Origin of the sequence: Bacillus sp. AFS015802 (assembly GCF_002561455.1) — a bacterium.
GTDB lineage: Bacteria > Bacillota > Bacilli > Bacillales > Bacillaceae_B > Rossellomorea.
This window is the reverse complement of sequence record NZ_NTUP01000063.1, coordinates 1-55,768: the sequence shown is the minus strand read 5'-3', so window position 1 is coordinate 55,768 and position 55,768 is coordinate 1. Positions and strand designations below refer to the sequence as shown.

The 55,768-nt window shown below is 44.7% G+C and carries 68 protein-coding genes and 1 riboswitch (1 of these 69 cut by a window edge); of the genes, 55 read left to right on the top strand and 13 right to left on the bottom strand.

Features of this window, described 5'->3' with window-relative positions; all coding sequences use genetic code 11:
• Together CN378_RS16585 and CN378_RS16580 are read left to right on the top strand one after the other, a co-directional pair.
• On the top strand, positions 1 to 178 hold the final stretch of the coding sequence (locus CN378_RS16585) for a Y-family DNA polymerase (protein WP_098353607.1). Its footprint begins 1,085 nt before the window's first position; the window shows 178 of its 1,263 coding nt (coding positions 1,086–1,263); its start codon lies beyond the left edge, outside the window; the stop codon is at positions 176 to 178.
• A gap of 21 nt (positions 179 to 199) precedes the next feature.
• On the top strand, positions 200 to 532 hold the full coding sequence (locus CN378_RS16580) for a YolD-like family protein (RefSeq protein ID WP_098353606.1): 333 nt from the start codon (positions 200 to 202) through the stop codon (positions 530 to 532).
• A 51-nt stretch (positions 533 to 583) separates the two neighbouring features.
• On the opposite strand, the gene CN378_RS16575 is transcribed toward CN378_RS16580, so the two are convergent.
• Positions 584 to 799: a CDGSH iron-sulfur domain-containing protein gene (locus CN378_RS16575; RefSeq protein WP_034758155.1), complete on the bottom strand. Its 216-nt coding sequence runs from the start codon at positions 797 to 799 to the stop codon at positions 584 to 586.
• A 130-nt stretch (positions 800 to 929) separates the two neighbouring features.
• On the opposite strand from CN378_RS16575, the gene CN378_RS16570 reads away from it, so the two are divergent.
• On the top strand, positions 930 to 1,262 hold the full coding sequence (locus CN378_RS16570) for an iron-sulfur cluster biosynthesis family protein (protein ID WP_098353605.1): 333 nt from the start codon (positions 930 to 932) through the stop codon (positions 1,260 to 1,262).
• A 30-nt stretch (positions 1,263 to 1,292) separates the two neighbouring features.
• Here the strand turns inward: CN378_RS16570 and CN378_RS16565 are convergent, their stop codons facing one another.
• From CN378_RS16565 to CN378_RS16555, 4 genes are all read right to left on the bottom strand, one after another.
• Positions 1,293 to 2,120, bottom strand: a complete 828-nt coding sequence (locus CN378_RS16565) for an aminoglycoside phosphotransferase family protein (RefSeq protein ID WP_483295098.1) — start codon at positions 2,118 to 2,120, stop codon at positions 1,293 to 1,295.
• Positions 2,121 to 2,200: 80 nt separating this feature from the next.
• A complete protein-coding gene (locus tag CN378_RS16560; RefSeq protein WP_098353603.1) occupies positions 2,201 to 3,127 on the bottom strand; it encodes an alpha/beta hydrolase in 927 nt (308 codons plus the stop codon).
• Between the two features lie 119 nt (positions 3,128 to 3,246).
• The gene (locus tag CN378_RS22990; RefSeq protein WP_257141176.1) at positions 3,247 to 3,378 is read right to left on the bottom strand and encodes a hypothetical protein; all 132 of its coding nucleotides are present in this window, start codon (positions 3,376 to 3,378) and stop codon (positions 3,247 to 3,249) included.
• 58 nt (positions 3,379 to 3,436) lie between these two features.
• The gene (locus CN378_RS16555; RefSeq protein WP_098353602.1) at positions 3,437 to 4,339 is read right to left on the bottom strand and encodes a hydroxymethylglutaryl-CoA lyase; all 903 of its coding nucleotides are present in this window, start codon (positions 4,337 to 4,339) and stop codon (positions 3,437 to 3,439) included.
• Between the two features lie 169 nt (positions 4,340 to 4,508).
• On the opposite strand from CN378_RS16555, the gene CN378_RS16550 reads away from it, so the two are divergent.
• From CN378_RS16550 to CN378_RS16530, 5 genes are all read left to right on the top strand, one after another.
• Positions 4,509 to 5,696 carry an acetyl-CoA C-acetyltransferase gene (locus CN378_RS16550; protein ID WP_098353601.1) on the top strand — a complete coding sequence of 396 codons (1,188 nt, stop codon included), beginning with the start codon at positions 4,509 to 4,511 and terminating at the stop codon, positions 5,694 to 5,696.
• 36 nt (positions 5,697 to 5,732) lie between these two features.
• A complete protein-coding gene (locus tag CN378_RS16545; protein WP_098353600.1) occupies positions 5,733 to 6,425 on the top strand; it encodes a CoA transferase subunit A in 693 nt (230 codons plus the stop codon).
• Positions 6,426 to 6,457: 32 nt separating this feature from the next.
• On the top strand, positions 6,458 to 7,105 hold the full coding sequence (locus tag CN378_RS16540; RefSeq protein WP_483295097.1) for a CoA transferase subunit B: 648 nt from the start codon (positions 6,458 to 6,460) through the stop codon (positions 7,103 to 7,105).
• Between the two features lie 114 nt (positions 7,106 to 7,219).
• Positions 7,220 to 7,450: a YqkE family protein gene (locus CN378_RS16535; protein ID WP_098353598.1), complete on the top strand. Its 231-nt coding sequence runs from the start codon at positions 7,220 to 7,222 to the stop codon at positions 7,448 to 7,450.
• A complete protein-coding gene (locus tag CN378_RS16530; protein ID WP_257141175.1) occupies positions 7,429 to 7,977 on the top strand; it encodes a GrpB family protein in 549 nt (182 codons plus the stop codon). Before CN378_RS16535 ends, CN378_RS16530 begins: the two co-directional genes overlap by 22 nt.
• A 29-nt stretch (positions 7,978 to 8,006) precedes the next feature.
• Here the strand turns inward: CN378_RS16530 and CN378_RS16525 are convergent, their stop codons facing one another.
• Positions 8,007 to 8,930 carry an aldo/keto reductase gene (locus tag CN378_RS16525; RefSeq protein WP_098353597.1) on the bottom strand — a complete coding sequence of 308 codons (924 nt, stop codon included), beginning with the start codon at positions 8,928 to 8,930 and terminating at the stop codon, positions 8,007 to 8,009.
• A gap of 80 nt (positions 8,931 to 9,010) precedes the next feature.
• Entirely contained in the window at positions 9,011 to 9,127 is a 117-nt protein-coding gene (gene mciZ / locus CN378_RS16520) for a Z-ring formation inhibitor MciZ (protein WP_098353651.1), read from the bottom strand.
• Between the two features lie 90 nt (positions 9,128 to 9,217).
• On the opposite strand from mciZ, the gene CN378_RS16515 reads away from it, so the two are divergent.
• A complete protein-coding gene (locus CN378_RS16515) occupies positions 9,218 to 9,766 on the top strand; it encodes an NUDIX hydrolase (RefSeq protein WP_098353596.1) in 549 nt (182 codons plus the stop codon).
• 86 nt (positions 9,767 to 9,852) lie between these two features.
• Here CN378_RS16515 and CN378_RS16510 read toward each other — a convergent pair whose 3' ends face one another.
• A complete protein-coding gene (locus tag CN378_RS16510) occupies positions 9,853 to 10,428 on the bottom strand; it encodes a GNAT family N-acetyltransferase (RefSeq protein WP_098353595.1) in 576 nt (191 codons plus the stop codon).
• 131 nt (positions 10,429 to 10,559) lie between these two features.
• Here CN378_RS16510 and spoIIM point away from each other — a divergent pair, with 131 nt between their 5' ends.
• The 17 genes from spoIIM to CN378_RS16425 all read left to right on the top strand — a co-directional run bounded on the left by spoIIM (position 10,560) and on the right by CN378_RS16425 (position 25,525).
• On the top strand, positions 10,560 to 11,213 hold the full coding sequence (spoIIM, locus tag CN378_RS16505; protein WP_098353594.1) for a stage II sporulation protein M: 654 nt from the start codon (positions 10,560 to 10,562) through the stop codon (positions 11,211 to 11,213).
• A 111-nt stretch (positions 11,214 to 11,324) separates the two neighbouring features.
• On the top strand, positions 11,325 to 11,783 hold the full coding sequence (gene fur / locus CN378_RS16500; protein WP_098353593.1) for a ferric iron uptake transcriptional regulator: 459 nt from the start codon (positions 11,325 to 11,327) through the stop codon (positions 11,781 to 11,783).
• 194 nt (positions 11,784 to 11,977) lie between these two features.
• Positions 11,978 to 12,205 carry a YqzK family protein gene (locus CN378_RS16495; protein ID WP_098353592.1) on the top strand — a complete coding sequence of 76 codons (228 nt, stop codon included), beginning with the start codon at positions 11,978 to 11,980 and terminating at the stop codon, positions 12,203 to 12,205.
• Between the two features lie 6 nt (positions 12,206 to 12,211).
• The gene (xerD, locus tag CN378_RS16490; protein WP_098353591.1) at positions 12,212 to 13,105 is read left to right on the top strand and encodes a site-specific tyrosine recombinase XerD; all 894 of its coding nucleotides are present in this window, start codon (positions 12,212 to 12,214) and stop codon (positions 13,103 to 13,105) included.
• A gap of 208 nt (positions 13,106 to 13,313) precedes the next feature.
• A complete protein-coding gene (deoB, locus tag CN378_RS16485) occupies positions 13,314 to 14,498 on the top strand; it encodes a phosphopentomutase (RefSeq protein WP_098353590.1) in 1,185 nt (394 codons plus the stop codon).
• 75 nt (positions 14,499 to 14,573) lie between these two features.
• Positions 14,574 to 15,389, top strand: coding sequence for a purine-nucleoside phosphorylase (locus tag CN378_RS16480; protein ID WP_098353589.1), 816 nt, complete (start codon positions 14,574 to 14,576; stop codon positions 15,387 to 15,389).
• Between the two features lie 44 nt (positions 15,390 to 15,433).
• Positions 15,434 to 16,738 carry a pyrimidine-nucleoside phosphorylase gene (locus CN378_RS16475; RefSeq protein ID WP_098353588.1) on the top strand — a complete coding sequence of 435 codons (1,305 nt, stop codon included), beginning with the start codon at positions 15,434 to 15,436 and terminating at the stop codon, positions 16,736 to 16,738.
• A 485-nt stretch (positions 16,739 to 17,223) separates the two neighbouring features.
• Positions 17,224 to 18,390, top strand: a complete 1,167-nt coding sequence (locus CN378_RS16470; protein WP_098353587.1) for a D-alanyl-D-alanine carboxypeptidase family protein — start codon at positions 17,224 to 17,226, stop codon at positions 18,388 to 18,390.
• Between the two features lie 120 nt (positions 18,391 to 18,510).
• A complete protein-coding gene (gene spoIIAA, locus CN378_RS16465; protein WP_044340116.1) occupies positions 18,511 to 18,861 on the top strand; it encodes an anti-sigma F factor antagonist in 351 nt (116 codons plus the stop codon).
• 1 nt (position 18,862) lies between these two features.
• Complete coding sequence (gene spoIIAB, locus CN378_RS16460) at positions 18,863 to 19,306, top strand: anti-sigma F factor (protein WP_098353586.1); 444 nt, start codon at positions 18,863 to 18,865, stop codon at positions 19,304 to 19,306.
• Positions 19,307 to 19,318: 12 nt separating this feature from the next.
• Entirely contained in the window at positions 19,319 to 20,083 is a 765-nt protein-coding gene (gene sigF, locus CN378_RS16455) for an RNA polymerase sporulation sigma factor SigF (protein WP_098353585.1), read from the top strand.
• Between the two features lie 234 nt (positions 20,084 to 20,317).
• Positions 20,318 to 20,938, top strand: coding sequence for a stage V sporulation protein AA (locus tag CN378_RS16450; protein ID WP_098353584.1), 621 nt, complete (start codon positions 20,318 to 20,320; stop codon positions 20,936 to 20,938).
• Positions 20,928 to 21,350 carry a stage V sporulation protein AB gene (locus CN378_RS16445; protein ID WP_098353583.1) on the top strand — a complete coding sequence of 141 codons (423 nt, stop codon included), beginning with the start codon at positions 20,928 to 20,930 and terminating at the stop codon, positions 21,348 to 21,350. The genes CN378_RS16450 and CN378_RS16445 overlap by 11 nt, the downstream gene beginning before the upstream one ends.
• Before the next feature lie 23 nt (positions 21,351 to 21,373).
• Positions 21,374 to 21,970: a stage V sporulation protein SpoVABEA gene (gene spoVAEA, locus CN378_RS16440; RefSeq protein WP_098353582.1), complete on the top strand. Its 597-nt coding sequence runs from the start codon at positions 21,374 to 21,376 to the stop codon at positions 21,968 to 21,970.
• Positions 21,936 to 23,414 (top strand): spore germination protein, encoded by a 1,479-nt coding sequence (locus CN378_RS16435; protein ID WP_098353581.1) that lies wholly within the window; start codon positions 21,936 to 21,938, stop codon positions 23,412 to 23,414. Before spoVAEA ends, CN378_RS16435 begins: the two co-directional genes overlap by 35 nt.
• 76 nt (positions 23,415 to 23,490) lie before the next feature.
• On the top strand, positions 23,491 to 24,789 hold the full coding sequence (lysA, locus tag CN378_RS16430) for a diaminopimelate decarboxylase (protein WP_098353580.1): 1,299 nt from the start codon (positions 23,491 to 23,493) through the stop codon (positions 24,787 to 24,789).
• Between the two features lie 361 nt (positions 24,790 to 25,150).
• A complete protein-coding gene (locus CN378_RS16425; protein WP_098353579.1) occupies positions 25,151 to 25,525 on the top strand; it encodes a GNAT family N-acetyltransferase in 375 nt (124 codons plus the stop codon).
• A 24-nt stretch (positions 25,526 to 25,549) separates the two neighbouring features.
• Here the strand turns inward: CN378_RS16425 and CN378_RS16420 are convergent, their stop codons facing one another.
• On the bottom strand, positions 25,550 to 26,068 hold the full coding sequence (locus tag CN378_RS16420; RefSeq protein ID WP_098353578.1) for a DUF309 domain-containing protein: 519 nt from the start codon (positions 26,066 to 26,068) through the stop codon (positions 25,550 to 25,552).
• A 164-nt stretch (positions 26,069 to 26,232) separates the two neighbouring features.
• Here CN378_RS16420 and CN378_RS16415 point away from each other — a divergent pair, with 164 nt between their 5' ends.
• The 15 genes from CN378_RS16415 (at position 26,233) to CN378_RS16345 (ending at position 41,338) form a co-directional block, all read left to right on the top strand.
• The gene (locus tag CN378_RS16415) at positions 26,233 to 26,997 is read left to right on the top strand and encodes a segregation/condensation protein A (RefSeq protein WP_098353577.1); all 765 of its coding nucleotides are present in this window, start codon (positions 26,233 to 26,235) and stop codon (positions 26,995 to 26,997) included.
• The gene (scpB, locus tag CN378_RS16410; RefSeq protein ID WP_098353576.1) at positions 26,984 to 27,577 is read left to right on the top strand and encodes an SMC-Scp complex subunit ScpB; all 594 of its coding nucleotides are present in this window, start codon (positions 26,984 to 26,986) and stop codon (positions 27,575 to 27,577) included. Before CN378_RS16415 ends, scpB begins: the two co-directional genes overlap by 14 nt.
• Positions 27,578 to 27,820: 243 nt before the next feature.
• A complete protein-coding gene (locus CN378_RS16405; protein WP_098353575.1) occupies positions 27,821 to 28,987 on the top strand; it encodes a D-alanyl-D-alanine carboxypeptidase family protein in 1,167 nt (388 codons plus the stop codon).
• Entirely contained in the window at positions 28,980 to 29,573 is a 594-nt protein-coding gene (locus CN378_RS16400) for a nucleoside recognition domain-containing protein (protein ID WP_098353574.1), read from the top strand. Before CN378_RS16405 ends, CN378_RS16400 begins: the two co-directional genes overlap by 8 nt.
• A complete protein-coding gene (locus CN378_RS16395; RefSeq protein ID WP_098353573.1) occupies positions 29,574 to 30,101 on the top strand; it encodes a spore maturation protein in 528 nt (175 codons plus the stop codon). It begins immediately after the preceding gene.
• Positions 30,102 to 30,248: 147 nt separating this feature from the next.
• The gene (locus tag CN378_RS16390; RefSeq protein WP_098353572.1) at positions 30,249 to 30,980 is read left to right on the top strand and encodes a pseudouridine synthase; all 732 of its coding nucleotides are present in this window, start codon (positions 30,249 to 30,251) and stop codon (positions 30,978 to 30,980) included.
• Positions 30,981 to 31,238: 258 nt separating this feature from the next.
• The gene (resA, locus tag CN378_RS16385) at positions 31,239 to 31,769 is read left to right on the top strand and encodes a thiol-disulfide oxidoreductase ResA (protein ID WP_098353571.1); all 531 of its coding nucleotides are present in this window, start codon (positions 31,239 to 31,241) and stop codon (positions 31,767 to 31,769) included.
• 31 nt (positions 31,770 to 31,800) lie between these two features.
• On the top strand, positions 31,801 to 33,477 hold the full coding sequence (gene resB, locus CN378_RS16380; protein ID WP_098353570.1) for a cytochrome c biogenesis protein ResB: 1,677 nt from the start codon (positions 31,801 to 31,803) through the stop codon (positions 33,475 to 33,477).
• A complete protein-coding gene (gene ccsB, locus CN378_RS16375; protein WP_098353650.1) occupies positions 33,458 to 34,633 on the top strand; it encodes a c-type cytochrome biogenesis protein CcsB in 1,176 nt (391 codons plus the stop codon). The genes resB and ccsB overlap by 20 nt, the downstream gene beginning before the upstream one ends.
• A gap of 130 nt (positions 34,634 to 34,763) precedes the next feature.
• Positions 34,764 to 35,480 (top strand): response regulator transcription factor, encoded by a 717-nt coding sequence (locus tag CN378_RS16370; protein ID WP_098353569.1) that lies wholly within the window; start codon positions 34,764 to 34,766, stop codon positions 35,478 to 35,480.
• Positions 35,477 to 37,243 (top strand): ATP-binding protein, encoded by a 1,767-nt coding sequence (locus tag CN378_RS16365; protein ID WP_098353568.1) that lies wholly within the window; start codon positions 35,477 to 35,479, stop codon positions 37,241 to 37,243. Before CN378_RS16370 ends, CN378_RS16365 begins: the two co-directional genes overlap by 4 nt.
• Before the next feature lie 253 nt (positions 37,244 to 37,496).
• Positions 37,497 to 38,051, top strand: a complete 555-nt coding sequence (gene sigX / locus CN378_RS16360) for an RNA polymerase sigma factor SigX (RefSeq protein WP_098353567.1) — start codon at positions 37,497 to 37,499, stop codon at positions 38,049 to 38,051.
• Positions 38,023 to 39,243 carry a hypothetical protein gene (locus CN378_RS16355; protein ID WP_098353566.1) on the top strand — a complete coding sequence of 407 codons (1,221 nt, stop codon included), beginning with the start codon at positions 38,023 to 38,025 and terminating at the stop codon, positions 39,241 to 39,243. Before sigX ends, CN378_RS16355 begins: the two co-directional genes overlap by 29 nt.
• Positions 39,244 to 39,477: 234 nt before the next feature.
• Positions 39,478 to 40,374 carry a peptidoglycan DD-metalloendopeptidase family protein gene (locus CN378_RS16350; protein WP_098353565.1) on the top strand — a complete coding sequence of 299 codons (897 nt, stop codon included), beginning with the start codon at positions 39,478 to 39,480 and terminating at the stop codon, positions 40,372 to 40,374.
• Between the two features lie 106 nt (positions 40,375 to 40,480).
• Positions 40,481 to 40,615: riboswitch (FMN riboswitch) on the top strand.
• Positions 40,616 to 40,768: 153 nt separating this feature from the next.
• A complete protein-coding gene (locus tag CN378_RS16345; RefSeq protein WP_098353564.1) occupies positions 40,769 to 41,338 on the top strand; it encodes an ECF transporter S component in 570 nt (189 codons plus the stop codon).
• A gap of 99 nt (positions 41,339 to 41,437) precedes the next feature.
• Here the strand turns inward: CN378_RS16345 and CN378_RS16340 are convergent, their stop codons facing one another.
• On the bottom strand, positions 41,438 to 41,686 hold the full coding sequence (locus CN378_RS16340) for a ferredoxin (RefSeq protein WP_034758261.1): 249 nt from the start codon (positions 41,684 to 41,686) through the stop codon (positions 41,438 to 41,440).
• A 223-nt stretch (positions 41,687 to 41,909) separates the two neighbouring features.
• Between CN378_RS16340 and CN378_RS16335 the strand changes: the two genes are divergently transcribed.
• The 7 genes from CN378_RS16335 (at position 41,910) to CN378_RS16305 (ending at position 48,152) form a co-directional block, all read left to right on the top strand.
• On the top strand, positions 41,910 to 42,974 hold the full coding sequence (locus CN378_RS16335; RefSeq protein ID WP_179884950.1) for a YpbB family protein: 1,065 nt from the start codon (positions 41,910 to 41,912) through the stop codon (positions 42,972 to 42,974).
• Positions 42,952 to 44,424 carry a RecQ family ATP-dependent DNA helicase gene (locus CN378_RS16330; protein WP_098353562.1) on the top strand — a complete coding sequence of 491 codons (1,473 nt, stop codon included), beginning with the start codon at positions 42,952 to 42,954 and terminating at the stop codon, positions 44,422 to 44,424. The genes CN378_RS16335 and CN378_RS16330 overlap by 23 nt, the downstream gene beginning before the upstream one ends.
• 9 nt (positions 44,425 to 44,433) lie before the next feature.
• Positions 44,434 to 45,033, top strand: a complete 600-nt coding sequence (locus CN378_RS16325; protein ID WP_098353561.1) for a CPBP family intramembrane glutamic endopeptidase — start codon at positions 44,434 to 44,436, stop codon at positions 45,031 to 45,033.
• The gene (locus CN378_RS22695) at positions 45,026 to 45,727 is read left to right on the top strand and encodes a LysM peptidoglycan-binding domain-containing protein (RefSeq protein ID WP_179884949.1); all 702 of its coding nucleotides are present in this window, start codon (positions 45,026 to 45,028) and stop codon (positions 45,725 to 45,727) included. Before CN378_RS16325 ends, CN378_RS22695 begins: the two co-directional genes overlap by 8 nt.
• A gap of 159 nt (positions 45,728 to 45,886) precedes the next feature.
• A complete protein-coding gene (locus CN378_RS16315; RefSeq protein ID WP_098353558.1) occupies positions 45,887 to 46,411 on the top strand; it encodes a phosphatase PAP2 family protein in 525 nt (174 codons plus the stop codon).
• 33 nt (positions 46,412 to 46,444) lie between these two features.
• On the top strand, positions 46,445 to 47,590 hold the full coding sequence (locus CN378_RS16310) for a glycosyltransferase family 4 protein (RefSeq protein ID WP_098353556.1): 1,146 nt from the start codon (positions 46,445 to 46,447) through the stop codon (positions 47,588 to 47,590).
• Between the two features lie 106 nt (positions 47,591 to 47,696).
• Positions 47,697 to 48,152: a DUF2663 family protein gene (locus CN378_RS16305; protein WP_098353554.1), complete on the top strand. Its 456-nt coding sequence runs from the start codon at positions 47,697 to 47,699 to the stop codon at positions 48,150 to 48,152.
• A gap of 124 nt (positions 48,153 to 48,276) precedes the next feature.
• On the opposite strand, the gene CN378_RS16300 is transcribed toward CN378_RS16305, so the two are convergent.
• The 3 genes from CN378_RS16300 to CN378_RS16290 are packed head-to-tail and all read right to left on the bottom strand — an operon-like array spanning position 48,277 to position 49,365.
• Positions 48,277 to 48,846 (bottom strand): manganese catalase family protein, encoded by a 570-nt coding sequence (locus tag CN378_RS16300; RefSeq protein ID WP_098353553.1) that lies wholly within the window; start codon positions 48,844 to 48,846, stop codon positions 48,277 to 48,279.
• A gap of 30 nt (positions 48,847 to 48,876) precedes the next feature.
• A complete protein-coding gene (locus tag CN378_RS16295; protein WP_098353551.1) occupies positions 48,877 to 49,137 on the bottom strand; it encodes a spore coat protein CotJB in 261 nt (86 codons plus the stop codon).
• 6 nt (positions 49,138 to 49,143) lie between these two features.
• Positions 49,144 to 49,365: a spore coat associated protein CotJA gene (locus tag CN378_RS16290; protein WP_098353549.1), complete on the bottom strand. Its 222-nt coding sequence runs from the start codon at positions 49,363 to 49,365 to the stop codon at positions 49,144 to 49,146.
• A 151-nt stretch (positions 49,366 to 49,516) separates the two neighbouring features.
• On the opposite strand from CN378_RS16290, the gene CN378_RS16285 reads away from it, so the two are divergent.
• From CN378_RS16285 to CN378_RS16255, 7 genes are all read left to right on the top strand, one after another.
• Positions 49,517 to 50,152, top strand: coding sequence for a CBS domain-containing protein (locus tag CN378_RS16285; protein ID WP_098353547.1), 636 nt, complete (start codon positions 49,517 to 49,519; stop codon positions 50,150 to 50,152).
• 59 nt (positions 50,153 to 50,211) lie between these two features.
• Positions 50,212 to 50,595, top strand: a complete 384-nt coding sequence (locus CN378_RS16280) for a hypothetical protein (RefSeq protein WP_098353546.1) — start codon at positions 50,212 to 50,214, stop codon at positions 50,593 to 50,595.
• Entirely contained in the window at positions 50,588 to 51,355 is a 768-nt protein-coding gene (locus tag CN378_RS16275) for a metallophosphoesterase (RefSeq protein WP_098353544.1), read from the top strand. Before CN378_RS16280 ends, CN378_RS16275 begins: the two co-directional genes overlap by 8 nt.
• 96 nt (positions 51,356 to 51,451) lie before the next feature.
• Positions 51,452 to 52,363 carry a MerR family transcriptional regulator gene (locus CN378_RS16270; protein WP_098353542.1) on the top strand — a complete coding sequence of 304 codons (912 nt, stop codon included), beginning with the start codon at positions 51,452 to 51,454 and terminating at the stop codon, positions 52,361 to 52,363.
• Between the two features lie 71 nt (positions 52,364 to 52,434).
• Positions 52,435 to 53,019 (top strand): adaptor protein MecA, encoded by a 585-nt coding sequence (locus CN378_RS16265; RefSeq protein ID WP_179884948.1) that lies wholly within the window; start codon positions 52,435 to 52,437, stop codon positions 53,017 to 53,019.
• Between the two features lie 249 nt (positions 53,020 to 53,268).
• Positions 53,269 to 54,546: a Glu/Leu/Phe/Val family dehydrogenase gene (locus CN378_RS16260; protein ID WP_098353539.1), complete on the top strand. Its 1,278-nt coding sequence runs from the start codon at positions 53,269 to 53,271 to the stop codon at positions 54,544 to 54,546.
• A gap of 221 nt (positions 54,547 to 54,767) precedes the next feature.
• The gene (locus tag CN378_RS16255) at positions 54,768 to 55,733 is read left to right on the top strand and encodes a YpdA family putative bacillithiol disulfide reductase (RefSeq protein ID WP_098353649.1); all 966 of its coding nucleotides are present in this window, start codon (positions 54,768 to 54,770) and stop codon (positions 55,731 to 55,733) included.
• Positions 55,734 to 55,768 lie beyond the last annotated feature (35 nt).

The window sequence follows — 55,768 nt, the reverse complement described above, 5'->3', positions numbered from 1 at the left end:
CGGGGCGCTGCAGGTTTCACTTTTCGAACCTGACCGCTGGGAAAAGCGGGAACTCGGGTATGTAGTGGATCACATCCGGAACAAATACGGGTCAGGTGCCCTGCTCCGCGCGGTTTCCTATACGGAAGCCGGGACAGCAAGGCATCGTGCCCGCCTGGTGGGCGGACATAAATCGTAAGGAATAGAGGAGGTGAGAGTATTGATCCGCGATCGAGGAAGAATCAAATGGACATCCATGATGCTGCCCGAGCATGTAAAACTCTTAAGGGATTGGGCAAAGGAAGATACGCACGAAAAGAGGGTCGAACTTGACGAGCAGGAGCTGGACAGGATGAATGAAGTCGTGGCAGAGGCGATGGAGTTTGGTAGAATGGTATCGATTACTCACTATGCAAAGCATCGTCATCAATTATCGATTGGAACCGTTCATCATGTCGACCCGCTGGATGGGAAGCTGCACGTCGTAGACAGGTTCGAAGACGTACACTATATTCCCCTTGAAAGCGTTGTGGACATTCGTTTTTTCGACTGATCTTAAAAATAAAAAGAGAGACTTCGGGTGAAGTCTCTCTTTTCATTCCATTTACTCTTCGTCCAATACCTTTTCGGCACGCACACATGATTCGAATTTTCCTTTGTGAGAAGCGTCGCAGAACGGCATGTTGGTTGATAAACCGCAGCGGCAAAGGGTAAACACTTGTTTCGTTGGAAATACATTTCCGTCGGCATCAATCAGTTCCACATCGCCGCTTACGCGAAAAGAACCGTTATCATTCACTTTAATTTGAGCTTTTGTCATGAAAACCCACCCTTTCTAGAAAATACAAAAGAATCCCCACTATCGATAGTAAGATGAAAAGAGTAAAAAAGCAATATTCTAAAGGAATCAAATGAAATATGATAGGATAAGGGGCAGAGGAGGTCGTCGAATGAAAATCCAACTAACGAACGAAGCAACCCGAAAGATTCAAGATAAAATTGGGACACAAAAGGGTCACCTGAAATTAAAATACGATACAGAAGGCTGCGGCTGTGTGGTGAGCGGCATTCCTACCTTATGGTTTGTCCATCATCCTGTTGAGGGTGAAGATATAAAAATAGAAACCAACACCTTATCGATATTTGTAGAAAAGTCAAAGATGGTCTTTCTTGATGAAGAACTGAAGATTGATTTTTCTTCACAAAGCAATACATTCCAATTAAAAAGCTCCGGGCAGATCATAAATGGGAGAATGAACTTTTTGATGTTTCCAGGGGAATGAAAAGAAACGAAGCTGACTCTTAGTTAGATTTTAAGAGTCAGCTTCGTTTTCCCTCATCAACTCGTCAAACATCCCCGCCAAAGTAACCCCTGTTTTCCATCCACCCATACCATCCTCTACAGACCAGCAGGCAGATAGAATCGAATGACAGAACCCGTATCGGATCAAACGCCCATAAGAAAGGGAAAGAAGGGAAGCGATAGTCCGGGTCCTGTATCGGAGCAGCTCCAAAGGCACCTCCCATTTCTTCCACTCATTCAACATAAACTGAATGCAGTCATATTCCCGCTCGCCGATGAGTCCTTTTGGATCGATGGCCGTCCAGCCTGAAGACTCAGAGAAGAGTATATTCCCGTGATGCAGATCACCGTGAAGAAGATAGAAATCTGTCCCAGTACTCAAGAGCTGCGGATATAGCGCTTCAGCTTTTCCGACGAGCTCCGGAGGAATGGGGCCGGTTCCGCCGTTAAATCGCTCCCGTAACCTTCCGATTCCCTTTGACCAGGATTCAACCATAGGGTAGGGGTGGTTGCTGACAGGTTTATGCCAAAGTCCCTGGGCGGTATGGGCGAAGACAGAGAGCACCTCTTCTTCATCCTCAATAGAGAGGAGGGAAGATCCTGGCATGAGGCGATCTAAAAGAATCCAGCCTTCTTCCTTACTGTAGTCGAGCATCTTCACCATTCCCTTTCCTTGGAAATCCTGAAGGGCATGAAACTCATTGGAGAAATCATTGTTCGGATACCCGATCTTTAAAACGGCTCGCTCATGCAGGGTCTGGACGGGAATCACGAAGTTATAGCTTAGAGAAAAAGGCTCACCGTAGGTTAACTGGAATCGGTCTTTTAATGACTCCATGAGATCCTCCGTATCCGTGATCCATTCATCCCCCGAATCCCCATACATCGTTTGCATTTTTAACCTGAAATCCGTTGGAATCATGAGACGACATCCTTTCCCTTTAAAACAAATTGCTCCAGGAACCGTTGGATCAAATCCTCGTATTCTTCCGGGTTATCATTATACGATTGGGCGTGGGTCCCGTGGAAATCGAGGAAAAGCTCCTTTGGACCCTGCTTTTTTTCGTACAGATCCTTTGTCATTTGAGGCAGGATAAAGTCATCATTTTTGCTGTGAATGAATAGCACGGGCTTTTGGATGTTATGGACAACCGAAATAGGTGATAAATCCTTTAGTGTATACCCTTGCCTGAGCTTTAGCGTCCGATTGACGAGGGGAAGAAGGAATTTTGCCGGCATCTTCACTTCTACACCCATGCGGTAAGAGAGCTGTTCACCAAAGTCGGAGAAAGGACAGTCGGCAATATAAAAATCCGCCCGGTCTTCCACGCTGCCGGCATATAAAAGCAGGGTGGCAGCCCCCATCGATTCTCCGTGGATCCCGAAGAAGACATCCTCCCCTTCACGACGGATCAGCTCATCCACCACGGCCTTTAGATCATATTTTTCAAAATATCCATAGCTTGTCGTCTTCCCGCCGGATTCCCCATGACGCCTGTGGTCATAAATCACGGCATTAAATCCCTGTTTGAGGAAGAGATTCATATATTTGATCGAGTTCCATTTATTTTCCGTCACCCCATGGGAAAAGATCATGAATTTATTATGGGGGTGGGGCTTCACGAAGACCGCCTTAATGTCATAACCGTATCGGGAAGGGATCAGCACCTCTTCTTTAGGAAGGGAGTCATATTCCTCTTCAATCATTCGGGTCGATTCGGTTTCACGTGCACGGATGAAGTCATCCCCTTTTTTCGGTAAATACATAAATCGATTGGTAATATAAACGCCAAGCAGACCGATAGAGGAAAGGGTGCCCCCAAGGATCGCCAGTTTTTTTCTCATCGTCATCACCTCTGGGAAAATCGTTTATTCATATTGTAGCAAATGAAGGAAAAAAGAGGAATTTTGAAGGCGAAATAAAAAAGGTGCCTCTGGGAGAGACACCTTTTCAGGCATGGAACTTACGATTTAGCATTTTGTCCTTTAGTTGGATGAATGGCTTTATCCAGTTCTTCTTTCGCTATGGTATGTGAAACTGTATCTGCATTGGGTTTTCCTTTTTGACTGAATCCTTTATCGCGTTTTTGGCTCATATGGCTCATCTCCTTAAGGGTTATCTGGTATAGATTGCTCTAAGGAGAGGGGACGTATTCACGATTGATTCAATTCATACAGGCGGTAGTAACCGCTTTCAATCGGGCGGCTGACATGGGGCTTCACAAGCTCGATGGCCATTGCAAGCTTCTCGGGATCCACCCCTGTGGAAATCCCCATTTCCTCCAACATGTACACTACATCCTCGGTGGCGACATTCCCGGTTGCACCTGGGGCGAAGGGGCAGCCCCCAAGCCCGCCGGCACTGGTGTCAAAGCGGTCGATCCCCGCTTGAAGCGACGCCAGGATATTCGCCAAGGCCATCTTACGGGTGTCATGAAAATGCGCAGTCAGTAATGTGTGGGGCAATTCCTGCTTGAGCAAAGCAAACAGATCATGGGCTTCTAAAGGATTGGCCCGACCAATCGTATCGGCGACACTTAATTCGTCCACACCCAAAGAAACAAATTTCTTACACAGAGAAAGGGTGTCCTCCGGTAAGATTTTTCCTTCGTATGGACAATAGAAAGCGGTGGAGATACAGGCTCTTACGAAGTAGCCCCGTTCTTTCAGCTCATAAATAAGAGGAGCCAGTCCTTCAAGGGCTTCATCCGTTGTCTTGTTGATGTTTTTCTGATTAAAGGTGTTACTGACACCTACGAATACTGCCACGGACCGGCAGCCTGTTTCGTAGACACGCTCGATCCCTCTTTTATTAGGGGCCAGAACCATATCACGTGAATCCATGGTCATGCAGGAGTCGACAATCTCACCGGCGTCCTGCATTTGCGGAACCCATTTTGGGGAAACAAACGAAGTCAGCTCCATTTCTTTGATTCCCGCTTGTTTCAAACGAAAGATAAATTCTTTTTTCACGTCCGTTGGGACAAAGTTCTTTTCATTCTGTAAACCGTCTCTAGGTCCTACTTCAATAATCGTCGCTTTTTTAGGTAAATGCATAATTTCCCTCCCTCTTTCATTTTAAGAAAATTTCGACATATAAATCAATATAAAAATTTTTTGACAAATTTAGAGGAATTTAACCGCTTACATAGAATGAGTTAAAGTGGAACTGTTTTGAGTGAATATCAGCAAATCGATCAGTCAGAAGAGAAAGGGAGGAAGAAAGATGTCGAATGAAGTTGTCATCGTAAGTGCAGTACGCACAGCCATCGGAAGCTTTAACGGATCGTTAAAAGGTATTTCTGCTCCGGAACTTGGAGCGATTGTGATCAAAGATGCCCTTGAAAAGGCTGGCTTAAGCGGTAATGATGTGGATGAAGTAATCATGGGGAATGTGTTGCAGGCAGGATTGGGTCAAAATCCAGCCCGTCAAGCATCCATCAAAGCAGGACTGCCTGAGCAGGTACCTGCCATGACGATAAATAAAGTATGTGGATCAGGATTAAAGACGGTTCATCTCGCAACACAGGCAATCCTTTCAGGGGATGCAGATATCATCGTTGCAGGTGGAATGGAAAATATGAGTCAGGCTCCCTATTTACTCCAGGGAGCAAGGGAAGGATTTAAAATGGGAGACCAGAAAGTGGTCGACAGCATGATTTCAGACGGCTTATGGTGTGCCTTCAATGATTATCACATGGGTGTGACGGCAGAGAATCTATGTGACCGTTACTCCCTTACCCGTGAAGAACAGGACGAATTCTCGGCCTGGAGCCAGCAAAAGGCTGCTGCTGCCATTGAATCCGGCCGATTTGACGATGAAATCGTTCCGGTCACGATCCCGCAAAGAAAAGGGGATCCGGTCGTATTCAGCCAGGATGAATTCCCGCGTAAAGGGTCGACGGCCGAGAAGCTTTCCGGTCTGCGTCCAGCCTTCAAAAAAGATGGAACGGTGACAGCGGGGAACGCTTCCGGCATCAATGATGGAGCCGCTGCAGTAGTCGTCATGTCGAAGAAGAAAGCCGATGAACTCGGCATCACGCCGCTGGTGACGATCAAGGGGAACGCCAATGCAGGTGTAGATCCGAGCATCATGGGGATCGGTCCTGTTGCCGCCGTGAAAAAAGTATTGGAAAAAACAAAACTGTCGATCGAAGACATGGACCTGATTGAAGCGAATGAAGCCTTTGCCGCCCAGTCGTTGGCGGTGGATAAGGAACTTCAATTCAAAAAGGATGCCCTCAATGTGAACGGGGGAGCCATCGCACTGGGCCATCCGATTGGAGCAAGTGGTACACGCATTCTTGTGACACTGATTCACGAAATGAAGAAAAGAGGCGTTCAAAACGGATTGGCTACCCTTTGTATCGGTGGAGGCCAGGGAGTGGCGACAGTCGTTGAACTTCATAAATAAGGAATTGGAAAGATCCAGATTCGAGGAGGGAAAACAATGAAAGAAGTATACACTTCATATGATGAAGCGGTGGCTGACATCCATGATGGAGCCACATTAATGGTCGGAGGATTCGGTCTGTGCGGAATCCCCGAGAAACTCATCCTGGCCCTTGTAGAAAAAGGTGTGAAAAACCTGACCGTCATTTCCAATAATTGTGGAGTAGACGATTGGGGCCTCGGTTTACTGCTGAAAAATAAACAAATCGATAAAATGATCGGCTCCTATGTCGGAGAAAACAAAGAGTTTGAACGTCAGGTCTTATCGGGAGAACTTGAAGTGGAATTGGTTCCCCAAGGGACGCTTGCCGAGAAGATCCGTGCAGGCGGCGCAGGGATCCCTGCCTTCTACACGCCGGCAGGAGTCGGGACACCGGTAGCAGAAGGAAAGGAAACACGCACGTTTAATGGAAAAGAATATTTGCTGGAAGAAGCCTACACCGCAGATTTCTCCCTTGTTAGAGCGTGGAAGGCCGATAAGATGGGGAATCTGATTTATAACAAAACGGCGCAAAATTTTAATCCGATGATTGCAGCTGCAGGAAAAGTGACGATCGCCGAAGTGGAGGAGCTTGTGGAAATCGGGGAAATCAATCCGAATGAAGTCCACACACCAAGCATCTACGTTCAGCGACTGATTCAGGCAGATCAGGAAAAACGCATTGAAAGAAGAACAGTGAAGCAAGCATAGAAGGGGGAGTGGAACGGATGGATCGTGCCAAAATGCGTGAAAGAATAGCAAGAAGAGCAGAAAAGGAAATTGAAGATGGCTTCTATGTCAACTTAGGAATCGGGATGCCGACACTGGTCGCCAACTATATCACTGAAAACAAACAGGTTGTCCTTCAATCTGAAAATGGATTACTCGGAATCGGCCCTTATCCAGCCGAAGACGAAGTCGATGCCGACCTCATCAACGCCGGGAAAGAGACCGTTACGGCGATTCCGGGCTCTGCATACTTTGATAGTTCGGAATCATTCGGGATGATCCGCGGAGGACATATCAATATCGCCATCCTGGGCGGGATGGAAGTAGCCGAAAACGGTGACCTTGCCAACTGGATGATCCCAGGGAAGATGATCAAGGGAATGGGCGGAGCGATGGACCTCGTTCACGGAGCCCAGCGCATCATCGTCATCATGGAACACGTCAATAAAGCCGGTGAAAGCAAGATCCTGAAAGAATGCACCTTGCCCCTGACAGGTAAAGGCGTCGTGCATCGGATCATAACGGACCGTGCCGTGATGGATGTGACGGATGAGGGGTTACTGCTTCGTGAAGTGGCGAACGGTTTCTCTGTGGAAGATATCCAATCATCCACGGATGCGACGTTGATCGTTGGCGATGACGTAGTACTTGAAGCTTATTGATGGAGGAAGCCGGTTATAAGGGATGCAACCCTTGTAACCGGCTTTTTTTGAGCCCGGGTTTTGACTAAAACCAAAAAAAGATTTATAACTATGACAGATAGGGGGAATCACCACATGTCCAAGAAAAAGAAGCAGGAAGCGGAATTGACATTAAAGAATTCGATCAACCAGGATCTCTTCGAACAATTGAAGCAGAAGAAAGCAGAGCTTGAAAAGGTAGAATCTGTGAAGAAGGAAGAAGAGCGTATTCGGAAAATAGAAGAGAAAAAGCAGCGGGAAAAGAATAAGAGCTTTGAAGAGCTGCTGAATGAAAGCAATATGAATTGGAAGAATTACAAGGATTGATGAGAGATGTAAAAGTAGTGCCTCATCAAGCAGTATGGAAAGAGAAATTTGAAAATGAAAAACGTAATCTGAATAAGCTTCTTCCTGACGCAACCATCCATCATATCGGTTCAACCTCCGTCCCGGGTTTAGCGGCTAAGCCGATCATTGATCTCCTTATAGAAGTCCCTGACATAGAGATCATTGATGAGCAGACAGAAGGGTTCAGTCAACTGGGTTTTGTCGGAAAAGGCGAGCATGGCATCCCGAACCGCCGATTTTTTTATAAGGGAGAAGGGAATAAGAGGGCCGTTCATCTTCATATTTTCCCTAATGGAATCGACCATGTGATCAGGCACTTAGCATTTCGTGATTTTTTAAGGGAAAACCGTCCGGAAGCCCATCAATACGGTGAACTGAAATCAAGCCTGGCATTAAAGTTCCCAAATGACATGGAAAGCTACATCCAAGGGAAAGACCAATTTGTGAAGGAACTTGAGAAAAGGGCGTTAAACTGGTCCAAAAAAAATAAGCGGACAGGAAATTAAAATCCCTGACCCGCTTATTTTTTGTTCACTCAGTCCCTGTGTTGCTCATACCGTGACAATTTGGTTAATTGTTTAAGCATGTCAAGTTCTTCGGGAGATAATGGTGCTGCATTCACAGCATCGATATTCTCCTGAAGCTGTTGTACAGAACTTGCCCCGGGAATCACGGCAGCGACCGAATCATGAGCGAGATCATATTGCAGGGCCAGTTCGTTCATTGAACGGGTGTCCCCCATTTTTCCATGAATGGACTTCAGTGTTTCTTCAAGCTCTAGATAAGAATAGTCGAGATATCCATTTTCTTTCATTTTGGCAGACGCTTTGGAAAGCATCTTTTCAGATAGCAGTCCTTTTGCCAAAGGTCCGCGTGCCACAATACTCACCTTATTTTCATCGAGCAGGTCCATCCATTCTTCCGGGCGGCGATCGAGTAAGCTGTACTGCATCATGACGCTCTCAATGGAAGCACTCTTCAAGAATCGCTTAATGACATTCGGCCGGATGGAGGAGATTCCATAGTGACGGATCAAACCTTCACTCTTCAATTCTTCAAATGCCTCGATCGTTTCTTCAAAATGGTCTTCAATCGTCCCCCCATGAAGCTGATAAAGATCGATATAGTCCACTTTCAGGCGTGATAAGCTGTCCTTCACGGCAGATTTGATATAGGATTTGGAAGGATCCCAGCGCCAGCCATCCTCCACATCATCCCAGCGATTTCCTACCTTGGTGGCAAGAATAATGTCATCTCGGACCTTATTGATGGCTTTCCCCACAATTTCTTCATTTTGACCAAAGTCATATAAATCGGCTGTATCAAGGTAGTTGATCCCATTTTCCAACGCATGCTGCACAATATCCCTGGCAGCACTCTCTTCTGTTCCAAGAGACATACAACCGAGTCCCATCTTTGATACAAATAAATCGGAGTTTCCTATTTGTCTTTTTTCCATTGTATCCTTCCTTTCGGGAATTCGTACTCGTTATTATATTAACGAAAGTGAGCACGAATAAACAAAGGAAACGGTCGGTTTCAACGATTGGCTTCTATCCATTCCTTCACCGTGGCATACGTTTGACCATATTGCTTCAGTTTGGCTTTGATTTCCCATGCCTTCCCTACCAGGATGATCCGGTCTTTTTCAGCCATCACCTTCAAGGGGTTTCACCTCGATCCTCGAATGGGATATGGTAAAATGTATGAGGACAAGGTCAATGACAGAACAAGGAGAGTTGAACGATGAAAAAATTTGAAGAAAAGACGATCATAACGGAAACAATCTATCAAGGGAAAATCATTGATCTTCAAGTGGATGAAGTGGAGCTTCCAAACGGCAAGACGTCCAAGCGGGAACTGATCAAGCACCCTGGAGCTGTAGCGGTCATCGCACTGACACCGGAAGGGAAAATGGTGATGGTGGAGCAGTATCGTAAAGCGCTGGAAAAATCCATCATCGAAATCCCTGCAGGAAAACTAGAGCCGGGGGAAGAGCCGGATACAACCGCCCTCCGTGAATTGGAAGAAGAAACGGGGTATGGCTGCGGGAATCTGGAGCATCTTATCTCGTTTTATACATCACCAGGATTTGCGGATGAGCTCGTTCACTTGTATATCGCCCACGATCTGTATATGATCGAGGAGTCAAAAGAAGCGGATGAAGATGAATTTGTACAGTTAATGGAAGTGACAGTGGAAGAAGCGGCACAGCTTATAAAGGAACAGCGAATTCATGATGCCAAAACGGCATATGCCGTTCAGTATCTGCAACTGCAGCAGTTTATTAAGTAAGAGGAAATGGTTGGGCCCTGGTTGAGACAGGGCCCGGCTTTTTTGGACCAGCCCCAGCAAGCCTCACTCCATCCAGTCATCGACTCTTAATCGAGGTCCCCGGGAATCAGAGAATAGATACATGTATTCCGTGTCTCTGTCCCGCTCTCATCTAGACGATCTTGCCTTAAGATCCCTTCAAGCATGAACCCCAGTGTTTCAGGTACCTTTCGTGAACCTGTATTTCTCTCATCGCAGCGAATCTCCACGCGTTTGCAGGATAGGTCGTGCAGGGCGTAATGGGTTAACGCCTTCACGGCTTCTGCCATATACCCCATTTTAGTGTGCTTCGTGTATAGCCAATATCCGATTTCCACTTTGGGTACGTCCCAATCGATGCGGTGAAGTCCAGTCGAGCCAACAAATTCATTTGTTTCTTTCAAATAGATATGTAGTCGGATGTCGGTTTTTTTGATGAATTCCCCATAGGAATCCCGGACACCGGCTTCCACATCTTCAAGGGTTTGTTCTTTACGGGCGAAGGGAAGCCACGGTATGAATTCATTCCTTGATTCGGAGATGGCACGAAACACGTCGGCTCCGTCACCGGGCATGCACGGTCTGATGTAAAGGCGGGGAGTTTCGATCCGATCAGGAAACTCGATTAGACTTGGATTTTTCATAATGATTCCTCCACTTCCACAATAAGGTTTCTATGATTATACGTTTATCATGATGGAAGTTCAATAGAATAGAATAAACATGTCCCTCCAAACATATAGATTAGTAATCGATATCTGGGAGGAGCATTGTGATGCGCAAAAAAATATCAAATTCAAATCCACTCGTTCAACATGTACAAGCACATTCCTCGATCTATTTATTTATCATTACATTGTTTTTAATGGGGATCATTTTTGGTGCAATCGTCGTCAATTCCCTTTCTTTTGCCCAAAAGGAGGACCTGTATTTTTATTTGAGTAAGTTCTTCAGTGAAATGGAGGACGGGAGTATGACGTCAGCAGAAGAGCTTTTCCGTCAGAGCTTCCTTCATAATGTAAAGTATCTCGGGTTGATGTGGCTCCTTGGAATCTCGATCATTGGACTGCCCCTCATCTTCGTTCTGTTATTCATGAAAGGTGTCGTGGTTGGGTTTTCCGTCGGGTTTCTTGTGAATCAAATGGGCTGGAGCGGGTTTTTATTATCTTTCGTAAGCGTACTGCCACAGAATATCATCATTATCCCGGCGTTCATCTTTATCGGGGCCATCAGCGCAAACTTTTCCCTTACGTTGATCCGGAAGATTTTTATGAGACATACGTCGTCCATGCAATTCCAGATGATCCCGTTTCTATCAAGGTACGTCATTTTCATGGTGGTGGCCCTCGGGATTGTCACCGTTGCCGCAAGTATTGAAGCCTATCTTTCTCCTAATTTAATGGAAGCGGTCATATCGAAATTGAAATAAAATGATTCTTACATAAGAATCGTTTTATTTGTTTAATTATAATAATTTTATTTTGCTTATTCCTCCCGTTTTGATATAATAGTAAAGACATTGACGAGGGAGGCGAGGACTATGGAAAGCCGCATTGAACGAATAAAAAAACTGCTTCATTCTGCCAGCTACAAGCTTACGCCACAGCGCGAAGCAACGGTACGCGTGTTATTGGAACATGAAGAAGATCACCTCAGCGCCGAAGATGTATACCTCCTCGTTAAGGAAAAATCTCCGGAAATCGGACTGGCAACCGTATATCGTACGTTGGAATTGCTGTCTGAACTGAAAATTGTGGATAAAATCAATTTTGGCGATGGTGTATCGCGTTATGATCTCAGGCAAGAAGGGGCAGCCCACTTTCATCATCACTTGGTGTGCATAGAATGTGGAGCGGTCGATGAAATTCAAGAAGATCTCTTGGAAGATGTGGAAACGATTGTCGAACGAGATTGGAAGTTTAAAATAAAAGATCACCGCCTTACTTTTCATGGCATTTGTTCAAGATGCCAGGATAAAGAAGAGGACCCAGAAGAATAAAATGATCCCGGAAAGCCTTAAAGACCCCTGTGTTGTTTCGATGCGAAACATCCTATACATATTCTTTAAGGCTTTTTTTCATACTCTGATGGCATTTTTCGCAAGTTTCTGACTCCATAAGGTATAAAACGGTTCAAAAACGTCATAGCTTGTATTAATAGGCGTTAGTACCAGTGAATATGGAGGACGACAGGATGATAAAAGGGGTTCAAATGGTATGGCAGACCATTAAGGTATTTATTTTATTTACGGGATCAACGATTTTATTTTACTATGGTATCATGTGGATCAGTGAGGAATACGAAGGCTATCACAAATATGATGAGCCGGAGGGAGCAGCGGTGAAGGTTTATTCTTCCGTGACGGAGGAAAAAAGCCATTGGTATGATCGGTTATTATTTTTTTATATGAACGGGGAGTAATGCAGTGTGGAAGACCATATTCAAGATTTCATGCACTTTTTAATAGTAGAAAAAGGGCTTGCCAACAATACGATCGAGTCGTATAAGCGCGATTTAAGGAATTATGCCCTATATTTGACGAAGGTTGAGGAAGTAGCGGAATTGAACGCCGTTTCGAGAGTGAATATCCTTCAATTTCTCGGCCATTTGAAAAGCCAGGGGAAATCCTCTAAGACCCTTGCCCGGCACGTGGCATCCATCCGTTCCTTTCATCAATTTCTCTTAAGGGAAAAGGCGACGGAACAAGATCCGACTGTGCATATCGAGACGCCTAAGACCGAGAGGACACTCCCGAAAATTTTGAGCATTGCTGAAGTCGAGGCGCTACTCGAAGCTCCAGAAGAATCGACACCCTTGGGGATGAGGGACAAGGCCATGCTTGAAATCCTTTATGCGACGGGGATACGGGTAAGTGAACTCATCGGGCTTCAAATGGATGACGTCCACTTGACGATGGGATTTGTCCGCTGCGTCGGGAAAGGGAATAAAGAGCGGATCATCCCGATCGGACAGACGGCCATGGATGTCCTTGAGAAATACCTTGGGGATGCCCGCTTGAAATTACGGAGCACGAAACACCGTGATGATCATTTATTTCTCAATCACCATGGGAAAGGGCTGACAAGGCAGGGCTTCTGGAAGAATTTAAAGGCCCTTGCGAAGAAAGCCAATATTGAGAAGGATTTGACGCCTCATACGCTTCGCCACTCATTTGCCACTCATTTGTTGGAGAATGGAGCGGATCTCAGGGCGGTTCAGGAAATGCTTGGCCACGCCGACATCTCCACCACCCAAATCTATACACATGTGACGAAAACGCGCTTAAAGGATGTCTATTCACAATTCCATCCAAGAGCTTAATTGAATGCAGGGAGATTCCATAAAGAAATTACGATTCTTTAAGGGATCTCTCTTGTTTTTTTTGAGAGGGAAAAGTAGAATATAGATGTCAGACTTCTGACGTTAAATCCTGTCGATTGCTATAAAGCAGATAAGGGTATGATACGTTTGAAGATCAAAAATGTAACCGCTTTTTTTAAAAAGGATCATATATAGGAGGTTTACTTGGATGAGTAACTATACATACAAACGGGTTCACTTGATTGTAATGGATTCTGTCGGTATCGGAGAAGCACCCGACGCAGAACTATTCAACGATAAGGGGTCGGATACCCTTGGCCACATCGCTGAGCATATGAACGGCCTTGACATGCCGAATATGGGAAAACTCGGACTTTCAAATATTAAAGAAGTAAAGGGCATTGAAAAGGCAGACAAGCCGCTTGCTTACTACACAAAAATGCAGGAAGCGTCAGTCGGGAAAGATACGATGACCGGTCATTGGGAAATCATGGGGCTTAATATTGATAAACCGTTCAAGACCTATCCGGAAGGCTTCCCTGAGAAATTAATCAAAAGACTTGAAGCCGAAACGGGCAGAACGATCATTGGAAATAAGCCTGCGAGTGGTACTGAAATCATTGAAGAGTTAGGTAAGGAACATATGGAAACAGGGGCACTTATCGTCTATACATCAGCTGATCCTGTCCTGCAGATTGCTGCCCATGAAGACATCATACCGATCGAAGAACAGTATAAGATCTGTGAGATTGCCCGTGAAATCACGAAAGAAGAGGAATATCTCGTGGGACGCGTCATCGCCCGTCCTTTCGTCGGGGAGCCGGGTGCATTCAAACGTACTTCAAATCGTCACGATTATGCGCTGAAACCTTTCAACCGTACCGTCATGAATGAGCTGAAGGATTCCGGTTTCGATGTGATCGCCATTGGTAAAATCTCAGATATCTTCAACGGAGAAGGGGTGACGGAATCAATTCGTACGAAGCATAATATGCACGGTATGGACGGACTCATTCAATCATTCGATCAAGACTTCACAGGCTTGAGCTTCCTGAACCTTGTGGACTTCGATGCTTTATATGGACATCGCCGCGATCCAGAGGGATATGGGAAAGCATTAGAAGAATTTGATGCCCGACTGCCGGAAGTGTTCGAGAAAATGACCGAAGATGATCTTCTGATGATTACAGCTGATCACGGGAACGATCCTACTGCTCCAGGTACGGACCATACGAGAGAGTACGTTCCACTTCTCGTTTATTCAAAACGCTTTGCTGGAGGGAAAGAACTTCCTATCTCTGAAACATTCGCCGATATCGGGGCAACGGTTGCGGATAACTTTAATGTGACCATGCCGAAGTTCGGCCAAAGCTTCTTGACGAAATTAAAATAAAAATACGAGTAGGAGAGGGATGAAGCTGAACCACTGGCTCGTTTCCTCCTCTTTACGTTGAAAAGGAGTAATAAAATGAATTACGAAAACATCCAAAATGCAGCTAATCACTTGAAAAATCAATATACAGGACAGCCGAAGGTCGGATTGATCCTCGGATCCGGACTGGGTGTGCTTGCTGATGAAATCCAAAACTCGGTGAAAATCCCTTATAAGGAGATTCCTGACTTCCCCGTTTCAACGGTTGCGGGTCATGCCGGTCAATTAGTGTTCGGTCAATTAGCCGGGCAGGAAGTCGTCGCCATGCAAGGGCGCTTTCATTATTATGAAGGGTATGGTTTCGATAAAGTGACCTTCCCTGTTCGTGTAATGAAAGAACTGGGCGTCGAGGTATTGATTGTGACCAATGCAGCAGGCGGAGTGAACGAAAGCTTCCAGGCTGGGGATCTGATGCTGATTTCCGATCATATCAACAATATGGGCGGCAATCCGCTTATTGGATCGAATGACTCCCGCTTGGGGCCAAGATTCCCTGATATGTCAGAAGCGTATAGCAAAGAACTTCGTCAAAAAGCGAAAGAAATCGCAAAGAAACTATCCATTGAAGTGCAAGAAGGTGTTTATGTAGGGAATACCGGACCTACTTATGAAACGCCTGCTGAAGTCCGTCTTGCCCGCACCCTTGGCGGTGACGCAGTCGGGATGTCGACGGTACCGGAAGTCATCGTGGCCCGTCATGCAGGAATCAAGGTTCTCGGGATCTCATGCATTTCAAATATGGCTGCGGGAATCCTGGATCAACCTCTTTCCCACGATGAAGTCATGGAAACGACGGAAATGGTTCGTGCGAATTTTCTTTCCTATGTGAAAGAGATTGTGAAATCGTTATAAAAGCTGTGCCAGATTGATCAAATCGAAAAGAGTGGGTGAACACAATGAGAATGGTTGACTTAATAGAGAAGAAGCGTGATGGAAAAGAATTATCTACGGAAGAAATCAGGTTCATCGTGGAAGGGTATACAGACGGAAGCATCCCTGATTATCAGGTGAGCGCCCTTACGATGGCCATTTTCTTTAAAGATATGAGTGATAGGGAACGGGCAGATCTCACGATGGCCATGGTCGAATCAGGGGATCAAATCGATTTGTCTGCCATCGAAGGCATCAAAGTCGACAAGCACTCCACAGGAGGTGTCGGGGATACAACGACCCTTGTTCTTGGGCCGCTTGTAGCATCTGTCGGTGTCCCTGTAGCGAAGATGAGCGGACGAGGCCTTGGGCACACTGGTGGAACGATCGACAAGCTTGAGTCCGTAGAAGGTTTCCATGTGGAAATCGAAAACGATGAGTTCATCCGTTTAGTGAACAAGAATAAACTTGCCGTCATCGGTCAAAGCGGTAACTTAACGCCTGCTGATAAAAAGTTGTACTCATTGCGCGACGTAACGGCAACGGTCAACAGCATTCCGTTGATTGCAAGCTCGATCATGAGTAAAAAAATCGCAGCGGGAGCCGATGCCATCGTACTGGACGTAAAAACCGGTGCCGGAGCCTTCATGAAGACGTTGGACGATTCAAAGGACCTTGCCAAAGCCATGGTGAATATCGGGAACAACGTCGGAAGAAAGACGATGGCGGTCATTTCCGATATGAGCCAGCCCCTCGGATATGCGATCGGAAACGCCCTTGAAGTGAAGGAAGCGATCGATACGTTAAAAGGGAAAGGGCCGGAGGACTTAACGGAACTTTGCCTGACCCTCGGAAGCCATATGGTATTCCTTGCGGAGAAAGCATCGACATTAGAAGAAGCGAGAGCGTTATTGCAGAAAGCCATTGAAGACGGATCAGCCCTAGAGAATTTCAAGGTATTCCTTGAGTCACAAGGTGGAGATCCATCTGTTGTGGATGAACCATCCAAGCTGCCTCAAGCAAAGTACAAAATCGAGCTTGAAGCGAAACAGGACGGGTATGTATCTGAAATCGTGGCCGATGCAGTCGGAACGGCTGCCATGTGGCTTGGAGCAGGCCGTGCAACAAAAGATTCTGTGATCGACCTGGCCGTCGGTCTTGAACTTCGCAGGAAAATTGGTGATGAGGTGAAAGCGGGAGATTCCCTTGCCACCATCTACAGCAATGAAGAAAACATCGACAATGTGAAAGAGAAGCTTTATGAGAGCATTAAAGTGACATCTGAACATGTGGATGCACCAACGTTGATTCATACTGAAATCACGGGTTGATTTTTATAGAACCAGGGCCTTTGCCGAAGAGATTATTTCTCTTTGGCAGGGGCTTTTTTTGATGCGGATCGGATAAGGAATTTCCATTTTTTACAATGAGACGCAATTGTTGGAGAGAATGACGCAATTGCTCACGGAAATGACGCAATAAAATTGAAAATGACGCAATCATCAAAAACAGTGGCACTTTTTAAGCATGCAAACCCCAACTGAAGCCATCCCAATGACCAAATCCTCAAGCAAAATACTCATTTCTCATCTTAGATTCACATTTTTACGAATTCAGGTTCCCGTTTCTCCATCAAACCACGATTTGCCAACAATCTCTTTCCCCTGAACCAACACAAACTCCCTCCCGACAACCTCACAAGCACCTTCATCTCCCGCTACTTTTTTACCAATGTTTGTATAAAAAAGATGAGGATGGAAAAAATGGATCTATGAGTATTGAAATAATAACGAGATTTTGATTGGAGGACAGTTGGATGAAACGTTTAGCGTATATAATGGTGACATTTGTTTTGACAGCTTTTCTTTTTCCTTCGATGGGATTTGCACAGGAAAAGAAATCCGAATTGGCTGATGTAGCGAAATCGGCAATATTAATCGAGCGTGACACAGGAACGGTTCTATACGAAAAGAACAGCCATGAAAAGCTGGCACCGGCATCCATGACAAAGATCATGACGATGACCTTGATCATGGAAGCCCTTGAAAAGGGTCAAATAAAGTGGGAAGACAAAGTTCGTGCAAGCGAATATGCCGCATCCATGGGTGGATCACAAATCTTCCTTGAGCCTGGTGAGAGCATGTCTGTAGAAGAAATGCTGAAGGGGATTGCGATTGGCTCGGCCAATGATGCGTCTGTCGCCATGGCAGAGCATATTGCAGGAAGCGAAGAAGCCTTCGTTGAGAAGATGAACAACAAGGTGAAGGAGCTTGGGTTGAAAGACACTCATTTCAAGAACCCTACAGGTCTACCTTCGAAAGATCATTACAGTTCGGCACATGACATGTCCATGATGGCCAAGGAACTTCTTAAATATGACGGGATCACAAAGTTCACGGGCAGCTATGAATCCTACCTGCGTGAAGGATCGGATAAAAAATTCTGGCTCGTGAATACGAATAAATTGGTCCGCTTCTATGACGGGGTGGACGGGTTGAAAACAGGTTTCACGAATGAAGCGAAATATTGTCTGACAGCTACGGCGAAGAAAGACAATATGAGAGTGATCGCAGTCGTGTTCGGTGCACCAACGCCGAAGGAGCGGAACAATGAAGTCAGTAAAATGCTGGATTATGCCTTCAATCAGTATTCCACCAAGCCTCTATTCAAAAAAGGTGATTCCCTGGCCCAGGTGAAGGTGTCGAAAGGGAAGGAGAATAAGGTGGAAGCCGTAACGGAGGAGCCGATTTCACTTCTTACCCAAAAAGGTGAAAAACTGGACGAAATCGAACAAAAGATCACCCTCTCAAAAGATTTGAAAGCTCCTATTAAAAAAGGAGACAAAGTCGGTACACTCGTGGTGATGAATAAAGGGAAAAAGGTAGTGGAAAGCACCCTCGTTGCCAAGAAAAATGTGAACGATGCCAGCTGGTGGGAGTTATATAAAAAATCCTTTGGACTTTTCACGATGGTAGGAAAGTAACAACCGCCGAAAATAACCACTAATTATGACGAATTCCTTCTAGTTTTGTCATGGAGAAGGAATTCACTAATAAAATAGCGAAATGACTCACTATACGACAGAGAAGGAGGCTTTCTGATAGTGAGTCTTGCTATTAACTTAGAAGTCAAAAAAGATGTACTGTGTGTCCGTTTAAGTGGTGAGTTGGATCATCATACCGCTGATGAACTCAGGGAAAAAGCTTCAAACCTGATTGAAAGTGAGAATGTGAAGCATATCATTTTGAATTTAGAGGAATTAAGCTTTATGGATAGTTCAGGTTTGGGTGTCATTCTGGGTCGATACAAGCAGATTAAGCAAAAGCATGGAGAAATGGTGGTATGTGCGATATCCCCTTCTGTAAACCGGTTATTTGAAATGTCAGGATTGTTTAAGATCATTCGTCTTGAACCGTCTGAAGAAAATGCATTACAAAGATTGGGGGTCGCCTAACATGAGAAATGAAATGAACATTCAATTCAGTTCTTTAAGCCAGAATGAGTCTTTTGCCCGCGTGACCGTTGCGTCATTTATTGCCCAGCTGGATCCGACAATGGATGAGCTGACGGAAATCAAGACCGTCGTTTCGGAGGCTGTGACCAATGCCATCATTCACGGATACGAAAACAGGCCGAACGGGACGGTTTATATTTCCGTGATCATGGAAGAGGATGGGTTTATCGATATGACCATTCGCGATGAAGGAATCGGGATTGGCGATGTAGATGAAGCCCGTCAACCACTCTTCACCTCCAAACCTGAACTGGAACGTTCTGGTATGGGCTTTACGATCATGGAGAATTTCATGGATGAAATAGAAGTGTCATCACACCCAGGTACAGGCACCACGGTAAGACTGAAGAAGCACTTGACCAATAGTAAAGCGCTATGCAATTAAGGAGTCGTGCCCATGGATGTCGAAGTGAAAAATGAAAAGGAACAGACCTTTTTGAAGGATCATGAGGTGAAAGAGCTGATCAAGCAAAGTCAGGATGGCGACCAAAGCGCAAGGGACCTGATCGTCCAGAAGAATATGCGCCTGGTATGGTCCGTCGTCCAACGCTTTCTCAATCGTGGTTATGAGCCGGATGATCTCTTTCAAATTGGCAGTATCGGGTTGCTGAAATCAGTGGATAAGTTTGATTTAAGCTACGATGTCAAGTTTTCGACCTATGCTGTTCCGATGATCATCGGAGAGATCCAGCGATTCATCCGGGATGATGGAACAGTGAAGGTGAGTCGTTCCCTGAAGGAAATGGGGAACAAAATCAGGAAAGCGAAGGATGAACTCTCCAAGAAGTTCGGCAGGGTTCCGACCGTCAGTGAGCTTGCCGAGCATCTCGAATATTCCGTTGAAGAGGTGATCATGGCACAGGAAGCGAGCCGTGCCCCTTCGTCGATTCATGAAACCGTGTATGAAAATGATGGGGACCCGATCACGCTTTTGGATCAGATCGCCGATAATACGGATAACAAATGGTTTGACAAGATTGCCCTGAAAGAAGCCATCCGGGAACTGGATGACCGGGAGCGCCTGATTGTGTATTTAAGGTACTACAAAGACCAGACCCAATCGGAAGTGGCCGATCGGCTGGGAATATCACAAGTGCAGGTATCAAGGCTTGAGAAGAAGATCTTACAGACGATGAAAGATCATATGCATACAGATTCGTAGGTGAAATACCCCTGCTGATTCCAATCAATTTGGATCGGCAGGGGTATTTTTTTGAAGAAGATCACTTTGAAATTGTTTCCAAATGTGTTCTGCTCCAGTCCTTCTCTTCACGTTCATCCATCTCCTATGTGCATCTTGATCATATGATCACAGGTGTGGTCATTACATAAATTAATTCCGTTAATCCATACTATTGGTACGAAGAGAAAATCATGTTTTCAGGAAGTGAACTGCATGGAAGGTATTTTGTATATACGCTTACGTCATCGAGTGCAGGTAAGGGAAGAGAGTCTGGTCAGGCTTTCCCAGCTGGCTCAAATCATAGCATCTGAACATATTGTCGAAGATATAAAGGGAATCCCGATCCATCAGGTGACACCTTCTGATAAGAATATCATTGTCGTGGATATCATGGAGGTCATCCGGGAAGTATGCAAAAAGCATTCTGACCTGGATATTCAGACGATCGGGCCGACACAAAGCATTATTGAAGTGATCTATGAGAAAAAGAAAGTCTCCCTCCCGCTGTTCATTGGCGTTTGGTTACTATTATTCATCGGTGCGGCCCTGGCGATTATGAATTTTCATGAAGATGTAAGTATGAGAGAAGTTCATCAAAGGCTGTATCATTTTGTCACGGGTGGAGTCGATCCCCACCCATTATTATTCCAGGTTCCATATTCGTTCGGGTTAGGCCTTGGAATGATTTTGTTCTTTAATCATGTGTTTCGTAAAAGACTCAATGAAGAGCCGAGCCCTCTTGAAGTTGAAATGTTCAACTACCAGCAGGATTTAGACCAATATGTCATTATGCACGAAAATAAAGAAAGCCAGAAGAAACTAGATGACCATTAATGTCTTGCTCACCGTATTTATCGGATTTGCTGGTGGATTGGCAGTAGGATCGGGGTTTGTCGCTTTCTTGACGGTATTGGGGATCATCCCGCGTTTGACGCAATTGACAAAAACAATGAAAATGATTCACTACTATGAATTGGCAGTCGTTACAGGAGCACTCTCCGGCGGGGTCATCAGCCTGAATAATTATACGCTTCACCTTTCCCCATTGGTCCTCATCCCCATCGGGCTCATGAGCGGGGTATTTATCGGCCTGTTGGCTGCTGCATTGACAGAAGTACTGAATGTGTTTCCCATTTTGGCCAAACGGATCGGAATCGATGGACAGATTGTGATTCTGATCATGGCGATCGTGTTTGGGAAAATTTTCGGTTCTCTATTTCATTGGCTCTACTTGGTTCATCAATAATTAGCAAGGGGCAGGGGTTCAAAATGGACAACAAACGGAAAGTGATCCTGATTACAGATGGAGATGAATACGCAAAGCGTGCCATCGAATGCGTTGCGAAAGAGTATGGGGGACGATGCATCTCAAGCTCTAAAGGAAATCCATCTGTACTGTCAGGACCGGAAATCATAAAGCTGATCAAAAGAGCCAAGAGCGACCCTGTCTTTGTCATGTTTGATGATAGTGGATTCATTGGGGAAGGTGCAGGGGAACGCGCCCTGAAATATGTTGCCAATCACTCAGAGGTTGAGGTCCTTGGGATCATTGCCGTGGCCAGCAAGACCCGGCAGGCGGAATGGACCAGAGTCGATGTGTGCATAGATAAATTTGGTGAGTTGACGCCATACGGGGTCGATAAATTCGGAGTGCCTGAAATGGATGTTGGCAGATTGACGGGCGATACTGTTTATTGCCTGGATGAACTGGAAGTCCCGGTGATTGTCGGGATCGGTGACATAGGGAAAATGGCCAAACGGGATCATTATTCCCAAGGTGCACCCATCACGAAAAAAGCAGTGGAAATCATCTTAGAAAGGAGTGGGTATCATGCCTCAAAAGAAGAAAGAAACACCAATTCCTAAAGATTTAAAACAAATGGAAGATTACATGCAGAACCACGTCGGGCTGAATACGAGTTTTGACATTGGCGTACGCAAACTGATGATATTGAAGAAAGGTGTGCATATTTACTATATAAACGGACTGACCGATGCAGCCTATATCATTGAACTAGTGGAAGAACTTGTGGAGATCAACGACCATGAGCGTGCGACTAGCCGACTTTATGACATTGTACATAATCGTCTTGTCCATCAATCCGTCGAACCGGTGAAAACAATTGAAGAAGCGGTGGATGAAGTGCTCTCCGGATTGATTGCCGTCTTCATCGAAGGATATGAAGAAGCACTGATCGTGGATGTCCGAAGTTATCCCGGGAGGCAGCCATCTGAACCTGATACGGAAAAAGTGGTCCGCGGTTCCCGTGACGGCTATGTCGAGAATATCATCGTCAATACGGCTTTAACACGACGAAGAATAAGGGATCCGAGACTCCGCTTTGAAATCTTCCGTATAGGGGAACGCTCCAAGACGGATATTTCCATCGCATATATAGATGATGTGGCGAACCCGAGTTTAATCGAAGTCATTAAAAAAGAATTGAAAAGCATTAAAATCGATGGGTTGACGATGGCGGATAAAACAGTGGAAGAGTTCCTTGTAAAACAAGGTTATAATCCTTACCCGTTAGTCAGATACACGGAAAGAGCGGACGTAGCTGCCACTCACTTATTAGAGGGGCATGTCCTCATCTTTGTCGATACATCCCCGAGTGTGATCATCACGCCGACCACATTTTTTCACCATCTTCAGCATGCTGAAGAATACAGGCAGTCACCGGCTGTCGGGACATTCGTCAGGTGGACGCGATTTATAGGGGTGCTTGCTTCCCTATTCCTGCTTCCATTATGGTACCTGTTTGTACTGGATCCTTCGCTATTACCCGAAGTCATTAAATACGTGGGACCTCAGGAACAGACCAATATCCCGGTTATCGTCCAGTTATTCATCGCCGATTTGGGGGTTGAGATGTTCAGGATCGCCGCCATCCATACGCCTACCCCGCTCTCCACGGCGATGGGCTTGATCGCCGCGGTCTTGATCGGTCAAATCGCAATCGATGTAGGCCTATTTCAGCCGGAGGTCATCTTGTATGTAGCGGTAGCTTCGATTGGTACATTCGCCACCCCAAGCTATGAATTAAGTGTGGCGAATAAGATAGCAAGGCTTCTTCTCCTTGTGATGGTCGCTTTCTTCCATATTCCCGGGTTGATGATTGGAAGTACCCTTTTCATCCTGTATGTGTCGAATATCAAATCTCTCAATACGCCGTACCTGTGGCCTTTGCTGCCATTCAGTCCGAAGGCGTTCATGCAGATTCTCATCAGGAGATCGGTACCAGGGTCCAAAATCCGGCCAAGTATCGTCCAGCCAAGGAATCGATACAAACAGCCTGCGAAATCTTAGAATATTGCAACAACTCTCATTCTGTGGTAAATTACGTTTAATTAGCAGAGGATTAAAGAGGGGAATGAGACGTTTCATGCATCTTCACGGATCAACGGAAATAGTAAATGGACACTTACAAATAGGAGGGGTCAGTGCCGTAGATCTGGCAGCCCGGTACGGTACGCCCCTTTATGTATATGACACAGCACTTATTAGAGAACGTGCCAGAAGCTTTAATGAAACATTCGAATCCCTTGGAGTGAAGGCGGAGGTCGCTTATGCCAGTAAAGCGTTTTCCTGTATCGCCATCTTTCAGTTGATGAAAGAAGAAGGCCTGTCGTTGGATGTTGTTTCAGGTGGAGAGTTATTTACCGCGTTGAAAGCAGGTTTCCCTCCTGAACGCATCCATTTTAATGGGAATAACAAGTCGAGGGAAGAGCTCCTGATGGCCATCCAGAACCAGATCGGCTGCATGGTAGTCGATAACTTCCATGAACTGGAGCTCGTTAATGAAATATCACGTTCCATGGAACAGAAGACCAGGGTATTACTAAGGGTGACGCCTGGGATTGAAGCGCATACCCATGATTATATCCTTACTGGGCAGGAAGACTCGAAATTCGGATTCGATTTAGGAAACGGCCAGGCTGAACAAGCGATGAAATCGGCTCTTGAGTCTGAAGCGGTTGAATTGTTGGGACTGCACTGCCATATTGGTTCGCAGATTTTTGAAACGACGGGCTTCATCCTGGCTGCCAGGAAGATCATCGAAAAGGTTGCCGGGTGGAATGCGGAATACGGCTTTGATCCAAAGGTCATCAATCTGGGTGGAGGCTTTGGGATCCGCTATACGAAAGAGGATGATCCGATCCCTCCTGCCCAATATGTAAAAGAGATGATCGCAGCCGTTAAAGAAGAAGTGGAAAAGTACAATATAACCATGCCGGAAATCTGGATTGAACCGGGACGCTCGCTTGTCGGGGATGCTGGGACCAGCCTCTATACAATGGGATCGCGGAAAGAGGTTCCGGGCATCCGGAAATATGTAGCGATTGATGGGGGAATGAGTGATAATATCAGACCTGCCCTGTATAAGGCGAAGTATGAAGCGATCATTGCAAACAAAGCAGATCGGCTCCCTGAGGAAACGGTTTCCGTTGCGGGGAAATGCTGTGAGTCAGGAGACATGTTGATATGGGATGTACCCCTTCAGGCCTCGGAAGCAGGGGATATCCTTGCCGTATTCTGTACAGGGGCATACGGATACTCCATGGCGAATAACTACAACCGGATCCCGCGCCCGGCGGTCGTATTTGTTGAGAACGGGGAAGCAAGATTAGCCGTCAGGAGGGAATCATATGAGGACTTGGTGACCTTCGATATGACATTTTGATCACCTGGAATCTAGTCTTTAAGTATATCGTACTTAAAGACTACTTTTTTTGTATACTGGATTACATACTTTAACAAATTTCGATTTTACTATACAATAACTATGACATAAACGAATAGCTATAAACAAAGGAGTCGGTCATGAAGCTCAGTAATAAAGGATTGTTCTTGCTATTAATCGTTGCCGGACTGGTGTGGGGGGTCATCTACTGGATGTTCATCGCCGGGAACTGATTGTTTATGATTTGCGTAATAAAAGCAAATTTAGTAAGATATATAAACGTTCATATCAATTAAATTTCTAGTTTTTGTCTATAATAGAAACTAAATGGATTAGACAAAAAACATGACGAGGGGTAAATATGTTAATTCGGTATAAAAAGGCGTTTGAAAAGATTGCAATGGGATTATTATCTTTCATGCCAAATGAAAAGGATTTGAAGAAGCTTCAACATACGATGAAGCAATACGAAACTGAAGAAAATTGGCAGCTCTTTTTATGGAAAGAAGAGGACATAGTAGGATTAATCGGAGTTTACAAAACAGAAGGCACGTTGGAGATTCAACATATATCAGTCAATCCATCACATCGTCACGAGGGAATCGGAAAATCCATGGTGAAACACCTAAGGGAGATGCATTCCGAACTAGAAGTGAAACCTAATTCGGAAACCGCTTCCTTTTTTGAGAAGTGTGATGAAATGGGACCGACAGAAGTGAACAATGATGAGGAATAAGAGGCAGACCGCCCATACGGGTGGTCAGCCTCTTTTTTTTCTTAAAGCGTCGTTCCGTTCTGCTATCACTCCCGACCGGTCTCTCAGGGAGTGGCGGTGAATGAGCTCTGAATTCGCCAGGTCACTCGGCGAACACCAGCTGTAGCCATTTTCCTCGCACCGGGATTGGACCTTTTCGATAAGTGAATCATCCGTTAAGGGGATGTTGATACTATGATAAGGCTGACCTTGACTGATGTGACGAGCGGTATCAAGAAGCATCTCTTGAAGCTTTCCGGCATCGATTCCAAGCCGGACCATGGCTTTTTGATTCTTTTCGATATTCTTGAGTGCCTTATTTAACGTCCTTTCTGCACCTGCCAGATTCCCCCTTCTATAATGGTAAAAGCCGACGGCAAGCTGTATCAACCCCACCCAGTGGGAGGTCCTGTTTTTGGGATCTGCCTCTTTCCAATATTCTTCTAACACTTCATGGCATTCAAAATAGTCACGATTTCCGTGGAAATACATTAAGAAGTCGACATAGGCCTTTGGATAACCCATAAGATCCCTCCGTTTGATGTAAAGTGATGTAATTGTAGCATAAACCCCTCTGGAAACGACAGCCGGCCCCTTAAATACAAAACTTTCTATTGGAGAATAGTGGTCTATCTACTATACTATTAAGTAGACTCTTGCAAGATTGTAATTAGAAATTTGGTGATAAAGTGGAATACAATGTGAAGATTGACGCTTTTGAAGGTCCTTTGGATCTTCTTTTGCATCTGATTAACTCGTTAGAAATCGATATATATGATATTCCTATGGCTCAGATTACGGAGCAATATATGTTATATGTACATACGATGAAAAATCTGCAACTGGATGTTGCCAGTGAATACTTAGTCATGGCAGCGACGTTACTTGCCATCAAAAGTAAAATGCTTCTTCCTAAGCATGATGAAGGCTTGATGAACGATGAAATCGAATTCGAAGAGGAAGATCCCCGTGACGAACTGGTGGAGCGATTGATCGAGTACCGCAAGTTTAAGGAAGCGGCGAATGAGCTGAAGCACCGTGAAGAAGAACGCGGTCAAGTGTATACCAAGCCTCCAAGTGACCTTTCTGAATTCAGTGAAGAGGTGGAATTAAAGAATACGGACGTTCAGGTATCCCTATATGATATGCTGGGGGCTTTTCATAAATTATTAAGAAGGAAAAAGCTGCAAAGACCCGTTCAAACGAGAATTACAAGACAGGAAATATCCATTGAAAAGAGGATGAATGATATCCTCGAGAACCTGCGGAATCTGAAAAGCCGCACATCCTTTACAAGTCTTTTCCCCACTGATAACAAAGAGCATCTCGTCGTGACGTTCCTTGCTGTGCTGGAATTAATGAAACGGAAACAAATCATTGTCAATCAGGAAAAAAACTTCACGGAAATATTTGTAGAAGCAGGAGAGGAGGCTGGACTTGTTGAGCAGTATTAAATGGAAAGGGATCCTTGAAAGCTTGTTATTTGCAGCAGGAGATGAGGGGCTCTCACTGAAACAGGTCTGTTCGGTACTGGAAATCGAAGAACAGGAAGCGGTGGGTGTCCTTCAAGCCCTGAAGAGTGATTATGAGGAGGATCCGGATAGAGGCATCTACATCATTGAAATAGCCGGGACCTTTCAATTAGTGACAAAAAAGAGCAATGCCGATTACTTGAAGAAACTGGTGGAATCACCCAATGTGAGCTTTCTGTCCCAGGCTGCCCTTGAAACCCTTGCGATTGTTGCTTATAAACAACCAATTACAAGGATGGAAATCGAGCAGATCAGGGGTGTGAAGACCGAACGGCCCATCCAGACCCTGACATCAAAAGGTCTCGTCAAGGAAGTGGGCAGGGCGGAAGGGACAGGCCGCGCTTATTTATTTGGTACAACGAAGGAGTTTCTGGATTACTTCGGCCTGAAAAGCATCGAGGAGCTACCCCCTCTTCCTGAAAATATTCAAGACGAATTCGCCCAGGATGAAGCTGACCTCTTCTTTGAAAAATTCCAGGAAACAATGGAAACGAACGAATAAGATTCGATTGCACAAACAGGCAGGACCCTTTCCCGTTAAAAGGTCCCGCCTGTTTTTTTTATGATAGGAACGTCACGAAAGCAGAAGGGAGGGGCTTTGGTCCCTTCTGTTCTAAAACTCTCCGCAGGGTCGAATTGTGAGGCATGGAAGGCCTGTGAAAAGCCCCTTTACTTTCGAGATTTCATTCATATTACCCCTTGTCCTGCATAAACTTGTACAAACACGTTAGATTTAAAGGAGTAGATGGGTGTGAATCGAAAGAGAGTGAAATTTTACATATATTATTTCCTGATCTTTACTGTATTATTTGTTTCTGTTTCCACTGTGGTTCAAGCCGCCCCTTCTGTCAGTTCACAAAGAGCGATTTTGATGGATCAGGAAACAGGAAGGATCCTGTATGAAAAGGATGCCCATAGTCAAAGCCGCATTGCAAGCATCACGAAGATCATGACCGCTATCCTTGCCGTCGAGTCCGGTAAGATGGATGAGGAGGTAACGGTATCTTCGAATGCAGCGGGTACGGAAGGTTCCTCCCTATACTTGAAAGCAGGAGAAAAGATAAAGCTTGAAGATCTCGTCTACGGTTTGATGCTTAGATCCGGGAATGACGCGGCGGTGGCCATCGCGGAATTTGTTGGGGGGAGCCTGGACGGGTTTGTATATATGATGAATGAAAAAGCGAATGAAATTGGGATGGAACAGACTCATTTCTCCAATCCCCATGGTCTTGACGATCATGAGGACCACTATTCGACTGCCTATGATATGGCCGTTCTGACCAGGTATTCCATGGAGAATGATCTGTATAAGGAAATTGCGGGGACCAAAGTCCACACCGCTCCGAATCCTGAGGAGAAGTGGGACAGGAAGTGGAAGAATAAAAATAGATTACTGACGGAGCTGTATAAATATAGCACGGGTGGGAAAACGGGTTATACGAAGCTGGCGAAAAGGACCCTCGTGTCCACGGCGTCGAAGGATGGGGAGAATCTGATTGCCGTGACCCTGAATGGCCCTGATGACTGGAATGATCATATCGGGATGTTTGAATACGGATTTAAGCAATTCGATTATAAGATCGCCCTGGAAAAAGGCAAGATTGAGAAAATGGACGACAAAGTATATAAAAACCATGCCTATATCAAACGTGAGTCGGTGTTGACTCTGACTGATAAGGAAGTGGGAAAGGTGAAGGTAGAGTACAAAATGCTGAAGCCGAAACAGGAATGGCTGAAGGGGCAAAATGTGCCTGATGTGGTAGGTAAGGCCGTCGTATACGTAGGGGACAAGGAAGTGGATACGCTCCCCATTTTTTATAAAACAACCGGGGAAGAGAAGAAAGAAAAGAGCTGGTGGAAATTCTGGGCTTATTCCTTCGAATCCATCATAGGGGTCCGGGACAATGGTTAATTTGATATGGGTCGGCATGACCATCATCGGACTGATATTCGCGATCATCAACGGGAAAATGGCCGAAGTGAACGAAGCCATCTTCACGTCGGCAAATGAAGCCGTCACCTTGTGTATCGGATTGGTCAGTGTATTAGTGTTTTGGCTCGGGATCATGAGGATCGCCCAGGAAGCGGGTTTACTTGATAAACTGGCAAAGTTGTTCAGGCCGCTTGTGACAAGGCTTTTTCCGGAGGTACCTGATAACCATCCGGCAATGGGCTATATCCTCTCTAACATGATGGCCAATATGTTCGGGCTTGGAAATGCCGCCACCCCACTCGGGATCAAGGCTATGGAGCAGTTGAAAAGCTTAAACGGAGGCAGGGATTACGCCAGCAGGTCGATGATCACATTTCTGGCGATCAACACCTCAAGCATTACCATCATCCCGACGACCGTGATCGCGATCAGGATGAAATATGACTCGGCTTCGCCAACTGAAATTGTAGGTCCGACCCTCATTGCCACGATGCTTTCCACCATTGGCGCGATTCTGATCGACCGTTATTTTCATTACAGGCGTACCCGTCGAGAGGTGAAGTAGATGCAATGGATATCCACGATCTCATTATGGCTGATTCCTATCATGATCGGGTTTATATTAATCTATGGGACCATTAAAAAGGTGCCCACATATGAAGTGTTCGTTGATGGGGGAAAAGAAGGGATTAAAATAGCCGTATCGATCATTCCGTTTCTTATCGGGATGCTGGTGGCCATTACGATTTTCCGGGAGTCAGGTGCCCTTGAATTCTTTGTCGGCTTCATCCGTCCCGCATTACTTGCTCTTGGGATCCCGCCTGAAATAGTTCCATTGGCCATCATCAGGCCGATATCAGGTACGGCTGCACTTGGCATGATGAGTGATATCATTGCAACGTACGGACCCGATTCATTTATCGGAAGGCTTGCCTCGACCTTGCAAGGAAGCACCGATACGACTCTTTACGTGTTGACGGTGTACTTCGGGGCCGTCGGGATCCGGAAAATGGGGGATGCCCTTAAGGTCGGTCTCCTCGCGGATCTCGTCGGAATCGCTGCCGCCATCTTTATCGTCACCCTCATGTTTTAAGGAGCAGCCCTCCATCATGTAGAAGGTAGAAAGGCATAAAGGAACCGGCCGAGACGGTCGATTTTCCTTTATGCCTTTCTATTTTGCCCGGATTATGTAATAATTCATGAAGACCAATGTATTGAAAATTAAATGAGGTGAAAGACCGTGGAACGATTACAAAAGGTTATTGCTCACAGTGGAGTGGCCTCCAGACGCAAGGCAGAGCAATTAATTATAGAAGGTAAAGTGAAGGTCAACGGGAAAGTAGTGAAGGAACTTGGAACAAAGGTTTCCCATTCTGACCGTGTTGAAGTGACAGGGATTCAGATCGAGAGAGAAAATAAAGTATATTATATGCTCTATAAACCAAGGGGCGTCATCTCCGCTGTGACCGACGATAAAGATCGTCAGGTCGTGACGGACTTCTTCCCCGAAATCGAGGAAAGGATCTATCCGGTTGGCAGACTGGACTATGAAACGTCAGGGATCCTGCTGTTGACCAACGATGGAGACTTTGCCAACTCACTTATGCATCCAAGCAATGAAATCGAGAAGACATACGTGGCTAGGCTAAAAGGGATTCCTCCTAAATTCAAGATCCGGGAACTTGAAAAGGGGATCAAGCTGGAGGACGGAATGACCGCTCCGGCCAAAGTGAAGGTCCTGAGCATCGATAAGAAGCAGGGGAAATCAATTGTGGAAATTACGATTCATGAGGGCAGGAACCGTCAGGTGCGCCGGATGTTCGAAGCCCTTGGTTATCCCGTTCAAAAGCTGAAGAGGGAACGATATGCATTCCTTACCCTTCACGGCCTGAACGCAGGTGAAGGCAGGGAGCTGAGTCCCCATGAAGTGAAACAACTAAGAACATTGGCGGAAACAGGAAGCATTCATTAATGACCGTCATGGAAAGTGTCACATATCCTTCATATAATTTACATTAACTTTAATGTGATAAATGATATAATGAGAAAGGAATTTTACCCTAAAATATAGGGATATTTCTCTGCTTATTATCGAGGATATGAAACAGTACGTTATGGCAGGGACTGATCTCATAAGAGCATTCTTATGACGTCAGGCCCTTTGCTACTGTAAAGAGAGAAAAAACTTCTCCATTCTTGAGAACGATTTCAATATGGGAGGCACATGAACATGAATAAGAAAAAACGCAGATTACTCATCCGGACCATCATACTCATTGTGCTGATTTCTGCGGTTGCATATACACTATATGCAAACTTCACGAAGGATGAAAGAGGAATGTTAAAGGCAGGGGACAAGGCTCCCGACTTTGTTCTGACGGATATGGAAGGGAATTCACATCGCTTATCCGATTATAAGGGACAAGGGGTCTTCCTGAATTTCTGGGGAACTTGGTGCAAACCGTGCGAAAGGGAAATGCCTTATATGAACAATCAATTTAAGAAATATCAGGAGCAGGGTGTACAGATTTTAGCTGTGAATGTCGGGGAATCCGATTTCCTGATTAACCGGTTCGTTTCAAAACACGGTTTGGAGTTCCCTATATTAGTAGATAAGGAAGAGGAAGTGCAGAATGCATACGGGATCGATCCCCTTCCTACGACGTTCCTGATCAACCCTCAAGGGGAAATTGAAAAGATCATTACAGGTACGATGACAGAAAACGATATCATCGAAGATTTAGAGAGCATCAAGCCGTAAGGCAGTTTAACTTGAAATAAGGAGTTTTAACATGAAAGAGATTAAATGTGTGTGCGGTCATGTGAATCCGAATGGTACCGTTCTCTGCGAATCCTGTGGCCGGGCTTTAACCGAGGAAGCAAAGAATGAGTTGCTCCATGACATGCGTTATGAAGGGAGTGCAAGGCGTTCCCAAACGTATAATAAATCGATTGTCGACAAGATCTGGAACTTTTTTTCTTCTGTGAAAGTGGGGGTGTGGTTGATTGTTGTCACACTCATTGCTTCAGCAGTCGGGACGATATTGCCCCAGGAACAGTACATTCCGAACGGCCAGCCTGCAGATGAATACTATAAGGACGTCTATGGTTTCTTCGGAGAGCTGTACTATACGGTTGGCTTCCATGATTTATATAGTTCATGGTGGTATTTGCTCCTGATCGCATCGATTGGGGTTTCCCTCGTCATTTGCAGCCTGGACCGTGTGATCCCCCTCTACCGCGCCCTGAAGAATCAACGGGTCACAAGACATGCCGGTTTCTTGAAGCGCCAAAGAATATACGGGAAAACGGAGACGGTTGAATTTCATGAGCCCCTCAGCAAGATAAAAGAAAAGCTGAAGCAGAAAAAATATAAGATCCGGGAAGAGGATGGAAATATCCTTGCCGAGAAGAATCGTTTTTCAAGATGGGGTCCTTATGTGAATCATATTGGTCTGATCATCTTCCTGTTCGGGGGTATGCTTCGATTCGTTCCGGGGATGTACATCGACGAGACGGTGTGGATCCGTGAAGGTGAAACGAGAGCCGTGCCGGGTACGGGCCAGGAATATTACCTGGAAAACAAAGGATTTACCCTGGAGACCTACGATAAAGAAAAAGATAAAGAAGTATTTGGTGATGCCATTGACAAAAATGGGACCATCGCCAAGAACTTCCAGTCGGATGTAGTTCTGTACAAAGAGTCGGGAGAACGTGTTCCCGGTGAGAAGGCAGAACGGACGAAGGAGCAGGAAGATTCCATTAAGGTCAACCACCCTCTTAAATTCGGGAATTTTGCCGTATACCAGACGAGTTATAAATTGGATGAGTTCAAGTCAATGTCCTTCACCCTTGATCAAAAAGAATCAGGGAAGACCTTTGGTAAGTTCACCGTCGATTTGTTCGATCCTCAAGATACATACACATTGGAGGATGGGTATAAAGCCGAATTGATGGGTTATTATCCGGACTTCTCAGGATTTAATGAACAAGGAGAACCTCAGACGAAGTCACCACTACCGAATAATCCCGCGTTCCTCTTTAAATTGTTCTCACCGGAAAAGCCCGAAGGTGAAATCAGTTTTGTGGGGATCCGGAAAAATCTTGAGCCATTGGGGGAAAATGCATATAAATTATCCTTTGCCGGCGTCGAGACGAGAGATGTATCCGCCTTAACGGTGCACAAAGATCTTACTCTCTGGATTTTAGCTCTTGGAGGGGCGATTTTCATGATTGGTGTCATACAGGGCGCCTATTGGCATCACAGAAGGATCTGGATCAGACGGAGTGATGACGGAGATGGAGTGATCGTTGCCGGTCATACGAATAAAAACTGGCACGGTTTGAAAAATGAAATCAGCTATGTATTGAATGGCACTGGGATCCATGAGCCTATCGATCAACAACAAAAGGATGAAGTAAGGAGGAATGAGGATGTCAACGACAGCAATGGCAGAGTGGAGCAGTAATTTACTCTATATATCCTTCATAATGTATTTGATTGCTACATTATTCTTTGGCGGGAGTATCCGACAAAAGAATACGACGGAAACAAATCAGAAGAAATGGGGCTTTATCGGAATACTCTTAACCCTGATCGGATTTGCCTCTCAACTGGGATATTTCTTTTTAAGATGGGGAGCATCGGGACATGCCCCGGTAAGTAATCTGTTCGAATTCACGACATTCTTCGGTATGATGCTTGTCGGAGCGTTCATCATTCTTTACTTTATGTACAAGACGACGATACTCGGCGTCATTGCACTGCCCTTCGCCCTCCTGGTGATTGCCTATGCGAGCATGTTTCCTAAAGACATCAGCCCCCTGATCCCTGCATTGCAGAGTGACTGGCTGAAGATCCATGTGACGACTGTTTCAGCCGGGGAAGCGATTCTTTCCATCAGCTTTGTGGCTGGACTTATCTACTTATTGAAATCCGTTCAGCATACGAAGGGAAGCAGGCAGTCATTCTGGCTTGAAACCGTGATGTATTCGCTGGTTGTCGTATTGGGATTTGTCGTCGCATCAACAGCTTTTACACTGGGGAACTATGAAGCGAACTTTCAATATGTGAATCAGCAGGGAGAAGAAGCGGTTTCTGAATACACACTCCCGGCCCTGGTGGGTCCGAATGAGGGGCAGTTATTAACCGCTGACGCGATGAAGCCGCTGGTTGAAATGCCTGCCCTCATCAACGCGAAGAAGTTGAATACCGTGATCTGGTCATTTATGACCGGTACAGTCATTTACCTTATTCTGCGCTTGATCTTCAGAAAGCGGATCGCTGCAAAGATGCAGCCGCTGGTGAAGAATGTGAATCTTGACCTTATGGACGAAATTGGTTACCGCTCTGTATTGATCGGGTTTCCTGTTTTCACCCTTGGAGGACTTATCTTTGCCATGATATGGGCGCAGATTGCCTGGACCCGCTTCTGGGGATGGGACCCGAAAGAGGTATGGGCATTGATTACATTCTTATTCTATGCCGCTTTCCTTCACCTTCGCCTGTCAAAAGGGTGGCATGGTGAGAAATCAGCATGGTTAGCCGTCGTAGGTGTTGCCATCATTTTATTCAACCTTGTAGCCGTGAATCTGATCATAGCCGGTTTACACTCATACGCTTAATCAACGAATCGAACGGAAAGGAGCTGACCATCATGAGAATCCGATTCTCTTTCTAGTCAGCTTCTTTTTTTATAAAAAATAGAGGATAATATGGTTAATATGGTTTAAGTAGACAAAGGAGGAAGAACCCATGGAGGAAAACATTCGTATTTTAGTGGTAGATGATGAAGACCGGATCAGAAGACTATTAAAGATGTATTTGGAGAGGGAAAACTATGAGATTGATGAAGCGGAAAATGGTGAACAGGCGTTAGAACTGGCCCTCGAACATCATTATGATTGTATTTTACTCGATATCATGATGCCCGGGATGGATGGGATCGAGGTCTGTCAACAGCTTCGTGAAAGTAAGGCGACCCCCGTCATCATGCTTACAGCCAAGGGGGAGGAAGTGAATAGGGTACAAGGTTTCGAGGTCGGGACGGATGACTATATCGTGAAGCCGTTTTCCCCCCGTGAAGTGGTCCTCAGGGTGAAAGCGTTATTAAGAAGATCGACCAAGTCAAGCTTCATTCAGACGGATGCTAAAGCAAAGGACCTGATCGTGTATCCCCACCTTACAATAGACAACGATGCACACCGGGTGACGGCGGATGGAATCGATGTCAATCTCACTCCTAAAGAATATGAACTCCTATACTTCCTGGCGAAAGCGCCGGATAAAGTGTTTGATCGTGAACACCTCCTGAAGGAAGTATGGCATTACGAATTCTTCGGTGATCTGCGTACGGTCGATACTCATGTGAAGCGCTTAAGGGAGAAGCTGAATAAAGTTTCTGAAATGGCAGCCAAAATGATTGTGACCGTATGGGGAGTGGGCTATAAATTCGAGGTAACAAATGAATGAGGCTATGGCGTAGTGTAGTAGGGAAACTATGGCTGACCATCCTGCTGCTGGTTTCCTTTGTATTATTTATTCTTACGATCTTATTACTTGAATTCTTTCAAAATTACCATGTGGACGTGGTGGAGAAAGAGTTGACACATACAGCTGAAAAAGTGGCCAGGGTCATTGAAAATCATAATGACCTGACCCTTGGTATGGAACTGGGAAAAGAGATCATCGATGAGCCTGTGAATATCATCATTTCACTTGATCAAAATGAATCTCTCTATTCCCAGGACTCGACGGTCTTTCAAAAGAAAATCCACGATTATATATCGAAGGATAACAAACTTCAATCTGTCAAAAGCAGGGAGATCACCGTCAAAAAAGAGGTTGAACTCTCGAAGGAGTCGTCGTCCAATCGATATGAGAATGTCATCATTGTCGGGACTCCACTCCATATTAACGGGGAAGACGGGGCTGTTTATCTCTATCAGTCCATGGGAGTCATCAAAGATACGACACGACAGACCACCAAGCTGATCCTCCTGGCGGCAGGGATTGCCATCATCCTGACAACCATCTTTGCGTTCTTCCTTTCGACACGTATCACTGCGCCCCTCAGGAAAATGAGAGAGGCAGCTTTCGAGGTGGCAAAGGGTAAGTTCGATACAAAGGTACCGATCCTGACGAAGGATGAGATCGGTGAACTCGCGACAGGCTTCAATCAGATGGGGAGGCAGTTAAAGTTTCACATCAACGCACTGAGTCAGGAAAAAGAACAGCTTTCATCCATTCTCAGCAGTATGGCTGATGGGGTCATCACCTTTAACCGGGATGGCACCATCCTGATCACCAACCCTCCTGCAGATCGCTTCCTGCAGCACTGGTATTATGAGCAAAGCGAAGAGGGAGGGGAGGCGATCCCGACTACGATAAGGGAATTGCTGCAAAGTGTGGTCGTAACCGAAATGGAACAGACCGGTGAACTTAGCCTCCAGGGCCGTTCCTACGTGGTGATTGTCAGTCCCTTATATAATAACAATACCATCAGGGGAGCCGTCGCTGTGGTCCGTGATATGACGGAAGAGCGTAGATTGGATAAGCTTCGTAAGGACTTTATCGCCAACGTGTCCCACGAACTCCGCACACCCATATCCATGCTTCAAGGATACAGTGAAGCAATCGTGGATGATATCGCCGGATCCGAAGAAGAAAAGAAAGAAATCGCCCGCATCATCTATGATGAATCGCTTCGGATGGGTAGACTCGTCAATGATCTTCTGGACCTGGCCCGCATGGAAGCGGGGCATATCACCCTTAACAAGGATGTGATAGGCGTCATGCCTTTCACAGAAAGAGTGACCAACAAGTTCATTGGCCTGGCAAAGGAAAAAAAGGTTGCCATCTACTTCGAAAGCGATGTGGAAATCAATAAGGAAATCTATATGGACCCCGATCGTATTGAACAAGTGCTGACCAATCTCATTGATAATGCGTTGAGGCATACCCCGACGGGAGGGGAAGTGACAGTTTCCCTGACGGAAAAGAAAGGCGGGTATCTGTTCCATGTGAGGGATACGGGATCCGGGATACCTGAAGAAGATCTTCCTTTCGTATTCGAGCGTTTTTATAAGGCTGATAAAGCCCGGACAAGAGGGAAATCCGGAACAGGTCTTGGTCTCGCGATCGCAAAGAATATCATTGAGTCCCATAAAGGGCACATTCAAGTGCAAAGCAAAGTCGATCAAGGGACAACCTTCACTTTCTTTCTTCCTATTTAGCCAAGGTTCGATCATATCCATAGAAACGTGACGATTTTTCTTGTTACATGGGAAACATTCTTTGTTTTTAGCTTTCGTTAGAGAAGGTTGTAGAAAAAGAGTTCGTCGGCCAACAGGGAGGCATCCTTGTTGGCTTTTTTTATGCTGAGTCTATCAATAGGGGTCTTTCCTTTTCGCCAGAAAAATACTATATTGATAGTGTGTAACTTTTTTACATATATAACGACTAATAATTTGACGGGGAGGGAATCGAGTGGACTCCGTTTTTGAGAAACTATACTCTGATTATCATCAGGATGTATTTCAATTCCTCATATACATGGTACAGAATAAACAGCAGGCTGAAGATTTAGTCCAGGAGGTTTATATCCGGGTGCTTAAATCCCATGAGAATTTCGAGGGGAAAAGCTCTGAAAAGACATGGCTTTTCTCGATAGCGAAAAATGTAGCCATTGATCATTTCAGGAAACAGAAAAATTGGAAGAATCGAATACTGGATAAATTCGATTGGAGTCGGAATGATGTTACAGACGATGGGGCACTCCCCGAAGAAATCGCCGTTGCTCATGAGGAAATCCAAATGTTGTATGAATGCTTGAAGCACTGTTCAACGGACTTTCGAATGGTGATTATCATGCGTTACTTACAGGAGCTTTCAATCACTGAAACCGCTGAGGTGCTTGGCTGGTCGGAAAGCAAAGTGAAGACGACCCAGCATCGGGCAATCAAATGGTTAAGGCTTGAAATGAACCATCGGCTCCCAAAGGAGGAAAGAGACATTGAACCAGTCAGAATGGAAAGATCGTGATATCGAGGAACTGATCAAAAGGCTCCCTCAAATCAAAGATGATCGAACCTCTCAATATATCCACGCACGAATGGATCGCAAAAAGAAACGTCCATATTCATTTAAACGATTCATCCCTGCAGTTGCAGCACTTGCCGCCATCTTCATCTTGTTCCTGCTTGCCCCTCCCGTTTTAAATCAATTTTCTGAAACGGGCATGGAGAAGTCCGAGTCGGATATGTCGGTTTCTTCAGGAAACTCAGAGGGTAAAATGGAATTGGCTCCCGAAAGAAAGGAATCTGTCGCTCAAACGGAAGCAAAGAAAGAAGATCAGGCAGCCCTAACGGAAAGTGGTGAAAAGGAGAACAATCCCTTGTCCGAAGACTTAAAAGAACCTCACACAAGACTTTCCCTCTATAAAGATGACCTGATGGGAAAGGAATTCTATTCCTTTGGACTTGTCTCGACGGATGCGGTGCCCATACCCGTATCGGTTGTCGACGAACCGACAGGGGAAGATTGGTTGGCACGTCATGAGCAGATTGCGGAGGAGCTGCCTGAAGCCGAATGGGGACTCGAGGATTACCTGCCTTTAGATGGAGAGTTTTCTCTCGACAAAGACAGGGTCATCTTCACTCTTGATTCCCATCATTCTTACAGTGGCAGCAGTGCGGTTGAATATGCTTTTTATCATTCTCTTCAATATTCATTCCAGCATAAAGGCCTGGATGAAGTCATACTGAGAGAGCATGACGGCTCTGTCCCTGAATTCAGTTCCACGGGGGAATTCTCAAAGATCGATTTGAATGAAAAAGACCATACGGCTTATTATCTTTATTCTCCGAATGGAAGGGATCGCTTCCTGGTTCCTGACAATATAAACAGAGGAAGCATCAAAGAGTCCATCCAAGCGATGAAAACGGCAGAAACCGGCCTCTTCCAAAGTGTCATCCCAAAAGACATCAATTTTAGTGTGACAGAAGCAGACGGAGTGGTGACATTCAGCTTCTTGAACGAGTTGGATTTAAACACCTTGGATGAGATGGCCGCACTTGAGATGATTGAAGGGATATTGCTGACAAGCAAAAGCTCCGGATTCGATGAAGCCAGGTTTGAAAACATCAAACAGGAAACCTGGAACGGTTTCGATTTCACGGGACCCATCGAAACGCCGATCAGCCCGAATAAAAAAAGCTTAATAAATGATATGTAGCCTAAAAACCAGAAGCGGGAAAAGCAGCCGTTTCTGGTTTTTTTATATTTTCAAAGCGTTAAAAGAATATTTTGGCCGTACTTAGCCACACTACTCTAGAAAAATGACCTCACATTGAATAATGCATCCGGCCTGTTCATATAGTGGGATGTGAATGCAATGAGAGAGAAAAGGCTAGAATGATGTCATACATAGAAATCGAGGTACGTCTGTCAATTTTGAAGGAGGACAAGCATGATTTTCGATTATGCAAGAAGACTTTTCATCGTAATCCTATTGGCGTTATGTGTGGGTATGATGTTCTTAACCGGTAATGTGGCGAAAGCAGAGGGGAATGGGGTGATAAAGGATACCTTATCATGGACGTTCCCTGTTGAAGGAATGATTACAGATTCATATGGGACAAGGTCGGGTGAACATAAGGGGATGGATATCGGGGGAGAGATCGGTTCACCTGTATATTCAGTCGCAAAAGGGAAAGTGATCAAATCGTATCTATCTAAAAGCTACGGACATGTCGTTTTCGTAAGGCATGAAAACGGCTATGAAACGGTGTACGCCCACCTTGAAAGCAGGCTGGTGGAAGAGAATCAACAGATTGAACAAGGTGAGCAACTGGGGCTTTTAGGGAATACGGGAAGGTCCACGGGAGCTCATCTCCATTTTGAAATACACAGGGGAGAATGGACGATCGATAAGGAAAATGCGATCGATCCCTATCTTGTATTTGGACACGGTGAAGTAGGACAGCTTGTGTTCGCCAAAGAGAAGGATCCCTATCAGGCCGTTGGTGTGGCTGGAACCCCTGAGTCGGATGGCGTGTCTGATGGTATACATAAAGTGAAGCACATCGTTCATAAAGGAGAGACACTTTGGGGGATTTCTCAACAATACAACGTGTCAGTTGAAGATGTTATGAAAGAAAATGGATTGGAAAACGCCCAATTAATGATCAATCAGATATTGATGATCCCGGGATCTCCCGAGAAGGGACAATACGTAGTGAAGCAGGGGGACACGATCTATTCCATCTCGATTGCTCAGGGAATCGATGTGGACGAACTAGTCTCCAAAAATGACCTGGATCCCGAATCGGCTATTTATCCTCAACAGGTCCTGTTGGTGGAATGATGCCGGCGTAGATCCGTGGCAAAAAAGGATATATTTCGAATTCGAACTGTTTCTCTTCACATCATCCCGGATATTATGTATAATGAGAATGTATAAAAAAATAAAGATTCGTCTTCGGGGCAGGGTGAAATTCCCTACCGGCGGTGATGAAACAATTTGTTTCTAAGCCCGCGAGCCTTTAGGGGCAGGATTTGGTGTGATTCCAAAGCCGACAGTATAGTCTGGATGGGAGAAGATGAAGGTTATTGCCATAACGTTTAGAAAATGGGAAGCTAAACGTTTATTAGGGTATGCCTTTCATTCTCCTGGGTGTTTATATCCGGGAGTTTTTTAATGCTACCTTAGGCTTGAGCCGTCTTCGAAATGAGATGAATCTCCTAAAGGAGAGAGAGCTATGAAAAAAATGAATACGCGCATGTTTGTAACTGTTGGTATGTTAAGTGCCATCTCGTATGTGTTAATGTTATTCAACTTCCCAATTCCACCATTTCCAAAGTTTTTGATGGTCGATTTCAGTGATGTCCCTGCATTGATTGCAACGTTCACATTAGGACCACTTGCAGGTATACTGGTCGAACTCTTTAAAAACGTGATTGATTACGTGATGACAGGGAGCGATACGGGTGTTCCGATTGGTCATGCAGCTAATTTTGCAGCCGGGGTGCTACTCATCCTTCCGACCTATTATATTTATTCACGCTTTCAATCGAAGAAAGGTTTGTTGATCGGACTGATCACAGGAACGGTCGTGATGAGTATCAGCATGGGGATACTGAATTATTTCGTGTTCCTGCCTGCTTATAAATACTTCATGAATTTTGAGCTTCCTGCTGAAATCATCATTACAGGAATCGTGCCGTTCAACATCCTGAAGGGAATTCTGGTAACATCCGTCTTCGTCTTACTGTTCGTCCGCCTTCAAGGCTGGTTATCAAGACAAACGGCCTTAAATAAAGCGGCATAGTGATCATATAAAATCAACCCCTCGACATATGTTTGAGGGGTTTTCTATTGCGATCAAAAAAAGACTAAGAAGAAAAATTCTCCTTAGTCTTGATTTTTGCTATTCAAATTTAAGTGCGTCCCCATCGAACGGTTCGTCGGATACTTTTATGGAATCTGTCGGGCAGCCTTCGAATGCATCGATCATATCATCTTCCAATACGTCAGGAACTTCAACGGTACCCTGGTTATCATCTAATGTTACAAATGCAATACCTTCATCATCATAGTCGTAAATATCTGGAGCGGCAGCCCCGCATGCTCCACATGCAATGCATGTATCCTTGTCAACGATCGTATATTTTGGCAAAGAAAAAACCTCCCGAATAAATAATTCTATATAATTCATCATTATACACAATGTCCATTTGTGAAAAATCACTTAATGTTTATTTTATAGAGGATTCAATAACTTTTCAATAGTTAGGTGCTCTCTTTTTATTTTTATCCTATATAAGAAAAACAAAACATGGCCAAAAGCCAAATTCATGGTACAATATTTGACAATAACCTACATATTAAGGAGTAGAGAATTGACCTATCTTAATTATGTGATTCTATATTGTCTTTTACAAATCAATGGAGAGCGCTCCATTTACTCAGTATTCCATATTTTAAAGGGTAAAAAGTCTTCTCAATCGATCCAGGATGCACATATCTTTCATTTACAGCCCTTTTTCCTGTCGTTACCAAGGCTGAAGCGTCCATACTTCAATCAGAAGGTAAGGGAGCTAACGGAGGCGGGATGCATCACCATGGGGGAAAATGATAATGCCATCGTGACCCCCGGGGGAGTAAAAGCCGTGAATGACCACTTTATGGGTGATGCATTCCCTTCCAATATGAATGGGCTCACCTATGGTGATCAAACCAGGCTGTTCTGGATGAGGCTGAGCCTTCTTGTACAGGTGCTTTCCAATGCAAAACGACAGGAGACCCTCTATTACCCGGTTCAGCGAAATAAGTATATTCAGGAATGGGTAAAGAATTGCATAAGGACCAACCCCGATAGAGATAATCTGTCTACGATCCTTTATAAAGAGCTCACCACCGTGTTCGGAGTCATGAAGGGCGATCCATCCATTCTGGTTTATCGCTTAACCGGATATAAAGACTATGGGTGGACAGAATTGCAGGTGGCGGAAACGTTGGGCATGAATGAAGAAGAGTTACGGTTCCGATTCCTGAATCTGCTCCACGGTATATTGACAGTAGTCGAAAGGGACCCTTCAGGATATCCTCTATTGTATTCAATCAGCTTGAACAGTGATCATAGACAGAACCTGACGATTTCGACGAGCAAGACGTATGACTTATATAAGCGGGGACATTCCCTTGAAGAGATTTCAAGAATCAGGAAATTGAAACTCAATACCATTGAGGATCATGTCATTGAACTGATCCTGACACAGGGAGAACTGGATATTGATCCGTTCATTACCCGGGAAGATTATGTGAGGGTCCTTCAGGTGATGAAGGAATCACAAACGAAAAGGCTTAAACCCATTAAAGAAAAGCTTCCTCAATTGACCTATTTTCAAATCAGGGTAGCGATCGCGAAGGCAGGTGAGACACGTGAATTTGCAGCAGGAACTTAAAGAGAGATTCGGTTATTCTTCCTTCAGGGAAGGCCAGGAAGATATCATCCGTTCCGTGGTGGATCGACGGGATACGGTCGCCATGCTACCGACCGGAACAGGAAAGTCATTATGCTATCAGCTGCCTGGATATCTGATGGATGGACATGTTTTGATCATCTCCCCGCTCCTCTCTTTAATGCAGGATCAAGTGGAACAGATGAAAGTGATGGGGGAAAAGCGGGTCATCGCACTGAATTCTTTTTTACCTTACGCGGAAAGAAAAAGGGCACTGGAACAACTGGATTCGTATAAGTTTATTTTCATTTCACCGGAGATGTTAATGAATGCAAGTGTGGTTTCCTCCCTGAAGGCACTGGATCTTTCCCTCTATGTCATTGATGAAGCCCATTGTATCTCTCAGTGGGGACCTGATTTCAGGCCTGATTATTTAAAGCTTGGAGAGCTGAAGGAGATGCTTGGGAGCCCGACCACCCTGGCATTGACCGCTACGGCAACGGAAGAAGTCAGGAAGGACATCAAGGAAGTGCTTCAAATGGATACCGCCATTGAGATGGTGTATTCAGTCGATCGAGGTAATATAGGATTGTTTGTCGAGAAGGTAACGGGGCAGAGTGAAAAGCTGGATGCATTATTGGAATATGTGAAGTCCTGGGGCGGACCGGGAGTTGTTTATTTCTCAAGCAAACGCATGGCTGAAGATGTCGCTCACTGGCTTTTTGAGAACGGTGTGACGGGTGTTGCCCATTATCATGGAGGCATGGAACAGGAGGACAGGATCTTGATCCAGCAGCAATTTCTTTCTGGAAAGCTGAGAATGATCTGTGCCACCTCGGCTTTTGGGATGGGTGTGAATAAAGAGGATATCCGTTTTGTCATTCACTTTCATTTCCCATCGAGCATCGAAGCGTTCTTGCAGGAAATCGGAAGGGCGGGCCGTGATGGAGAGAGCAGTGTATCTGTCGTTCTATACTCTGAACAGGATCTTTCCTTGCCCTTGCAGCTCATCCAAAGCGAACTGCCTGAAGATGATCAAATTCATGGGTTCATTGATAAAAGAAGAGACTCTCAGTCCAAAGAGTTGATTGAACAGCTTCAGCTGACCGAGGTACAGTATCGATTCCTTACGTATTATATAAATGAGCTGACTGGCGGCCGGTCAGTCGATCAAGATCGATTACTCGAGAAAGTGAAACAGATACGGAACCATCGTTTACAATACAAGAAGGACAAGCTGTACGCCATGATCAATTGGCTTCAGGCCGAGGCGTGCAGGCGGGAGAAGCTTCTCCATTATTTCGATGAGAAACCGTTCGGGGAAAATCCCTTTTGCTGTGATGTATGCGGGGATTCGCCCTGGGCATTCAAAAGTAAACCTTTCACGCTGGATACACAGGATCCCGGCGTCACCAGCTGGGAGAAAAGGTTGGAAAAATTATTATTAGGATAAGTGGTAACGATGAAGAAACAAGGGGAAATCATTCAACAGCTTTCTAAGAAGCAATTAACATTTCATCTGTATTTTACTCAATTTTTACTATTAACGATTGCCTGTGGATTAGGTATATTTTTATTTGACAGTACGTCCGAATTCTGGATGCAGTTCCATCTTTCTTCCTCCATTTTTACGGTAGGAATGACCAGCGGTCTGGCGATCGTGTTAATCGACATCGTGTTGATGAAGGTTCTCCCTGCAAAATATTATGACGATGGCGGGGTGAATGCCCGCATTTTCACAAACAGGAGCATGGGGGAAATTGCTCTATTAGCTTTTTTCATCAGTGTAAGTGAAGAGGTTTTATTCAGGGGGGTTCTTCAATTTCATTTTGGACTGGTGATTTCAAGTATTATTTTCGCACTCATTCACTTCAGGTATTGGGCCCACTGGTTTCTAATCATCAATATTGTACTGCTCAGCTTTTGGATCGGTTTCATTTATGAATGGACAGATAATTTGTTGGTAACGATTATCATGCACTTTGTCATCGATTTTTTACTGGGGTTACACATGCGTAGGAATGGAAGACAAAGTAGTAAAGAAGGGATGTCTCATGAGTAAAGACCCATATCGAGATCAGGCAGAGAAACGAAAGAAAAAAATAGAACGGGTGGAACGGGTCCCTGAGGAACGGCCTGCAAAGAAAAGAGAACCGCTTCCTCCAAGAAGTGAGCTTCATAGAGAGAAACAAAAAAAGAATAAATGGAAGATGAAATATCCATTGATCAGTATGCTGCTCTTATTATTTATTTTATTGCCTTTGACAGTTTTCAGCATTTATTCTTATTTCGATAATAGAAACGGCCCCCTCGTCGTCATGTCAGAAGATGTGGATGATGTGGTTGAAGTCCGATATGACCAAGCGGAAAGCGATCATGAAGAGAGTGTGGAAGCCGTTAAGCCCGAAAATGAAGAAGCTGCTCCTGAACCAGATCAAAAAGAGGAATCATCGAAAGAATCCGCTTCCTCAGTGGATGGAAAGAATCAACAAGCCTCTGCGCCACCAACTGAAAAACCCGTAGAGGAAAAGCCGAAGGAAGAGGTAAAAGAAGAACCGAAAGAAGAAGTGAAAAAAGAGAAGAAGGAAGAGCAGAAGATCGTTTATCATACAGTGAAACCAAAGGAAACCCTTTTCCGGATCGCCATGAATTATTACAATTCCCCTTCAGGTGTCGATCGCATCAAAGAGTGGAATAAGATTCAGGATAATGAAATTCAAACAGGACAAGTGTTGGAGATTCCGTTAGATCAATGAATACATCCGCCCCGCAACTCATGGGGCGGTTTTTTTGTTTGGATATTTACATTTATTTGCAACAATTTTCAATAGAATTTACATGGAATTAAGAGAGGCATAACAAATTGAAAATATAATGGAGGTGACAGTTTAAGTATAGGAAGGGAAGTTGATTGCATGGACAGAATGTTGACGCGTTTTAGGCAAGCTGATGACAGGTTGTTTTATAGAATCAATGGGAGTAAAGAGCTGCATCGATCATTTTTTGGATATGTGACTCATTTGGGAGGGGCGAGGCTCACTGTAAGTTCCATCCTTATCCTGTTTATCTTCGCTCAATATTATACGGGAATCAAAGAAACGGTCATCCTGGCCATGGTTTCTCTATTCGTAAGCCATATCCTGATGACGGTGGTGAAAAAGGGAGTCAAAAGGATCCGTCCATACATGACATTGCCAAATGCAATCATTCATGGCTATGAATTCAAAGACCATTCTTTTCCATCAGGCCATTCAACGGCCGTTTTCTCCATCACCATCCCTTTTATGATCAACTATCCGGTCACCATGCTCGTACTATTTCCGTTGAGCTCACTCGTGGCGTATTCAAGAGTGGTGCTTGGAGTGCATTATCCTTCTGATGTTTTGGCAGGGGCATTTCTTGCATTTGCCACGACGATGATGGTTCTCTTGTTTACCTGATCGATCTGCAAAGTGATAAAGGGGGATTTGTATATGAGAGTGGCGCTTTTTTCAGACACGTACCATCCGCAAGTAAACGGAGTGGCAAGGACGTTAAAACGGCTGACGGATCATTATGAGAAGAGACGGATTGAATACAAAGTATTTGTTCCGGATTTTCAAGATCATCCATCAACTTATCCCAATGTACACTCCTTCACCAGCTTTCCCTTTTTTCTTTATCCTGAGTGCAGGACGGCCATAGCGAATCCAAAGACCATTGTAAAGCAGCTCAGAGATTTTTCACCTACACTGATTCATGTCACCACACCTTTGACAATGGGACTTTATGGGATACGGGGTGCAAAGAAAATGGATCTCCCACTCGTTGCCTCTTATCACACCCACTTCGATATGTACTTGAATTATTATAAAATGATGTGGGCATCCCCGCTATTGTGGAAATATATGAAGTGGTTCTATTCACAGGCAGATCGAATTTTTGTCCCATCAGAAGAAACGAGGCAGCATCTGGTGAAGCAGGGATTCGCCGATTTATCCATCTGGGGCAGGGGAGTCGATTGTACAGTGTACTCACCTGATAAGCGAAACTCCTCCTTAAGGGCAAAATACCAGATCGATAAGAAGTTTATCCTGCTATATGTCGGAAGACTAGCTCCTGAAAAGGATTTGGAGACATTGGAGAAAACGATCCAATACCTTCCCGATGAGATCAAAAATCAAGTCCAGTGGCTCATCGTAGGAGACGGACCGATGAAGAAAGAGCTTATGGAAAAGACGAAAGGTGAAAATGTCATCTTCACAGGTTACGTCACCGGAGAAGAATTGGCGGAAACCTATGCATCATCCGATCTGTTTGTCTTCCCTTCCGCTTCAGAGACCTTCGGGAATGTCGTTTTGGAAGCCTTCGCATCCGGCCTGCCTGCCGTAGTAGCGGATAAGGGGGGAGTCACGAATATCGTCCGGCATAACCAGACAGGGAGAATAGCGGAAGCTCACCTGTACGAATCCTTCATTCATCATATTATTGAGCTGTTGGATGAAGACCGACTTCAATATATGAAACAGAAAGCACTCCAAATGGCTGAAAAGCAATCCTGGGATGCGATCTTTGACCGACTCATGACCGAATTCATGGAAGTGAGTTCTTTGCAGAGTCAAAAACAACTATACGGCTGATCGAAAGTGCTCCTTTGGGATCCTCCTATGAGGGCCTTTTTTTATGTGCTGATTCTATCTCTTTGGACAAGCTCATAAACTATAGGGAAGAAAGGAGAGGATAGGGATGGACCGTGGAGAAAAGGAATTTGGTGAGTGGACAGATCAAGCGACGGAGCAGATGTTACATAACCTGATTGAAAAAAAGCAAAAATTTGATAGGGCAAAGGCTATGCACCTCTATACATTATGGGGGGCACTATTAGCATCCTTCTTTTTTCTCTATTATTTGACGAAATTCGTGTTGGGACCTTATTCTTACTCTTTTTCTGTGGTGTTTTCCGTCTTTGTATCCAGTTCCATTCATTTGTTCATGGCCCTCTGCCTGGTCGTGCTTTTCGGGGCAACCAGGATATTATATGAAAAAAAAGAAAAGAAAGAGAAAGAGTTTCATGCTTTAAGATGTGAAGTCATCGATCGAAGTAAAGATTTATGGAAAGAGGAAGCGTGGAAAAAAAGGCATCTTGTTTACGATAAAATGAAAAAAGAATGGGATATTAATCTGTTTCATGGTAGTAAGTAAGGAACGAGTCATCAGTACTTTCTTCCCACTCTCTGCTGCATGAATAATAGGAAGAGATCTGGCTCATCACGTTGAAAACGCTTGAGGCGAAACCTGTCATGAGCCAAACAAATGATCGTATCCATCAAAAAAAGATCTTTTTATCCCTCTCATCCTTAAGTATTTCCACCGCTTCCCGGAAGCGCTGGGAGTGAATGATCTCTCTTTCCCTTAAAAAGCGTAATCCGTCATTCAGGTCAGGATCATCACTCATATTAATGATCCATTGATATGTCGCCCTCGCCTTCTCTTCAGCAGCGATGTCTTCATATAAATCCGCAATCGGGTCCCCTTTGGCAGCGATGTAAGAGGTGGTGAACGGAACGCCGGCCGCATTCTGATAGAAGATCGCTCCATCATGATTCACATAATGGGGATCGAGTCCTGCTTCCTTCATCTGCTCGGGGGTGGCATCTTTAATTAATTTATACACCATCGTGGCAATCATCTCCAGGTGGGCGAATTCCTCGGTCCCGATATCGGTTAATAATCCAATCACTTTATCAGGGATCGAATAGCGCTGATTGAGATACCTGAGGGCAGCGGCAAGTTCTCCATCTGCACCGCCATACTGTTCAATCAGGAATTTGGCCAATTTAGGGTTGCATGTACTCACTCTTACCGGGTATTGAAGTTTCTTTTCATAAACCCACATTATCCTGTACCTCCTTCATTCATTCATTCATCACACTTGCCATGGCCACGGGGCATCCTTCCAATCCCACGGATAATTGGAGAAGCTGTACCCGTAATGGGTCAACGGACCAAACTCCTTTTCGAATTTCTTTTTTATCTGTTTTCGTGTTTTTACATACATATTGTATTGAGAGATGGCTTCGTAATCTTCCGGATGGGTGTCCAGGTACAGCGTGAGGTCGACAATGACGAAATCTACGGCCTGCAGTTCTTCCAGCACTTCATAATAATGGGGGGGAAGCTGTTTCATATGGAATCACTCTCCCTTCATTTTTTCATAGGGACTATAATAAGGATCATAAAATACTTTCCATAACGTCCCCTTCTGCAGTGCTTCCTTTGGTGAATATTGCTCTAAATTGGGTGGCTGGAACCCAAGGTACAGGTTTGGGGGAGTCGAATATACCTTCCTTGTAATGGGCTTACACGGATCGAACGGACTCACATACGGATAATATGCTTTATAAAATTCCTGCATGACGATCCCTCCTTTAAACAAAATCCTTCGTAACAACATATGAAAGGAGGGTTTGGAACATGTTAATTTATATAAATTCATAAATATGAAGGGAAATACAGTGGGAATGTTGAATACTTAAAGGGTAGGAAATTAATGATGAGGTGGTCGAATGTTTGTTAAAAATGCCATGATACCGAAACACAAATGCTATGTGGTAGATGAAAATGATTCAGTTGAAAAGACGCTGACGGTCCTTGAACACCATAAGATCGATGGGGTGCCGGTCCTTTCAAATGAAGAATTCAAAGGGGTAGCGACTCGTTATAATATTTATCAAAGCTTCTTCCTTTCCGGGATGGATAAGGAGTCCTTTCTCAAGGAGAAAAAAGCCAGTGATATTATTACAAATTCGGATAAATATATAACCGATAAAGATGTATTTGAAAATGCGTTGATTGAATTAAAGGATTCACCGATCCTCCCTGTAGTGGGGGGGAATAATAAGTTCCTTGGGCTGATTACACGATTTGATGTACTGGATCAATTCAGGAGTGCATTCGGAATGGACCAGAAGGGGGTCCGGATCGCTTTCTCTTCTGTAGAAACGGAAGGACGGATTGCCCGGCTTGGGGACATCATCCAACAGTATTCAGAATCGGTGATCTCCCTCGTGACCTTCGATGAAACCGATAAGTTATTGCGCCGTATAGTCCTGAAGGTCGAAAAGAAAGACAATATGGAAAAATTCCTTAACAAGTTGGAGAAGTCTGGGTTCCGCATCCTCGATATTCATGAAGATGAATAATTGAATAAAACTCTGTATGAAACAAAATCCTTCTCATAAGATTTATGGGAGGGATTTTTTTGATCAATCATTTTGTGAAACTGATTATCACGTTTCTTTTAGGGTATCTATTCATTACATGGTTTCCTGTTACCGAACGATTCTCTTCTCGTGAGTTCATTGTTGAGCTGGTCCTGAACCCGGTACAGTTCTTTGCAGCCTCCATCGCCTTTATAGTCGGGGTGCTGGTTCAGGGAAATGTACTGAAAGCAGAATTATATTCTATATTGCGATTAAGGAATGGAAAACTACATAAAGAATTGGCGATTATTGTCCTGCACATAGGCTTAATCTACTTATTGAGCGCTTATGGGGGATGGCAAACGTTGATTTTTTCCTGTTCAGCCTTGTTTTATGGTATTATTTCAATAGATTTTCGCCGTCAAGGAGGCCACAATGCTTGAATTAAGTATCATCATTTTATTGGCAGGGGGAGTCAGTCTCCTCTTTTTTATGTTATACGAAGCACGTAGAAATACTGTGAAAGTTGATAAGGTAAAGCTTCCCGGCTTTCCGGAACATATGGATCCCGTCTCCCTTTTTTTTATTTCGGATATACATAAGAGGGAAATTTCAGAAGAAATCATCGAACAAGTGAAGGGGAGAGCGGATCTTGTCATTATCGGAGGGGACCTTTTGGAAAAAGGTGTGCCTTTTTCGAGGGTTGAACGGAATCTGGATAAACTCCTGACGTTGGGACCGGTATATTTCGTTTGGGGGAATAATGATTACGAAGTGAATACGAGCAGGTTAAAGCAAATATTCAAGAAGAAAGGGATCATCGAAATCGTCAATTCTTCCATCAAGGTACCAATCCGTAACGGAGTTCTCAACATGATCGGGGTGGATGACGCAAGTACACAAAGAGCAGATTATCCTTCAGCTCATAAACAGGCACACCCAGATGAATTCACCCTATTAGTCAGTCATGACCCAAGACTTGTGAATCAAGTACGGAAAGAGGACGGTATCGACCTTATGGTAAGCGGTCACACACATGGAGGTCAGATTCGTCTTTTTGGCTGGGGACTGTATAAAAAAGGAAGACTTGAAATGCTCCCTCAGACCACCCTATTAGTAAGCAACGGATATGGGACCACCGCCATACCCTTACGGCTGGGAGCACCGGCTGAAACCCACTTGTTGGTGATCGATAAAGGTTGAAATGAACAAATGTTATTCATTACCTATACAAATTTTACACAAAGCGGTTTCTCGATTATAATTTTAGAGAGATGAGAAATACTTGGGGGACTATTTATGAGCAATGATAAAAAGTTAGAAGGCAAATACAACATTAAAGCTGTGTCTACCATTTTAGGGATCCAACCCGGTACTTTAAGGGCATGGGAGAGAAGATATCAGATCATTGCACCTGTACGGAATGAATCGGGTCACCGTCTGTACACCGAACAGCATTTAAATATATTGAAATGGCTTGTTGAAAAGGTGGATCAAGGCTTTACCATCAGTCAGGCCGTTGCGCTACTGGACAAACAGGAGCTTGAAGAAAATGAAATCACGTCATCTGAACAAAAGGATCGCACCCAAACGATTTCAGATGATCTGTTAAAGGCTTTGTTGAGTTTTGATGAGACGAAGGCCCATGAATTGATCAACCAGTCGTTTTCAGTGTATACGATCGACAAGGTGGTCATCGATATCCTCGGCAGCCTCCTCGTAAGGATCGGGGATCTGTGGGAACATGGGGAAATCACGACGGCACATGAGCACTTTGCGACATCCATCCTCAGATCGCGTATCGGCATCATCATGCACTCGTTCCCTCACAATGGGATCCTGCCCAAGGTGGTGGCCGTCTGCGGTCCGGGTGAATGGCATGAACTGGGATTATTGATTTTCACTTTATTTGTGCGCAGAAAAGGGTTCGAGGTCATCTATCTGGGCTCGAGCATAAAAGAAGATGATATCGACATCGTACTGGATGAAGTAGATCCGAAGTTTTTATTCTTCTCCTGCACCTTGCTTGAAAATGTAGACAACCTCCTTACCCTCGTTACTTCTTTAAAGAAGGAGCGGACTGACCTGGAAATCGGGATGGGAGGATTCGCAGTAGATCATCTGTCAAAAGAGTTAAAAGCAAAATTCCATGATCACATTGTGGGACAATCCAAATCCGACTGGGAACAATGGCTTAAAAGTAAATTATAAGTGGAATATGCACTGTTTTCTACCCCTCACATAGTATGGTGATAAATCGTCACAGTCTAGGGGGTACGAAGATGAAGCTCGAAAGAATTTCCGACAATAAAATAAAATTTTCCATTAGTGTAGAAGAGTTGGAACAAAAAGGCTTATTTGAACAAGACCAATGGAAAGATTCCTATATGTGGCATGATCTGTTTGAAGATATGTTAGATGAAGTACAAGGGAAGTTCGGCATTGAGACACAAATGGAAATCACAGTCGAGATTGAATCGTTTGACGACCAGGAAATCTGCATGATCCTCACGCTCGAATCGGAAGATGATTTTTCTGATTGGGAAGAGGGCACCGAAATGATGAAATCGATGAATGATCACGATGTTGTCGTGTATTTCGATGATTTCGAAAACGTACTCGACCTTCTCAAACGGATCAATGGGATGGGGAAAGTGAACAATGCCCTCATTCAATGCAGCATAGTTTACTATGAAAATCATTATTACGTACTTATAGAGAATTTACTTGAAGGAGACAGCTTCATCCTTGAAGCGGTGTGCGCCGAATATGGTCAACATTCGAAAATGACTAAGCATATCCTGATGGAATACGGCCGGGTTGTGTTATTAAGGGACTCCATCGAAAAGATATTGTTTTATTTTTGAATTTCGGCCCCGAGTGACACTTCACCCCCTTTAAATATATGATGATTATGCCTCTCGTAGAAAATGGTCTTATGTGCACTCCCGGAGTGATTCCCGGGAGTATTTATTTATTAGGTATGATAGCGTTTTCAAAAAAATATTCCATTTTTAATTTTCCTTCTTTGCAAGTGCAAATCAAACGTGTATACTATGTCATGAAAGCGGACGAGGATCTGCTAAACAGTGAAGGATACTGGGAGGTTTACATATATGGTAGCCGAAAAGGGGAAAGAAAATCACCAGGCATCAGATCAACATGATGTGCTGAAATCAACACAAACGGTTATTCAACTCGCACTTGATAAATTGGGATATTCAGAAGAAGTTTATGAATTATTGAAAGAACCTATCCGTATGTTAACGGTTAAAATACCAGTCCGAATGGACGATGGAAAAGTGAAGGTCTTCACGGGTTACCGTGCTCAGCATAATGATGCCGTCGGACCGACCAAGGGTGGGATCCGCTTCCATCCAAATGTAACGGAAAAAGAAGTTAAAGCGCTTTCGATCTGGATGAGCCTGAAATGCGGGATCGTCGACCTTCCGTACGGGGGAGGAAAAGGAGGGATCATCTGTGATCCCCGTGATATGTCCTTTAGGGAACTCGAGCGTTTGAGTCGCGGTTATGTAAGGGCCATCAGCCAAATCGTCGGCCCGTCAAAGGACATACCGGCTCCGGATGTGTTTACGAATTCCCAGATCATGGCCTGGATGATGGATGAATACAGCCGGATAGATGAATACAATTCACCCGGTTTCATTACGGGTAAACCATTGGTCCTTGGAGGATCTCATGGTCGAGAAACGGCGACTGCCAAAGGGGTGACGATCTGCATCCATGAAGCGGCGAAGAAGAAGGGAATCAAACTTGAAGGGGCAAGGGTGGTTGTTCAAGGGTTCGGTAATGCAGGGAGCTTTCTTGCGAAGTTCATGCATGACGCCGGGGCAAAGGTGATCGGGATCTCTGATGCATACGGTGGTCTGCATGATGAGGACGGTTTGGACATCGATTATTTACTGGATAGACGGGACAGTTTCGGGACGGTTACGAAATTGTTCAACCAAACGATTACAAATGAAGAACTACTGGAGCTTGATTGTGACATCCTGGTCCCTGCAGCGATAGAGAACCAGATCACGGACAAGAATGCCCACAATATCAGGGCAAGCATCGTGGTCGAGGCTGCCAACGGACCGACAACATTGGATGCGACGAAAATCTTGACGGAACGGGGGATTCTCCTTGTACCCGATGTGCTCGCTTCCTCAGGTGGAGTGACGGTTTCATACTTCGAATGGGTTCAGAATAATCAGGGGTATTATTGGACTGAAGAAGAAGTGGAAGAAAAACTGGAAAAGATCCTGGTAAGTTCTTTCAACAATGTTTATGAGACATCACAAACAAGAAGAGTGGATATGAGGCTTGCCGCCTATATGGTAGGAGTAAGGAAAATGGCCGAAGCATGCAGGTTCAGAGGCTGGATTTAAATAAATAGAAAAAGGGTGGGATGCGTGCATCCCATCCTTTTTTAGTGGCTTTCACGATATTTCCTATTACAAAGACAAATAATAGGCATGAGGGTCAAGTGTTACTTTTTGACCTCGGCGCAAACTTATTCCATAATAATTGAGTAAAGACCATTTAGGAATCTGAAGTGTACTTGGAGAATATCGCCATTCAGATAGAGGAATTGAAGGAGTGTCTGAATTTGAAAATGGAAGAATGCATCATTGTTGGCGGGGGACCATGCGGGTTGTCTGCTGCGATTAGTTTAAAAGAAAAAGGAATCGAGCCTTTGATTATTGAAAAAGGAAACATCGTGAATGCGATCTACCACTACCCCACGCATCAAACGTTCTTTTCATCGAGTGAGAAGCTGGAGATCGGTGACGTTCCATTTGTCATTGAAGAGCATAAGCCAAGAAGGAATCAGGCGTTAGTGTATTATCGTGAAGTCGCCAAGCGTAAAGAATTAAGAATCAACCGATTTGAAACCGTCCAAAAAGTCGAAAAGCATACCAATGGCTTTTCGGTCTTTACTTCTAAGGGCACATACACATGTAAATCCGTGGTCATCGCGACGGGCTACTACGATCACCCTAATTATATGGAAATTCCGGGAGAGCAATCAGAAAAAGTGTTTCATTATTTTAAAGAAGCCCATCCTTTCTTTGACACAGATGTCGTGGTCATCGGAGGGAAGAACTCAGCGGTTGATGCAGCGCTGGAGTTAAATAAAGCCGGGGCAAGGGTCACGGTCTTATATCGGGGAAATGAATATTCAAAGAGTGTAAAGCCCTGGATCCTCCCGAATTTTGATGCTCTTGTGAGAAATGGAGAAGTCACCATGGAATTCAATGCCTGTGTCGATGAGATCACGGAGGAATCCGTGAAGTACAACGTACAGGGCGAGAAGAAAGAAATCAAGAATGATTTTGTTTTTGCCATGACTGGCTATCATCCCGATCACAGCTTCCTGACGAAGATGGGGATAAACATCGATAAGGAGACAGGGCGTCCTGCTTTCGATCCGGACACGATGGAAACGAATGTAGAGGGTGTCTATATTGCGGGAGTTATAGCTGCCGGGAACAACGCCAATGAGATCTTTATCGAAAACGGCCGTTTACACGGCGGGTTGATAGCTGAATCCCTTTCGCCCAGCAAGGGATAGACGTTGAATAACCATAAGAAAGGGGCTGGGACAAA

Bases quoted from the DNA above. Each gene is read 5' to 3' on its own strand.
- CN378_RS16400 (WP_098353574.1), top strand. From the start codon at position 28,980: ATGGTTAATTTGATATGGGTCGGCATGACCATCATCGGACTGATATTC.
- CN378_RS16575 (WP_034758155.1), bottom strand. From the start codon at position 799: ATGACAAAAGCTCAAATTAAAGTGAATGATAACGGTTCTTTTCGCGTA.
- spoIIM (WP_098353594.1), top strand. From the start codon at position 10,560: ATGCGCAAAAAAATATCAAATTCAAATCCACTCGTTCAACATGTACAA.
- CN378_RS16545 (WP_098353600.1), top strand. From the start codon at position 5,733: ATGAAAGAAGTATACACTTCATATGATGAAGCGGTGGCTGACATCCAT.
- CN378_RS16305 (WP_098353554.1), top strand. From the start codon at position 47,697: ATGGACCGTGGAGAAAAGGAATTTGGTGAGTGGACAGATCAAGCGACG.
- CN378_RS16290 (WP_098353549.1), bottom strand. From the start codon at position 49,365: ATGCAGGAATTTTATAAAGCATATTATCCGTATGTGAGTCCGTTCGAT.
- CN378_RS16445 (WP_098353583.1), top strand. From the start codon at position 20,928: ATGACCATTAATGTCTTGCTCACCGTATTTATCGGATTTGCTGGTGGA.
- CN378_RS16550 (WP_098353601.1), top strand. From the start codon at position 4,509: ATGTCGAATGAAGTTGTCATCGTAAGTGCAGTACGCACAGCCATCGGA.
- CN378_RS16295 (WP_098353551.1), bottom strand. From the start codon at position 49,137: ATGAAACAGCTTCCCCCCCATTATTATGAAGTGCTGGAAGAACTGCAG.
- CN378_RS16560 (WP_098353603.1), bottom strand. From the start codon at position 3,127: ATGAGAAAAAAACTGGCGATCCTTGGGGGCACCCTTTCCTCTATCGGT.
- CN378_RS16555 (WP_098353602.1), bottom strand. From the start codon at position 4,339: ATGCATTTACCTAAAAAAGCGACGATTATTGAAGTAGGACCTAGAGAC.
- CN378_RS16425 (WP_098353579.1), top strand. From the start codon at position 25,151: ATGTTAATTCGGTATAAAAAGGCGTTTGAAAAGATTGCAATGGGATTA.
- CN378_RS16315 (WP_098353558.1), top strand. From the start codon at position 45,887: ATGGACAGAATGTTGACGCGTTTTAGGCAAGCTGATGACAGGTTGTTT.
- CN378_RS16300 (WP_098353553.1), bottom strand. From the start codon at position 48,846: ATGTGGGTTTATGAAAAGAAACTTCAATACCCGGTAAGAGTGAGTACA.
- fur (WP_098353593.1), top strand. From the start codon at position 11,325: ATGGAAAGCCGCATTGAACGAATAAAAAAACTGCTTCATTCTGCCAGC.
- CN378_RS16420 (WP_098353578.1), bottom strand. From the start codon at position 26,068: ATGGGTTATCCAAAGGCCTATGTCGACTTCTTAATGTATTTCCACGGA.
- CN378_RS16540 (WP_483295097.1), top strand. From the start codon at position 6,458: ATGCGTGAAAGAATAGCAAGAAGAGCAGAAAAGGAAATTGAAGATGGC.
- CN378_RS16570 (WP_098353605.1), top strand. From the start codon at position 930: ATGAAAATCCAACTAACGAACGAAGCAACCCGAAAGATTCAAGATAAA.
- CN378_RS16565 (WP_483295098.1), bottom strand. From the start codon at position 2,120: ATGGAGTCATTAAAAGACCGATTCCAGTTAACCTACGGTGAGCCTTTT.
- CN378_RS16475 (WP_098353588.1), top strand. From the start codon at position 15,434: ATGAGAATGGTTGACTTAATAGAGAAGAAGCGTGATGGAAAAGAATTA.
- CN378_RS16275 (WP_098353544.1), top strand. From the start codon at position 50,588: ATGCTTGAATTAAGTATCATCATTTTATTGGCAGGGGGAGTCAGTCTC.
- CN378_RS16325 (WP_098353561.1), top strand. From the start codon at position 44,434: ATGAAGAAACAAGGGGAAATCATTCAACAGCTTTCTAAGAAGCAATTA.
- mciZ (WP_098353651.1), bottom strand. From the start codon at position 9,127: ATGGCTGAAAAAGACCGGATCATCCTGGTAGGGAAGGCATGGGAAATC.
- CN378_RS16495 (WP_098353592.1), top strand. From the start codon at position 11,978: ATGATAAAAGGGGTTCAAATGGTATGGCAGACCATTAAGGTATTTATT.
- CN378_RS16270 (WP_098353542.1), top strand. From the start codon at position 51,452: ATGAGCAATGATAAAAAGTTAGAAGGCAAATACAACATTAAAGCTGTG.
- CN378_RS16310 (WP_098353556.1), top strand. From the start codon at position 46,445: ATGAGAGTGGCGCTTTTTTCAGACACGTACCATCCGCAAGTAAACGGA.
- spoVAEA (WP_098353582.1), top strand. From the start codon at position 21,374: ATGGACAACAAACGGAAAGTGATCCTGATTACAGATGGAGATGAATAC.
- CN378_RS22695 (WP_179884949.1), top strand. From the start codon at position 45,026: ATGAGTAAAGACCCATATCGAGATCAGGCAGAGAAACGAAAGAAAAAA.
- CN378_RS16525 (WP_098353597.1), bottom strand. From the start codon at position 8,930: ATGGAAAAAAGACAAATAGGAAACTCCGATTTATTTGTATCAAAGATG.
- resB (WP_098353570.1), top strand. From the start codon at position 31,801: ATGAAAGAGATTAAATGTGTGTGCGGTCATGTGAATCCGAATGGTACC.
- CN378_RS16535 (WP_098353598.1), top strand. From the start codon at position 7,220: ATGTCCAAGAAAAAGAAGCAGGAAGCGGAATTGACATTAAAGAATTCG.
- CN378_RS16450 (WP_098353584.1), top strand. From the start codon at position 20,318: ATGGAAGGTATTTTGTATATACGCTTACGTCATCGAGTGCAGGTAAGG.
- CN378_RS16260 (WP_098353539.1), top strand. From the start codon at position 53,269: ATGGTAGCCGAAAAGGGGAAAGAAAATCACCAGGCATCAGATCAACAT.
- CN378_RS16405 (WP_098353575.1), top strand. From the start codon at position 27,821: ATGGGTGTGAATCGAAAGAGAGTGAAATTTTACATATATTATTTCCTG.
- CN378_RS16370 (WP_098353569.1), top strand. From the start codon at position 34,764: ATGGAGGAAAACATTCGTATTTTAGTGGTAGATGATGAAGACCGGATC.
- lysA (WP_098353580.1), top strand. From the start codon at position 23,491: ATGCATCTTCACGGATCAACGGAAATAGTAAATGGACACTTACAAATA.
- CN378_RS22990 (WP_257141176.1), bottom strand. From the start codon at position 3,378: ATGAGCCAAAAACGCGATAAAGGATTCAGTCAAAAAGGAAAACCCAAT.
- resA (WP_098353571.1), top strand. From the start codon at position 31,239: ATGAATAAGAAAAAACGCAGATTACTCATCCGGACCATCATACTCATT.
- ccsB (WP_098353650.1), top strand. From the start codon at position 33,458: ATGGCAGAGTGGAGCAGTAATTTACTCTATATATCCTTCATAATGTAT.
- CN378_RS16265 (WP_179884948.1), top strand. From the start codon at position 52,435: ATGAAGCTCGAAAGAATTTCCGACAATAAAATAAAATTTTCCATTAGT.
- CN378_RS16350 (WP_098353565.1), top strand. From the start codon at position 39,478: ATGATTTTCGATTATGCAAGAAGACTTTTCATCGTAATCCTATTGGCG.
- sigF (WP_098353585.1), top strand. From the start codon at position 19,319: ATGGATGTCGAAGTGAAAAATGAAAAGGAACAGACCTTTTTGAAGGAT.
- CN378_RS16345 (WP_098353564.1), top strand. From the start codon at position 40,769: ATGAAAAAAATGAATACGCGCATGTTTGTAACTGTTGGTATGTTAAGT.
- CN378_RS16435 (WP_098353581.1), top strand. From the start codon at position 21,936: ATGCCTCAAAAGAAGAAAGAAACACCAATTCCTAAAGATTTAAAACAA.
- CN378_RS16510 (WP_098353595.1), bottom strand. From the start codon at position 10,428: ATGAAAAATCCAAGTCTAATCGAGTTTCCTGATCGGATCGAAACTCCC.
- CN378_RS16480 (WP_098353589.1), top strand. From the start codon at position 14,574: ATGAATTACGAAAACATCCAAAATGCAGCTAATCACTTGAAAAATCAA.
- CN378_RS16365 (WP_098353568.1), top strand. From the start codon at position 35,477: ATGAGGCTATGGCGTAGTGTAGTAGGGAAACTATGGCTGACCATCCTG.
- CN378_RS16515 (WP_098353596.1), top strand. From the start codon at position 9,218: ATGAAAAAATTTGAAGAAAAGACGATCATAACGGAAACAATCTATCAA.
- CN378_RS16285 (WP_098353547.1), top strand. From the start codon at position 49,517: ATGTTTGTTAAAAATGCCATGATACCGAAACACAAATGCTATGTGGTA.
- deoB (WP_098353590.1), top strand. From the start codon at position 13,314: ATGAGTAACTATACATACAAACGGGTTCACTTGATTGTAATGGATTCT.
- CN378_RS16395 (WP_098353573.1), top strand. From the start codon at position 29,574: ATGCAATGGATATCCACGATCTCATTATGGCTGATTCCTATCATGATC.
- CN378_RS16470 (WP_098353587.1), top strand. From the start codon at position 17,224: ATGAAACGTTTAGCGTATATAATGGTGACATTTGTTTTGACAGCTTTT.
- spoIIAB (WP_098353586.1), top strand. From the start codon at position 18,863: ATGAGAAATGAAATGAACATTCAATTCAGTTCTTTAAGCCAGAATGAG.